Origin of the sequence: Streptomyces sp. NPDC096311 (assembly GCF_044763085.1) — a bacterium.
Taxonomy (GTDB): domain Bacteria; phylum Actinomycetota; class Actinomycetes; order Streptomycetales; family Streptomycetaceae; genus Streptomyces.
Genome location: NZ_JBIWFN010000003.1, coordinates 1 through 57,372, shown reverse-complemented (window position 1 = coordinate 57,372; position 57,372 = coordinate 1). Strand labels below are relative to the sequence as shown.

Annotated in this window: 49 protein-coding genes (1 of these 49 only partly in view); 30 read left to right on the top strand and 19 right to left on the bottom strand. The window is 70.7% G+C overall.

From position 1 onward, the window contains the following. Window positions 1-134, bottom strand: the start of a protein-coding gene (locus tag ACIRA5_RS08530; RefSeq protein WP_388399119.1) for an RNA polymerase sigma factor SigF. It extends 787 nt beyond the left edge of the window; 134 of the gene's 921 nt are visible here — the first part of the coding sequence; its start codon is at window positions 132-134; its stop codon lies beyond the left edge, outside the window. Between the two features lie 238 nt (window positions 135-372). On the opposite strand from ACIRA5_RS08530, the gene ACIRA5_RS08525 reads away from it, so the two are divergent. From ACIRA5_RS08525 to ACIRA5_RS08500, 6 genes are all read left to right on the top strand, one after another. Next, window positions 373-741 (top strand): STAS domain-containing protein, encoded by a 369-nt coding sequence (locus ACIRA5_RS08525; RefSeq protein WP_403688749.1) that lies wholly within the window; start codon window positions 373-375, stop codon window positions 739-741. 283 nt (window positions 742-1,024) lie between these two features. Further along, window positions 1,025-1,540 (top strand): ATP-binding protein, encoded by a 516-nt coding sequence (locus ACIRA5_RS08520; RefSeq protein WP_075027342.1) that lies wholly within the window; start codon window positions 1,025-1,027, stop codon window positions 1,538-1,540. Between the two features lie 180 nt (window positions 1,541-1,720). Further along, the gene (locus ACIRA5_RS08515) at window positions 1,721-2,440 is read left to right on the top strand and encodes an LPXTG cell wall anchor domain-containing protein (protein WP_403688747.1); all 720 of its coding nucleotides are present in this window, start codon (window positions 1,721-1,723) and stop codon (window positions 2,438-2,440) included. Window positions 2,441-2,486: 46 nt separating this feature from the next. Further along, a complete protein-coding gene (locus ACIRA5_RS08510; protein WP_403688745.1) occupies window positions 2,487-3,437 on the top strand; it encodes a hypothetical protein in 951 nt (316 codons plus the stop codon). Window positions 3,438-3,463: 26 nt separating this feature from the next. Continuing rightward, entirely contained in the window at window positions 3,464-4,588 is a 1,125-nt protein-coding gene (locus ACIRA5_RS08505) for a hypothetical protein (RefSeq protein ID WP_403689714.1), read from the top strand. A 59-nt stretch (window positions 4,589-4,647) separates the two neighbouring features. After that, the gene (locus tag ACIRA5_RS08500) at window positions 4,648-5,997 is read left to right on the top strand and encodes a hypothetical protein (RefSeq protein WP_403689711.1); all 1,350 of its coding nucleotides are present in this window, start codon (window positions 4,648-4,650) and stop codon (window positions 5,995-5,997) included. Window positions 5,998-6,103: 106 nt separating this feature from the next. Here the strand turns inward: ACIRA5_RS08500 and ACIRA5_RS08495 are convergent, their stop codons facing one another. Next, window positions 6,104-7,600, bottom strand: a complete 1,497-nt coding sequence (locus ACIRA5_RS08495; RefSeq protein ID WP_403688744.1) for an oligopeptide:H+ symporter — start codon at window positions 7,598-7,600, stop codon at window positions 6,104-6,106. 491 nt (window positions 7,601-8,091) lie between these two features. Here ACIRA5_RS08495 and ACIRA5_RS08490 point away from each other — a divergent pair, with 491 nt between their 5' ends. Together ACIRA5_RS08490 and ACIRA5_RS08485 are read left to right on the top strand one after the other, a co-directional pair. After that, a complete protein-coding gene (locus tag ACIRA5_RS08490; protein ID WP_018566970.1) occupies window positions 8,092-8,769 on the top strand; it encodes a response regulator transcription factor in 678 nt (225 codons plus the stop codon). Window positions 8,770-9,029: 260 nt separating this feature from the next. Next, a complete protein-coding gene (locus tag ACIRA5_RS08485) occupies window positions 9,030-10,310 on the top strand; it encodes an ATP-binding protein (protein WP_403688742.1) in 1,281 nt (426 codons plus the stop codon). A gap of 25 nt (window positions 10,311-10,335) precedes the next feature. Here ACIRA5_RS08485 and ACIRA5_RS08480 read toward each other — a convergent pair whose 3' ends face one another. Beyond that, window positions 10,336-10,887 (bottom strand): GtrA family protein, encoded by a 552-nt coding sequence (locus ACIRA5_RS08480; protein WP_403688740.1) that lies wholly within the window; start codon window positions 10,885-10,887, stop codon window positions 10,336-10,338. 230 nt (window positions 10,888-11,117) lie between these two features. Between ACIRA5_RS08480 and ACIRA5_RS08475 the strand changes: the two genes are divergently transcribed. The 3 genes from ACIRA5_RS08475 to ACIRA5_RS08465 are packed head-to-tail and all read left to right on the top strand — an operon-like array spanning window position 11,118 to window position 14,028. After that, window positions 11,118-12,278 carry a 5-(carboxyamino)imidazole ribonucleotide synthase gene (locus ACIRA5_RS08475; protein WP_403688737.1) on the top strand — a complete coding sequence of 387 codons (1,161 nt, stop codon included), beginning with the start codon at window positions 11,118-11,120 and terminating at the stop codon, window positions 12,276-12,278. Further along, the gene (purE, locus tag ACIRA5_RS08470) at window positions 12,275-12,805 is read left to right on the top strand and encodes a 5-(carboxyamino)imidazole ribonucleotide mutase (protein WP_403688734.1); all 531 of its coding nucleotides are present in this window, start codon (window positions 12,275-12,277) and stop codon (window positions 12,803-12,805) included. Before ACIRA5_RS08475 ends, purE begins: the two co-directional genes overlap by 4 nt. 5 nt (window positions 12,806-12,810) lie before the next feature. Then, window positions 12,811-14,028, top strand: a complete 1,218-nt coding sequence (locus tag ACIRA5_RS08465) for a dipeptidase (RefSeq protein ID WP_403688731.1) — start codon at window positions 12,811-12,813, stop codon at window positions 14,026-14,028. A gap of 108 nt (window positions 14,029-14,136) precedes the next feature. On the opposite strand, the gene ACIRA5_RS08460 is transcribed toward ACIRA5_RS08465, so the two are convergent. After that, on the bottom strand, window positions 14,137-14,505 hold the full coding sequence (locus ACIRA5_RS08460; RefSeq protein ID WP_403688728.1) for a VOC family protein: 369 nt from the start codon (window positions 14,503-14,505) through the stop codon (window positions 14,137-14,139). A gap of 104 nt (window positions 14,506-14,609) precedes the next feature. Between ACIRA5_RS08460 and ACIRA5_RS08455 the strand changes: the two genes are divergently transcribed. Continuing rightward, entirely contained in the window at window positions 14,610-15,107 is a 498-nt protein-coding gene (locus ACIRA5_RS08455; protein ID WP_403688726.1) for a CGNR zinc finger domain-containing protein, read from the top strand. A gap of 243 nt (window positions 15,108-15,350) precedes the next feature. Here ACIRA5_RS08455 and ACIRA5_RS08450 read toward each other — a convergent pair whose 3' ends face one another. Then, window positions 15,351-16,694: a UDP-glucose/GDP-mannose dehydrogenase family protein gene (locus ACIRA5_RS08450; RefSeq protein WP_352044423.1), complete on the bottom strand. Its 1,344-nt coding sequence runs from the start codon at window positions 16,692-16,694 to the stop codon at window positions 15,351-15,353. 175 nt (window positions 16,695-16,869) lie between these two features. On the opposite strand from ACIRA5_RS08450, the gene ACIRA5_RS08445 reads away from it, so the two are divergent. After that, the gene (locus ACIRA5_RS08445) at window positions 16,870-18,027 is read left to right on the top strand and encodes an acyl-CoA dehydrogenase (protein ID WP_403688723.1); all 1,158 of its coding nucleotides are present in this window, start codon (window positions 16,870-16,872) and stop codon (window positions 18,025-18,027) included. 67 nt (window positions 18,028-18,094) lie between these two features. On the opposite strand, the gene ACIRA5_RS08440 is transcribed toward ACIRA5_RS08445, so the two are convergent. Then, window positions 18,095-18,742 carry an HAD family hydrolase gene (locus ACIRA5_RS08440; protein WP_403688721.1) on the bottom strand — a complete coding sequence of 216 codons (648 nt, stop codon included), beginning with the start codon at window positions 18,740-18,742 and terminating at the stop codon, window positions 18,095-18,097. Window positions 18,743-18,893: 151 nt separating this feature from the next. Next, entirely contained in the window at window positions 18,894-19,439 is a 546-nt protein-coding gene (locus tag ACIRA5_RS08435; protein ID WP_099941714.1) for an acyl-CoA thioesterase, read from the bottom strand. 119 nt (window positions 19,440-19,558) lie between these two features. Here ACIRA5_RS08435 and ACIRA5_RS08430 point away from each other — a divergent pair, with 119 nt between their 5' ends. Continuing rightward, entirely contained in the window at window positions 19,559-20,845 is a 1,287-nt protein-coding gene (locus ACIRA5_RS08430) for an LCP family protein (RefSeq protein WP_403688719.1), read from the top strand. A gap of 74 nt (window positions 20,846-20,919) precedes the next feature. Here ACIRA5_RS08430 and ACIRA5_RS08425 read toward each other — a convergent pair whose 3' ends face one another. Next, window positions 20,920-22,476 carry an LCP family protein gene (locus tag ACIRA5_RS08425; RefSeq protein WP_403688717.1) on the bottom strand — a complete coding sequence of 519 codons (1,557 nt, stop codon included), beginning with the start codon at window positions 22,474-22,476 and terminating at the stop codon, window positions 20,920-20,922. Window positions 22,477-22,548: 72 nt separating this feature from the next. Between ACIRA5_RS08425 and ACIRA5_RS08420 the strand changes: the two genes are divergently transcribed. Beyond that, window positions 22,549-23,589 (top strand): glycosyltransferase family 2 protein, encoded by a 1,041-nt coding sequence (locus ACIRA5_RS08420; protein ID WP_403688715.1) that lies wholly within the window; start codon window positions 22,549-22,551, stop codon window positions 23,587-23,589. Between the two features lie 88 nt (window positions 23,590-23,677). Here the strand turns inward: ACIRA5_RS08420 and ACIRA5_RS08415 are convergent, their stop codons facing one another. From ACIRA5_RS08415 to ACIRA5_RS08400, 4 genes are all read right to left on the bottom strand, one after another. Then, window positions 23,678-25,522 carry an LCP family protein gene (locus ACIRA5_RS08415; protein WP_403688713.1) on the bottom strand — a complete coding sequence of 615 codons (1,845 nt, stop codon included), beginning with the start codon at window positions 25,520-25,522 and terminating at the stop codon, window positions 23,678-23,680. 142 nt (window positions 25,523-25,664) lie between these two features. Then, entirely contained in the window at window positions 25,665-27,401 is a 1,737-nt protein-coding gene (locus ACIRA5_RS08410) for an LCP family protein (RefSeq protein WP_403688710.1), read from the bottom strand. A 243-nt stretch (window positions 27,402-27,644) separates the two neighbouring features. Beyond that, window positions 27,645-28,979: an LCP family protein gene (locus ACIRA5_RS08405; RefSeq protein WP_403688707.1), complete on the bottom strand. Its 1,335-nt coding sequence runs from the start codon at window positions 28,977-28,979 to the stop codon at window positions 27,645-27,647. Window positions 28,980-29,236: 257 nt separating this feature from the next. Continuing rightward, window positions 29,237-29,992, bottom strand: a complete 756-nt coding sequence (locus ACIRA5_RS08400) for a TIGR03089 family protein (RefSeq protein WP_403688705.1) — start codon at window positions 29,990-29,992, stop codon at window positions 29,237-29,239. A 129-nt stretch (window positions 29,993-30,121) separates the two neighbouring features. Between ACIRA5_RS08400 and ACIRA5_RS08395 the strand changes: the two genes are divergently transcribed. Both ACIRA5_RS08395 and ACIRA5_RS08390 read left to right on the top strand, forming a co-directional pair. Then, window positions 30,122-31,456, top strand: a complete 1,335-nt coding sequence (locus tag ACIRA5_RS08395) for a peptidoglycan recognition protein (protein WP_403688703.1) — start codon at window positions 30,122-30,124, stop codon at window positions 31,454-31,456. A 119-nt stretch (window positions 31,457-31,575) separates the two neighbouring features. Further along, the gene (locus ACIRA5_RS08390) at window positions 31,576-32,658 is read left to right on the top strand and encodes a sugar phosphate nucleotidyltransferase (protein WP_403688701.1); all 1,083 of its coding nucleotides are present in this window, start codon (window positions 31,576-31,578) and stop codon (window positions 32,656-32,658) included. A gap of 410 nt (window positions 32,659-33,068) precedes the next feature. Here ACIRA5_RS08390 and ACIRA5_RS08385 read toward each other — a convergent pair whose 3' ends face one another. From ACIRA5_RS08385 to ACIRA5_RS08370, 4 genes are all read right to left on the bottom strand, one after another. After that, window positions 33,069-34,082: a DNA-3-methyladenine glycosylase family protein gene (locus tag ACIRA5_RS08385; RefSeq protein WP_403688699.1), complete on the bottom strand. Its 1,014-nt coding sequence runs from the start codon at window positions 34,080-34,082 to the stop codon at window positions 33,069-33,071. A 156-nt stretch (window positions 34,083-34,238) separates the two neighbouring features. Continuing rightward, a complete protein-coding gene (locus ACIRA5_RS08380) occupies window positions 34,239-35,642 on the bottom strand; it encodes a coenzyme F420-0:L-glutamate ligase (protein WP_403688696.1) in 1,404 nt (467 codons plus the stop codon). Continuing rightward, window positions 35,639-36,598, bottom strand: a complete 960-nt coding sequence (gene cofD / locus ACIRA5_RS08375; RefSeq protein ID WP_099922328.1) for a 2-phospho-L-lactate transferase — start codon at window positions 36,596-36,598, stop codon at window positions 35,639-35,641. The genes ACIRA5_RS08380 and cofD overlap by 4 nt, the downstream gene beginning before the upstream one ends. A 62-nt stretch (window positions 36,599-36,660) precedes the next feature. After that, window positions 36,661-37,152, bottom strand: coding sequence for a cysteine dioxygenase family protein (locus ACIRA5_RS08370; RefSeq protein ID WP_054229209.1), 492 nt, complete (start codon window positions 37,150-37,152; stop codon window positions 36,661-36,663). Window positions 37,153-37,858: 706 nt separating this feature from the next. Between ACIRA5_RS08370 and ACIRA5_RS08365 the strand changes: the two genes are divergently transcribed. The 3 genes from ACIRA5_RS08365 (at window position 37,859) to ACIRA5_RS08355 (ending at window position 43,488) form a co-directional block, all read left to right on the top strand. Then, a complete protein-coding gene (locus ACIRA5_RS08365; RefSeq protein WP_003975777.1) occupies window positions 37,859-38,122 on the top strand; it encodes a WhiB family transcriptional regulator in 264 nt (87 codons plus the stop codon). A 186-nt stretch (window positions 38,123-38,308) separates the two neighbouring features. Beyond that, the gene (locus ACIRA5_RS08360) at window positions 38,309-41,992 is read left to right on the top strand and encodes a glycosyltransferase (protein ID WP_403688694.1); all 3,684 of its coding nucleotides are present in this window, start codon (window positions 38,309-38,311) and stop codon (window positions 41,990-41,992) included. Further along, on the top strand, window positions 41,989-43,488 hold the full coding sequence (locus ACIRA5_RS08355; protein ID WP_403688692.1) for a DUF5719 family protein: 1,500 nt from the start codon (window positions 41,989-41,991) through the stop codon (window positions 43,486-43,488). Before ACIRA5_RS08360 ends, ACIRA5_RS08355 begins: the two co-directional genes overlap by 4 nt. Window positions 43,489-43,586: 98 nt before the next feature. On the opposite strand, the gene ACIRA5_RS08350 is transcribed toward ACIRA5_RS08355, so the two are convergent. Further along, window positions 43,587-44,036, bottom strand: coding sequence for a metallopeptidase family protein (locus tag ACIRA5_RS08350; protein WP_352044441.1), 450 nt, complete (start codon window positions 44,034-44,036; stop codon window positions 43,587-43,589). Between the two features lie 352 nt (window positions 44,037-44,388). On the opposite strand from ACIRA5_RS08350, the gene ACIRA5_RS08345 reads away from it, so the two are divergent. The 9 genes from ACIRA5_RS08345 (at window position 44,389) to ACIRA5_RS08305 (ending at window position 54,736) form a co-directional block, all read left to right on the top strand. Then, entirely contained in the window at window positions 44,389-44,763 is a 375-nt protein-coding gene (locus ACIRA5_RS08345) for a DUF3499 domain-containing protein (protein ID WP_054229213.1), read from the top strand. A 175-nt stretch (window positions 44,764-44,938) separates the two neighbouring features. Continuing rightward, window positions 44,939-46,555, top strand: coding sequence for an L-lactate permease (locus tag ACIRA5_RS08340; RefSeq protein WP_403688689.1), 1,617 nt, complete (start codon window positions 44,939-44,941; stop codon window positions 46,553-46,555). A gap of 147 nt (window positions 46,556-46,702) precedes the next feature. Continuing rightward, a complete protein-coding gene (locus ACIRA5_RS08335; protein ID WP_403688686.1) occupies window positions 46,703-48,064 on the top strand; it encodes a phosphomannomutase/phosphoglucomutase in 1,362 nt (453 codons plus the stop codon). 450 nt (window positions 48,065-48,514) lie between these two features. Next, window positions 48,515-48,685 carry a Trm112 family protein gene (locus tag ACIRA5_RS08330; RefSeq protein ID WP_075027380.1) on the top strand — a complete coding sequence of 57 codons (171 nt, stop codon included), beginning with the start codon at window positions 48,515-48,517 and terminating at the stop codon, window positions 48,683-48,685. Window positions 48,686-48,767: 82 nt separating this feature from the next. Then, window positions 48,768-49,895, top strand: a complete 1,128-nt coding sequence (locus ACIRA5_RS08325; protein WP_352044443.1) for an SIS domain-containing protein — start codon at window positions 48,768-48,770, stop codon at window positions 49,893-49,895. A gap of 84 nt (window positions 49,896-49,979) precedes the next feature. Then, window positions 49,980-51,131, top strand: a complete 1,152-nt coding sequence (gene manA, locus ACIRA5_RS08320; RefSeq protein ID WP_403688683.1) for a mannose-6-phosphate isomerase, class I — start codon at window positions 49,980-49,982, stop codon at window positions 51,129-51,131. Window positions 51,132-51,272: 141 nt separating this feature from the next. Continuing rightward, window positions 51,273-52,253: a cation diffusion facilitator family transporter gene (locus ACIRA5_RS08315; RefSeq protein WP_403688681.1), complete on the top strand. Its 981-nt coding sequence runs from the start codon at window positions 51,273-51,275 to the stop codon at window positions 52,251-52,253. 311 nt (window positions 52,254-52,564) lie between these two features. Further along, a complete protein-coding gene (gene ahcY / locus ACIRA5_RS08310; RefSeq protein WP_403688678.1) occupies window positions 52,565-54,022 on the top strand; it encodes an adenosylhomocysteinase in 1,458 nt (485 codons plus the stop codon). Between the two features lie 99 nt (window positions 54,023-54,121). Further along, on the top strand, window positions 54,122-54,736 hold the full coding sequence (locus ACIRA5_RS08305; RefSeq protein WP_403688676.1) for a hypothetical protein: 615 nt from the start codon (window positions 54,122-54,124) through the stop codon (window positions 54,734-54,736). A gap of 28 nt (window positions 54,737-54,764) precedes the next feature. Here the strand turns inward: ACIRA5_RS08305 and ACIRA5_RS08300 are convergent, their stop codons facing one another. Continuing rightward, on the bottom strand, window positions 54,765-55,805 hold the full coding sequence (locus ACIRA5_RS08300) for an RDD family protein (RefSeq protein ID WP_403688675.1): 1,041 nt from the start codon (window positions 55,803-55,805) through the stop codon (window positions 54,765-54,767). A gap of 119 nt (window positions 55,806-55,924) precedes the next feature. Between ACIRA5_RS08300 and ACIRA5_RS08295 the strand changes: the two genes are divergently transcribed. Then, window positions 55,925-56,932 carry a stage II sporulation protein M gene (locus ACIRA5_RS08295; RefSeq protein WP_403688672.1) on the top strand — a complete coding sequence of 336 codons (1,008 nt, stop codon included), beginning with the start codon at window positions 55,925-55,927 and terminating at the stop codon, window positions 56,930-56,932. A gap of 178 nt (window positions 56,933-57,110) precedes the next feature. On the opposite strand, the gene ACIRA5_RS08290 is transcribed toward ACIRA5_RS08295, so the two are convergent. Next, the coding region (locus ACIRA5_RS08290) for a hypothetical protein (RefSeq protein ID WP_403688671.1) at window positions 57,111-57,372 on the bottom strand (262 nt) is incomplete at its 5' end.

Genomic DNA, 57,372 nt, shown 5'->3' with positions numbered 1-57,372 from the left:
TCGGGAAGTCCGTCGAGTCCGTCGAGTCCGCTGGTTCCGGTTTCGTCGAGACGCTCCGGGCGTTCCAGAGAAGGTGTCGACGTCGCCGTCTGGGTCTGCGATGCGTCGAGCCGGGGTGACATGGTGTCCTCCATCGTTCTCGGCATATGGCCGCCGATGCCAATACGTGCACTGCGGTGTGCGGCGCCTCCGAAGCCGGCCGTGTCGAATAGGTGTCGTTACTAGCCCTACCCGCTTTCGCGCGTCGCCCGCAAGTGCGTTGCATGATGAAATGTCCATTTTCGGGGGGTTGTTCGGGTGTCGGGGATCGTAAGGAAGGCGTAGTGTTCGAGTGCGTACATCAGCAGTCGCGACGCTCGGGAGAGAGACGGCATGGACCGCCAGACGGTCGGCAGCGCACAGTCGGGCCGGCTTCTAGTCGAGGTGCGGGAAGAGGGCTCAAGCGCCGTCGTGACCCCCGCGGGTGAGTTGGATCACCACACGGCTGAATTGTTGCGTGAGCCACTCGAGGACTGCCTTGACAACGGGCACTCGCGACTGGTCGTGGACTGCTCGCGACTGGAGTTCTGCGACTCCACCGGGCTGAACGTGCTGCTCGGCGCCCGGCTGAAGGCCGAGGCCGCGGGGGGTGGAGTCCACCTGGCGGGAATGTTGCCGGTGGTGGCCCGGGTCTTCGAGATCACCGGGGCCGAGGCCGTCTTCACCGTCCACGAGACGCTCGATGCGGCCCTGGCCGACTAGCCGGGGCGGTCGGGGCCCCGCCTCGGCATGCTCCGCAGTGCCCCCTGCGATCGCGGCGTCGCCCGCGTCACACGATCCCCGTCGCACAAAGGGGGTGTTCCGGCGGATCGGTCGGGCAGGAGACATCCTGACTATGTCGGCAACAATCGGTGGGAACGTCGTAGGTGATCGTCGTAGATATTCGTCCGGAACGCCCTGAGTGCGGAAGCACCCGCGGCGCGTACCACATGCTGAGTACTGAGTCTTGAATCGTGAACTGGTGAATCGGTGAGGTGAAGCGCTGATGAGCACCACCCGGCCTTACTCGCCGGGCGACCGCGGCCCGGAGTCGGGCGACGGCGGCGCTTCCGGGGCGCCTGGGGGCGGCGGCCTGGCCGTCCCGTCCGGGGGGCGTCAGGCCCGCAGACTGAGCTTCGACGGCGAGAGCGGCGTCGTGCCGCTGGCCCGCGACTTCGCCCGCCAGGCGCTGCACGCGTGGGGCTGGCTGCCCGCCGCGAGCGCCGACCAGCGGGCCGCCGCCGAGGACGTCCTGCTGGTCGTCTCCGAACTCGTCACCAACGCCTGCCTGCATGCCGAGGGCCCGGACGAGCTCCGGATCGCCTGCGACAACAAGGTGCTGCGCGTCGAGGTCTCCGACCGTGGCGCGGGCCAGCCCGCCCCGCGCACCCCGCACCGCGCCGGCCGCCCCGGCGGTCACGGCATGTTCATCGTGCAGCGGCTGTGTCTGGACTGGGGAGTCGTACGCACTCCGGGGGTCACGGGCAAGACGGTGTGGGCGGAACTCGGGGCGCCCGCGTAGCCCACCCGATCCCGGGTGCGACTCCCACCTTGGGTTACCCGCGGTTCGAACCCTTCTTCGTACGTTGCCGAACGCGCGCCGGATCTCCTCGGATCCGGCGCGCACTTTGTCTTCCCTCCACAAGGGACCGGGCGTACCTTGACGGCCGATCTGATGTTCCGTCAGGAATGAGGCCCCGAGGTGTCGTACCGGACGTACCAGAAACGAACCGCCGCGTTCGCGTTCGCCGCGGCCCTGGCCGGCTCGGCGGTGCTGATGGCCGCCCCCGTCGCCGAGGCCGGCGTGGTGAACGTCAACTACCAGTGCAAGACGCCGATCGGCGACAAAAGCGCCGTCTCGCCCATCGACATCAAGAGTGTCAAGAGCGGCAGCGCCTACAAGCTCACCATGTCCTGGCAGAAGGGCGTCTCCTCCAGCCCGGTGGAGCTCGGCAAGGGCGCGATGAGCCCGAGCGCCGTGATCAAGGTGGGCGGCGCGGACAGCGGCACGGTGGCCGTGAGCGGCCCCGCCAACGCGGCGGCGATCCCCGCCAACACCCCCATAAAAATCAGTGACTTGTCGGGTACCTACACGCCGGAGAAGACCGGCAAGGTCACCTTCACCGCGGGCGTGCTCACGATCAAGGCGCTCGGCACGACGACCACCTGCACCCCCACGAACAACCCCGGGCCGTCGCTGACTCTCGACGTCACGGCGGCGGGCGGCGGTTCGGGAAGCGGCGGATCCAGCAGCTCGGGCGGTTCGACGGGCTCGACCGGCACCGACTCCGGTGGCCAGCTCCCGCAGACCGGCCCCGCCGACTCGGCGATCGCCCTCGGCACGTTCGGCGGCACGGTGCTGCTCGCGGGCGCGGCGGGCACGCTGTGGCTGTCCCGCAGGCATCAGACGACCCGCCGCTGAGGGCGCCGCGCCCCCCGTACGACCGTACGACCAGCAGGAGCCGCCGATGCCGTACGCCCCCGTCCTCCGCTGTGCCGTCGCCGTGCTGCTGTCGGCCGCCGCCGCCCCGGTGGCCGCGGCCGACGACGGCTGGTCCCTCGCGCCGTCCGCGAGCGCGCCGGGCGCGCGGCCGTACGTCTATGCGGAGGGCGCGCCCGGCACGGTGCTGCAGGACTCCGTGTCCGTGCTCAACCCGGGCGCACGGCCCGTGACCGTGCGGCTGCGTGGCGCGGACGCCGACAACACCGCGGACGGCGACCTCACCGTGCGCGCCGCCGGGAAGTCCACGGACACGGGCGCGTGGATCGCCTTCGCGGGAGACCGGGGCGGGCGCCGGGTCCCGGTGCGCACGCTTTCGCTGCGGGTGCCCGCGCACACCCGGGCCGACGTGCCGTTCACCGTGAGCGTCCCGGCGGGCGCGACGCCCGGCGATCACCCCGGCGCGGTCGTGGCGGGCGCCGGCGGCCGGTCCTCGGCGGTCCGGGTCCAGCTGCGGGTCGGCGGTCCCGCGGTGTCGGCGCTCACCGTCGAGCACGTCGCCGTGCACGGCGGGCGCATCTCGTACGAGCTGGTCAACCGCGGCAACACCGTGCTCACCCCGAAACTCGCGGTACGCGCCGACGGCGTCCTCGGCCGGGCCCTGGACCGTGCCCCGCGCACCCTGCCCCTCGACCTCCTGCCCGGCCGCCGCGTCACGCTCACCGAGCCCTGGCGCGACCCCCCGGTGCTGGACGCGGTCGACGTACGGCTGACGGTGACGGCGGCGGGCGGGGCACGCGCCACGGCGTCCGCTTCGGTGCGGTTCGTGCCGTGGGGCGCGCTCGCGGCCACCGCCGGGACGGCGCTCGCGGCGCTGGGTGCGTGGTGGGGCGTACGACGTCACAGGCGTCGTACGACGGGCGGCGGGACGAGTGAACGGCCGCGTACGGAAGTCGAGTGGACGGGAGCGGTGTCGTGAGCGGTGTCCTGAGCGGCAAGGCGCGGATGTCGGCGCTGGTGGCGGCGCTCGCGCTCGTCCTGGCCCCGCTGGCGGGAGTGGTGTCCCCGGCGTCCGCGGCCGGGAAACCCGGCGTGAGCCTGTCCAAGTCCGAGGCGGGGACGGGCGGTTCGATCACCGTGACCGGCAACGGATGGCGGCCGAAGACCCTGCTGATGATGCTGATCTGCGGGCAGGCCGTGCCGTCCCGGGGGGTGATCGGCGGCACCAACTCCTGCGCCAACGCCGACGGCCGGGCCGTCACCACCGACGCGCAGGGCCACTTCAGCAAGGAACTGCCGGTCACCGAGCCGCCCGAACCGTGCCCGTGCGTGGTGCACGTCGCCACGGTCACGGGGGAGAAGGCGGAGGCCGACGCGATCTTCATGGTCGCCGGGCACTCGGTCGAACCACTGCCGAAGGAGGTGGGCGGGGGGCGGCTCTCGGTGCTCACCGACACCCGCCTCGACGGGTCGAGCGGGCTGCTGACCTGGTTCGGCGCGCCGCCCTCCCGCGGGCTCGTCTTCACCGTCGGCAACATCGGCACCGCCGCCGTCAAGGACCCCGTGTTCCAGATCGGCACCTCCCACGGCGTGTTCGCGCCGCAGTGGGAGGAACAGGACTGGCGCGGCACGATCGCACCCGGCAAGAAGGCGCAGATCAAGCTGCCGGTCGAGCTCGCGGCCGGGGCGCACGGCGACTACACGGTCTCGCTGCGCTACAGCGGCAAGGTCCTCGCCGAACAGCCCTGGGGGGTGGGCCGTCCCTGGGGGGTGACCCTCTTCTGGATCCTGCTCGCCGTGGTGGTGCCGGCCGCGGTCTTCCGGGTCGGGATGGCCGTGGTGGACCGGGTGCGCCCGCGCAGGTCGGCGGGGCGGGCGGGCCGGCATCGGAGCCTGGGCCTGCCCGAACTCGTCTCCCGGGTGCCGCGGCCGGCCACGTTCCGCATGGCCAAGGCGAGCCCGTCCCGGGTGCCCGGAGCGAGCGCGTCCGCGGCCACATCCGTGCCACCCGGCACCGCTACGAACCCGACCCTGCCGTGGTTCACGCCGGACAACGTTCCGGGGACCGCGGCGAACGGTCAGCTCTCCGCACCGCACGACACCGGTCCGACGACGAAGGGGAACACGTGAACAGGCGACGGAGAGTTGTGCCCGGAGGCCGCAGAACGAGCGCGGCCGGGATCGCGCTGATGCTCGGCGGCGCGGGCATTCTGTTGGGAGTGGCTGCGGTCCCGGCGCAGGCCGCCGAGGTGTCGTACAAGACGGAGTGCATACCGCCCGCGGCCTCCGGCCTGGGTCCCGTCGAGGGCACCACCAAGGTGGAGATCACCGCACCGGCGACGGCGAAGGTGGGTGACGAGATCGAGGTCGTGTGGAAGTTCGTCCAGGCGGCGTCCAAGAATCCGGACCTCATCGTCCTGCCGAAGGACTCGGTCAAGCCCACGGGAACCCTCAAGGCGTCCGGTGCGCAGACCGCGGACATCGCGATGGAGGGGCCGCAGGAGAACCCGGAGATTCCCAAGGGCGGCGACATGGTGCTGTCCGACATGACGGGCAAGGTCAAGCTGACGAAGGCGGGTGACGTCACGTTGGCCCCGGACGCGTACACCATCACCGCCTATTCGACGGACACCAAGTGCACGCCCCAGGAGGCGGTGCCGGCCGCGGCCACCATCAAGGTGACGGCCGCCGAGGGCGGTTCGACGACCTCGGGCGGCTCAACCTCCGGCGGGATGACCACCGGCGGGACGACCACCGGCGGGACGACCACCTCCGGAGGCACGGCGACGGGTGGTGACACCGGCGGTACGACTTCGGGTGGATCCACGACCGGCGGTGGCACGACGTCCGGTGGTTCGACCTCCGGCGGCGATGACGGTCAGACCGACTTCGCCGGCAAGACCGTGACCACGTCCTTCGCCTGCACCTCGCCCGGCCCCGCCAAGATCGACTCTTCGGCGACGATCGACGCCAAGAAGAACGGCGGGAGTTACGACCTCACGGTGAAAACCGCCAAGGGCGTGATGGACAGCCCCGCCCCGCTGCCCGCGGGCGCGCTGAAGCCCTCCATGGTGATCACGGTCGGCGGCGACGACAGCGGCTCGCTCAAGGTCGAGGGCCCTGCCAACAAGGACGCCCTCAACACGGGCGACCCGGTCTCGCTCGGCGACATGACGGGCACGTACAAGCCCGGAGCGGACGGCAAGGCCACGCTCAGCCCAGGTGATCTGACGATCGTCGTGACGCTGAGTGCCGGATCCGACCCGATCACGATTCCCTGCAAGGCGACAAAGACCGCTGTCTCACTGGAACTCGACGTCCAGAAGCAGGCGGGCGGCGTCTCCGGCGCGACGACGTCGGGCTCCGGGTCGTCCTCCGGGTCGTCCTCGTCCTCGTCTTCGTCCTCGTCCGGCGGAGGCCTGGCCGCGACCGGCGCGAACGACCACGGCGAGCTTCGGGCACTCGGCCTGGTCGCGGGGACGGTGATCCTGCTGGGCGGAGCGATCTTCACGTTCATGCCGCACCGCCGCACACGCTGAGCCGTCGGACGGGGCGGCGACGAGCCCTCCGTCCGTACCCGTGAACGCCGGAGGGCCGCCGCACCCCAAAGGATGCGGCGGCCCTCCGGCAAGCCCCGGACGTACGTCAGTGGACGTCGCCCATGAGGACCTTGACCTTCTTGCGGTACATCCACACCGCGACACCGGCGATCACGGCGAGCGTGGCCTCCAGGGCGACGATGCCCGTCTTGTTGAGGTCGACGTTGGCGATGGACAGCAGACCCGTCGTGGCGTCACCGGCGGTGACGGCCAGGAACCAGACACCCATCATCTGGGAGGCGTACTTCGCCGGAGCCATCTTCGTGGTGACGGAGAGACCGACCGGCGAGAGCGTCAGCTCACCGACGGTCTGCACGAAGTAGATCGCGACCAGCCACATCGCGGCCGCCTTGTGACCGCCCTCGGCGATCGTCAGCGGAGCCAGGAACAGGAAGAACGAGGCACCGATCAGGATCAGACCCGACGCGAACTTGGTGGCCGTGCTCGGCTCCTTGCCGCGCTTGTTCAGCGCCAGCCACGCCCAGGCGAACACCGGCGCGAGCGCCATGATCATGACCGGGTTGACGGACTGGTACCAGGAGACCGGGAACTCCCAGCCGAAGATCGTGTTCTCGGCGGAGGAGTCGGCGAAGATCGACATGGTCGAGCCGCCCTGGTCGTAGATCATCCAGAAGACGGCCGCGGCGACGAAGAACCAGATGTACGCGGACATCTTCGACTGCTCGGCGCGGTCGAGGTCCTTGTCCCGCTTGATCCGGGCGATGACCAGGACCGGGATGATCAGACCGGCGATCGTGATCGGGACCAGCAGCCAGTTCAGGGTGTAGTGACCCGAGAAGCCGACGACGCAGTAGAAGACCACCGCGACGGCCGCCCACAGCGCGGACTTGCGCAGCGTCGCGGCCTTCTCCTGAGCCGACAGCGGCGTGGGGACCTCGTGCGAGCGCGGGTTCAGGTGACGGCCGCCGAGCAGGTACTGGGCCAGACCCAGCGCCATACCGAGCGCGGCGAGCGCGAAGCCCAGGTGCCAGTTGACGTTCTCGCCGACGGTGCCGATGACCAGCGGAGCGGCGAAGGCGCCGACGTTGATGCCGATGTAGAAGAGCGTGAAGCCACCGTCACGGCGCGGGTCGTCCGGACCGTTGTAGAGGTGACCGACCATCGTGGAGATGTTGGCCTTCAGCAGACCGGAACCGATCGCGACGAGCCCGAGGCCGCCGTAGAACGTGCCGGACGACGGCAGGGCCAGCGTGAGGTGGCCCAGCATGATGATGACGCCCGCGACGGCGACCGTCTTGCGGGGGCCGAGGACACGGTCGGCGAACCAGCCACCCGGCAGGGCGAGCAGGTACACCAGCGACAGGTACACCGAGTAGATCGCGGTCGCGGTGGCCGCGCTCAGGTGCAGGCCGCCCGGTGCCACCAGGTACAGCGGGAGCAGAGCCTTCATGCCGTAGTAGGAGAATCGCTCCCACATCTCGGTCATGAAGAGAGTGGCCAGTCCGCGGGGGTGGCCGAAGAAGGTCCTCTCGGAACCGGGGGTGCCCGGAGTCACCGAGTCCTTCGTCAGGCTGGACGCCATGGTCGTTCCTTGCTGGTCGGGACGCGCTGCTTGAGCGTTACGCGCCCGGTGGGGGGCGGCCGGCACCGGCGGGATTCGACCGTCCTTCCCCACGCCCACGGGGAGTCCGCTCCGGATTGCGAAGCGGCGGACGGCGACCACCGGGATCCACGCCCATCGCGCATTGATGCGCTGGGGCCCGGCCACAGGTCATTCCTTTCAAGGCTGGCGAACACCAGCCCGCACATGAAAGAGACCTTCAGCGGCAAGTACGCGCCAAAGGTCCCCTACTGGTGCTACAGGCGTCTGGTCACCATACGACATCTCAATGTGGCATATGGAAGGACTTGAGACATGGATCACAGGTAATAATGGAACCACGGACACCTATTCGAAGGTGTCGGACAAGATCGCTTCCCACAGCCGCAGGCAGGAAACCGTACAGCCCCAGGTAAGAATTACGCTTGGCGATCACACCACAGGCGCTGTCCGTGGCGGACTACCATCACCCCATGACCCGTGTACTGCTCGCCGAGGACGACGCGTCCATCTCGGAGCCATTGGCCCGCGCCCTGCGCCGGGAGGGTTACGAGGTCGAAGTGCGTGAGGACGGACCCACCGCGCTCGACGCCGGAATGCAGGGCGGCGTCGACCTGGTCGTCCTGGACCTGGGCCTGCCCGGTATGGACGGCCTCGAAGTGGCCCGCCGCCTCCGTGCCGAAGGCCACACCGTCCCCATCCTCATCCTGACCGCGCGCGCCGACGAGGTGGACACCGTCGTCGGTCTCGACGCGGGCGCCGACGACTACGTCACCAAGCCCTTCCGCCTTGCCGAACTGCTCGCCCGTGTCCGGGCCCTCCTGCGGCGCGGCGCCGCGGAGCCGCAGCAGCCGCCCGCCACGCACGGGGTGCGCATCGACGTCGAGTCGCACCGGGCCTGGATGGGCGACGAGGAACTCCAGCTCACGGCGAAGGAGTTCGACCTGCTGCGGGTCCTCGTCCGCGATGCCGGCCGGGTTGTCACGCGTGACCAGCTGATGCGCGAGGTCTGGGACACCACGTGGTGGTCGTCCACCAAGACCCTCGACATGCACATCTCCTGGCTCCGCAAGAAGCTCGGCGACGACGCGGCGAACCCCCGCTACATCGCGACGGTACGAGGAGTCGGCTTCCGCTTCGAAAAGAGCTGAGGCCCCGCGGGGCGGACGGGGGGGGCGGGGGATCCGGGGCGAAGCCCCGCCCCCGAGGGGCGCGGGGCCGTTACCCATGCGGCTCCGCCGCGTGGGCGCGACCAGCCCCCACCGGCCCGCGGACAGGGAACGACCCCACCCGCACCTCACCCACTCGCGCACGAAGCACCCCGGCGATACCCGAACGCTCGCCCCCGCCCCAGCCCGGCGCGGCGTCAAGGCACACTGGTCCACGTACAGTCACCCGCCCGGAGGACCCCGTGCGTCGCCGTCTCATCCAGTCCACGCTCGCCGTCGTGCTCGTCGTGATCGCCGTCTTCGGCGTGTCCCTCGTGATCGTCGAGACCCGCACGATCAGCAACAGTGCTCAGGAACGCGTGGACTCCGAGGCCCTGCGCCTGGCCAGCATCGTCGACAGCCGCATCCTCGGCGACGAGCACATCAACGCGGAGATCCTCAAGAACCAGGTCGCGGAAGACCGGTACGCCGTGATCCGCATCCCCGGCCAGGCCCCCGTCGAGCTCGGCCTCCAGCCCAGCGGTGACGTCATCCACTCCACGGCGAAGGGCGAGGAGGGCGAGACGGTCACCGTCCAGGAGCCCCGCTCGGCCGTGACGCGCGAGGTCGGCCGCACCCTCCTGATCATCGCCGCGGTCGCGCTGCTCGCGATCGTCGCCGCGGTTCTGCTGGCCGTACGGCAGGCCAACCGTCTCGCCTCCCCGCTCACCGACCTCGCGGAGACCGCGGAGCGGCTCGGCTCCGGCGACCCCCGCCCGCGCCACAAGCGCTACGGCGTCCCGGAGCTGGACCGGGTCGCCGACGTCCTGGACGGCAGCGCGGAGCGGATCGCGCGGATGCTCACCGCCGAGCGCCGCCTCGCCGCGGACGCCTCCCACCAGCTCCGTACGCCGCTGACGGCCCTCTCCATGCGTCTGGAGGAAATCACCCTCACGGATGACCCGGACAACGTGAAGGAGGAGGCGACGATCGCCCTGACCCAGGTCGAGCGCCTCACCGACGTGGTGGAGCGGCTGCTCACCAACGCCCGCGACCCGCGTACCGGCTCCGCCGTCACCTTCGACCTCGACGAGGTCATCAAGCAGCAGCTGGAGGAGTGGCGCCCGGCCTACCGCAGCGCGGGCCGCGCCATCGTCAGCTCGGGAAAACGTCATCTGCAGGCCGTCGGCACCCCGGGCGCGGTCGCCCAGGTACTGGCCGCGCTCATCGAGAACTCGCTCATGCACGGGGGCGGCACGGTCGCCCTGCGCACCCGTGTCACGGGCAACCAGGCCGTCGTGGAGGTCACGGACGAGGGCCCCGGTGTCCCCACCGACCTGGGCGCCCGCATCTTCGAGCGCACGATCAGCGGGCGCAACTCCACGGGCATCGGCCTCGCGGTCGCCCGCGACCTCGCGGAGGCGGACGGCGGCCGTCTGGAGATGCTCCAGGCACAGCCGCCGGTGTTCGGCCTGTTCCTCTCCCGCACCCCGCTGAAGAGACCACCACTGGTGGACGAGGACGAGGAACGAACGGTCAGATAGCCCCGTCGGGCAGCCCCTGGGGGGCTCAGTTCGCCCGGGCCCGTGCCCGGGACCGTCGGGGCGCCGGCTCCTCGTCGAGGATCGCCTCCGCGCTCTCCAGGACCTCACGCGCCTCGTCCGGGACCGTACGGAACACCCACGTGCGGTACGACCAGAACCGGAACAGCGTCGCGATGCCGATGCCGAGGAACTTGAAGATGTTGCTCTGCAGCGGGCTGTCCCAGCCGAACCCGTACGTCGCCACGTACAGCACACCGTTCTCGATGACCAGCCCCACCGCGCTGAACAGCACGAAGAGGCCCATCTCCTTGGTGCGGCCGCCACTGTCGCGGTCCCGGTACGTGAAGTAGCGGAACCCGATGTAGTTGAAGACGATTGCGACGATCGTGGCGATGACACTCGCCCGTACGACCTGCAGCCCGGTCGCGCTGCGCACCAGGTTGAAGGTCACCAGGTTGACGAGGAGCCCCGCTCCGCCGACCGCCCCGAACTTCGCGATCTCCCGGAACAGCTGGTCGAAGCGGCGGCGAACCGCGCTGCGGGGCCGTACGTGAAGCCCCGAAGACTTACTGCCCATGGTGTCGCCAGCCCCCGTAGATCGGACATCGGTCGAAAAATTCAACCCAGCCACTCTAACCAGCGGGCCGCCCTCGTGCCTGTGGAGGGCCTCACGGGACCGGAAAGAGGGGGTCACAGTGAGGGAAAACCCCCGCCGCGGCCGGGATCACAGCCGGGGCCACGCCGGGATCGCAGCCGGACCGCAGGCGCGGAAACCGGCCCCCATGGCGCGACCGATACCCTTGCAGCGTGACGTTCCCGGTAGTCGGCATGGTCGGCGGGGGCCAGCTCGCTCGTATGACACACGAGGCGGGCATCCCGCTCGGCATCAAGTTCAAGCTCCTCAGTGACACCCCTCAGGATTCCGCGGCGCAGGTCGTCGGCGATGTCGTCATCGGCGACTACCGCGACCTCGACACGCTGCGTGAGTTCGCGCGGGGCTGCGATGTGATCACCTTCGATCACGAACACGTACCCACCGAGCATCTGCGCGCCCTGGAGGCGGACGGCATCCCCGTCCGTCCCGGCCCTGACGCCCTCGTGCACGCCCAGGACAAGGGCGTGATGCGCGCGAAGCTCGACGAGATCGGCGTGCCGTGCCCACGGCACCGGATCGTGGCCGACGTCGAGGACGTGGCCGCGTTCGCGGCGGAAGGCCTCGCCGAAGGGGCCGGAGGCGACGGATTCCCGATCATCCTCAAGACGGTCCGCGGCGGCTACGACGGCAAGGGCGTCTGGTTCGTCCGGTCGATCGAGGAGGCCGCCGAGCCCTTCCGGGCCGGCGTGCCCGTCCTCGCCGAGGAGAAGGTCGACTTCGTACGGGAACTCGCGGCGAACGTCGTCCGCTCCCCGCACGGCCAGGCGGTCGCCTACCCCGTGGTCGAGTCCCAGCAGGTCAACGGCGTCTGCGACACGGTGATCGCCCCCGCGCCCGGCATACCGGACGAGCTGGCCCTCCAGGCCGAGGAGCTCGCGCTGCGCATCGCCAAGGAACTCGGTGTCGTCGGTCATCTGGCCGTCGAGCTCTTCGAGAGCCCTGACGGCCGCATCCTCGTCAACGAGCTGGCCATGCGCCCCCACAACTCGGGCCACTGGACCCAGGACGGCGCGATCACCTCCCAGTTCGCCAACCACGTCCGCGCGGTCCTGGACCTCCCCCTCGGCGACCCGCGCCCGCGCGCCAAGTGGACGGTCATGGTCAACGTCCTGGGCGGCGACTACCCGGACATGTACTCCGCGTACCTGCACTGCATGGCCCGCGACCCCCAGCTGAAGATCCACATGTACGGCAAGGACGTGAAGCCCGGCCGCAAGGTCGGCCACGTCAACACCTACGGCGAGGACCTGGACGACGTCCTCGAGCGCGCCCGACACGCAGCCGGTTACCTGAGAGGCACGATCACCGAATGAGCCCCGTCGTAGGCATTGTCATGGGGTCGGACTCCGATTGGTCCGTCATGGAAGCGGCCGCGCAGGCGCTGGACGAGTTCGAGATCCCCTACGAGGTGGATGTCGTCTCCGCGCACCGCATGCCGCACGAGATGATCACGTACGGCGAGCAGGCCGCGGAGCGCGGGCTCAAGGCGATCATCGCGGGCGCGGGCGGGGCGGCCCATCTGCCCGGCATGCTCGCGTCCGTGACCCCGCTGCCCGTCATCGGCGTGCCCGTTCCGCTGAAGTACCTCGACGGCATGGACTCGCTGCTGTCGATCGTGCAGATGCCGGCCGGCGTCCCGGTCGCGACCGTCTCCGTCGGCGGCGCGCGCAACGCGGGCCTGCTGGCCGCCCGGATGCTCGCCGCGCACGACGAGGAACTCCTCAGCCGCATGCGGGAGTTCCAGCAGGAGCTGAACGACCAGGCCACCGAGAAGGGCAAGCGGCTGCGCGCCAAGGTCGAGGGCGCGGGCGGCGGCTTCGGCTTCGGCTCCGGGAAGTGACGCCCATGACCTCCTCCACGCCGTCCGTCACGTCCACGGCATCCCTCGACGAGGCCCGCGCCCTCCTCGCCGACTTCCCCGTGGTCGACGGCCACAACGACCTTCCCTGGGCGCTGCGCGAACAGGTCCGCTACGACCTCGGTGCCCGCGACATCGCCGCCGACCAGAGCGCCCACCTGCACACCGACCTGGCCCGACTGCGCGCGGGCGGCGTCGGCGCGCAGTTCTGGTCGGTGTACGTCCGCTCGGACCTGCCGGGCGCGGTCACCGCGACACTGGAACAGATCGACTGCGTACGGCGGTTGATCGACCGTCACCCCTCCGACCTGCGGGCCGCGCTGACCGCCGCCGACATGGAGGCGGCGCGCGCCGAGGGCCGTATCGCCTCGCTGATGGGTGCGGAGGGCGGCCACTCCATCGACAACTCCCTCGCCGTGCTGCGGGGGTTGTACGCGCTGGGTGTGCGCTACATGACCCTGACCCACAACGACAACATCGCGTGGGCGGACTCGGCGACCGACGTGCCCACCGTCGGCGGTCTGTCGGCCTTCGGCCGCGAGGTCGTGCGGGAGATGAACCGCGAGGGCATGCTGGTCGACCTCTCGCACGTCGCGGCGACGACCATGCGGGACGCGCTCGACACGAGCTCCGCGCCGGTGATCTTCTCCCACTCCTCCTCGCGCGCGGTGTGCGACCACCCGCGCAACATCCCGGACGACGTCCTGGAGCGGCTGTCCGCCAACGGGGGAGTGGCGATGGTGACGTTCGTACCGAAGTTCGTCCTCCAGGCGGCGGTCGACTGGACGGCCGCGGCCGACGAGAACATGCGCGCGAACGGCTTCCACCACCTCGACACCACCGCCGACGGCATGAGGGTCCACCGTGCCTTCGAGGAGTCCTACCCGCGCCCCGTCGCCACGGTGTCGACGGTGGCGGACCACCTCGACCACATGCGTGAGGTCGCCGGTGTCGACCACCTCGGCATAGGCGGTGACTACGACGGTACGGCGTTCACCCCGGACGGCCTCGACGACGTCTCCGGCTACCCGAACCTGATCGCCGAACTGCTGGACCGCGGCTGGTCGAAGACCGACCTCGCCAAGCTGACCTGGCAGAACGCGGTACGGGTGCTGGGTGCCGCGGAAGACGTGGCGCGCGGTCTTCAGGCCACCCGCGGTCCGTCCGTCGCGACGATCGAGTCCCTCGACGGCGACGGGGCCTGAGCGTCCAGGGCGGGGTGGTCGGTGTAGCCGTCCGCCGGCCGTGGCGCGCTGGGTGCAGTGGGTGGCCAGGAGGGGACCCGGGGTGCCGTCCGCCTCTCCCGCTCGTCCTCAGCAGGCGCAGAGGCAGAAGGGGTGCCCGGCCGGGTCGGCGTACACCCGCCAGGTGCGCGAGCGGTCCTCGGTGTCCAGCGGCTTCGCGCCCAGCGCCAGCACCTCCTTCTCGGCCGCGTCCAGATCCTCCACCACCAGGTCCAGGTGGAACTGCTGCGAGCCGTCCGGCGTGGGCCACCGCGGCGGGACGAAGCCGGGCGCCTGCTGGAAGGCGAGCGCCTGACCGCCCGGCACCTTCAGGTCCACCCACGAGCTGTCCCCGGAGTCCTCCTCCACGCTGCCGCCGAGCACCTGCGCGTAGAACCCGGCGAGCGCGCGCGGGTCGGAACAGTCCAGGACGACGACACCCAGCTTGGCGAGAGCCATGACTTCCTCCGATGGGTTATCAACGACATCAACGAGTTACCGCAAGACCTCATCAAGAGGTAACGGTTACTGCATGCTCCCGCATAGGAGGTAACGTCGCAACCATGAATGACCGTGCGCCCGCACCCGGCGGTCTGGCGCTGATCCAGTCGCTGGTGAACACCCTGGACATCGAGTCGGGCGCGGACTCGCTGGACACCGCCGAGGGCCGATCGCCCTTCGGCGTCGTGGAGGGCGAGGCGGAGGCGGCCCGTGAGTTGCGCGAGTCGTTGCGCGCGGCCTGCCTGGCGCACGCGGGCCACCCGGCGCACCGCGCGGTGACCCCCCTCGGCGAGCTGCTGGCCCGGGCCCCGCTGCACGTGACGGTCGACGAACACGACGGCGCGGTACGGCTCGTCCCCGCGGGCGCCTCACTCGCGTCGCGCGTCGCGGCGGCCCTCGCGGACGCGCTCGTCGAGGGCACCTGGCTGCGGCTGAAGGCCTGCGAGGCACCGACCTGCCACTGGGCGTACTACGACCGGTCCCCGGCGGGCCGTGGCCGGTGGTGCTCGATGTCGGTCTGCGGGGCGCGCGCGAAGATGCGCCGCTACCGCGCGAAATAGCCCGTCCGTACGCGAGAAGCGCGAGAAGTGGGACAACCGGCCGCACCGGTCGCCGGGAGCGTGGAGAATGGGTGACGACGGCGGTCCGGCCGACTGAGCCTCGGCCGGACCGCCGTCACCCCGCGAAGCGTCACCGGGTCGGCGCCCTGAAGGGGCGCGGGGAACCGCGTGACGAGCCACGACGGCGCCGCAGACGATCGACGGCACACCCGGCACTTCCGGCGCAGCGCTTGGACGGAGCGCTCAGGCGGTCGGGCGGCCCATCGCCCGGTACGTCCATCCGGCCCGGCGCCACACCTCGGGGTCGAGCGCGTTGCGGCCGTCCAGAAGCACCCGGGCCGAGGCCGCCTCGCCCAGCACCGCCGGGTCCAGCTCGCGGAACTCCCGCCACTCGGTCAGGTGCAGGACGACGTCGGCGCCGCGCACGGCCTCGACCGCGGAGTCGGCGTACCCGAGCGTCGGGAACAGCCGCTTGGCGTTCGCCATGCCCTTCGGGTCGTAGACGGTGACCTGGCCGCCCTGGAGGTGGATCTGCCCGGCGACGTTCAGCGCGGGCGAGTCCCGGACGTCGTCCGAGTCGGGCTTGAAGGTCGCGCCGAGCACGGCGACCCGCTTGCCGAGGAAGGATCCGCCGCCCAGCGCCTCCCGCGCCATCTCCACCATCTGGCCGCGACGGCGCATGTTGATGGAGTCGATCTCGCGCAGGAAGGTCAGCGCCTGGTCCGCGCCGAGCTCACCGGCCCGGGCCATGAAGGCGCGGATGTCCTTCGGCAGACAGCCGCCGCCGAATCCGATGCCCGCCCGAAGGAACTTGCGTCCGATCCGCTCGTCGTGCCCGATGGCCTCGGCCAGCAGGGCGACATCGCCGCCGGCGGCCTCGCAGACCTCGGCCATGGCGTTGATGAAGGAGATCTTGGTCGCGAGGAAGGAGTTCGCGGAGGTCTTCACCAGCTCGGCGGTCGGGAAGTCGGTGACGACGAAGGGCGAGCCCTCGGAGACGGGCGTCGCGTACACCTCGCGCAGGATCTTCTCGGCCCGCTCGCTGCGCACGCCGGCCACGAGACGGTCGGGGTGCAGCGTGTCCTGGACGGCGAAGCCCTCGCGCAGGAACTCCGGGTTCCAGGCGAGCTCGGCGTCCTCGCCGGCGGGGGAGAGCTCGGCGAGCGTGCGCGCCAGCCGCTCCGCGGAACCCACCGGCACGGTGGACTTGCCGACGACGAGGGCGGGGCCCTTCAGGTGCGGGGCGAGCGTCTCGAAGGCGGCGTCGACGTACGACATGTCGCACGCGTACTCCCCGTGCTTCTGCGGCGTGTTCACGCAGACGAAGTGGACGTCGCCGAACTCCCCCACCTCGGCCCAGTCCATGGTGAAGCGCAGCCGGCCGGTGGATCCCTCGATGCCCGCCACATGCTTGCGCAGCAGCTCCTCGAGCCCCGGCTCGTACATCGGGACCTCGCCCCGCTGCAGCATCTCGATCTTCTCGGGGACGACATCGAGTCCCAGTACCTCGAACCCGAGCTCGGCCATGGCCGCGGCGTGGGTGGCGCCGAGATAGCCGGTGCCGATCACGGTGATCTTGAGGGCCATGGGTGCTCCTGGGATGAATGGGCTCGGTGCGCTGCCCGAGCATAGTCGGGGCATGTTCGGGCCCCTCATCGGGCAGGTTCCCCCCTGTCGCGAAGCTCACGTATCCCTCCCGTGGGCGGAGCCCTAAAATTTGGGTTACTTAACGGTAATTAGCGTCCTTGGAGCGTGAGAGACCTTGGCCGGATCGGCTGATTTCGACCTGTACCGCCCGTCCGAGGAGCACGACATGCTCCGTGACGCGATCCGCTCGCTGGCCGAGGCGAAGATCGCGCCGTACGCGGCCGTGGTGGACGAGGAAGCCCGTTTCCCGCAGGAGGCCCTGGACGCCCTGGTCTCCTCCGACCTGCACGCCGTGCACGTGCCGGAGTCGTACGGCGGCGCGGGCGCCGACGCGCTCGCCACGGTGATCGTGATCGAGGAGGTGGCGCGTGTCTGTGCCAGCTCCTCCCTGATCCCGGCCGTGAACAAACTGGGCTCGCTCCCGGTGATCCTCTCCGGTTCCGAGGCCCTCAAGCAGAAGTACCTGACCCCGCTCGCCGAGGGCGACGGGATGTTCTCGTACTGCCTCTCGGAGCCGGACGCGGGCTCGGACGCCGCGGGCATGAAGACGAAGGCGGTCCGTGACGGCGACGACTACGTCCTCAACGGTGTGAAGCGCTGGATCACCAACGCGGGCGTTTCCGAGTACTACACGGTGATGGCGGTCACCGACCCCACCAAGCGCTCGAAGGGCATCTCGGCCTTCGTCGTCGAGAAGTCGGACGAGGGTGTCTCCTTCGGCGCCCCCGAGAAGAAGCTCGGCATCAAGGGCTCCCCGACGCGCGAGGTCTACTTCGACAACGTGCGCATCCCGGCCGACCGCATGATCGGCGAGGAGGGCACCGGCTTCGCCACGGCCATGAAGACCCTGGACCACACCCGCATCACGATCGCCGCGCAGGCGCTCGGCATCGCGCAGGGCGCCCTCGACTACGCCAAGGGCTATGTCCAGGAGCGCAAGCAGTTCGGCAAGCCGATCGCCGACTTCCAGGGCATCCAGTTCATGCTCGCCGACATGGCCATGAAGATCGAGGCGGCCCGGCAGTTGACGTACGCGGCCGCTGCGAAGTCGGAGCGCGGCGACAAGGACCTCACCTTCCAGGGTGCGGCGGCGAAGTGCTTCGCCTCCGACGTCGCCATGGAGGTCACCACGGACGCCGTCCAGCTCCTCGGCGGCTACGGCTACACCCGCGACTACCCGGTCGAGCGCATGATGCGCGACGCCAAGATCACCCAGATCTACGAGGGCACGAACCAGGTCCAGCGCATCGTGATGGCCCGCAACCTGCCGTAACCCACCCCCGCACCACGAACGTGAGGGGCACCCCGCCGGGGTGCCCCTCGTCTTGTCCCGGTCGGCCTCACAGGCCGTCCAGCGCGTTCCGCAGATCCTCCGGCGCGCGGTAGTGGACGGTCCGCATACCGAGTGCGGCCGCCGCTTCCACGTTCTCCAGGGTGTCGTCCACGAACAGGCAGCGCCCGGCCGGGACGCCGGCCCGCTCGACGGCGATGTCGTAGATGCGCCGGTCGGGCTTGGCGATGCCCACCCGCGCGCTGCTGACCACGTGGTCGGCGAGGTCCGTCAGACCCAGGGACTCCAGGTCCTCCTCCAGCTGGACCGAGGTGTTGGTGACGAGGACCAGGGGCATGCGGGTACGGGCCCGGCGCAGCAGCGCCACCACCGTCTCGTCGGCGTGGAACGGCGAGCGTACGAGCGCCGTGCTCAGCTCCACCGCCGTCCCGTCGGCCACCAGCCCGCTCAGGCCCCGCAGGATCGACTCCGCCCACTCGTCCGGTGTGATCCGGCCCAGCACGAGCGGAAGTGCCGTCTCCGGTGCGAAGGCCACCTTCATGGTGGTGCCCTCGGCCAGCCCGGCGGCGCGCTCCAGCGCGTACAGGTGGGCCGGCTCGTAGACGCGGATCACGTTGTCGACGTCACAGAGCACCGCGTCGAAGGGGCGTTCACCGGAAGGGGACGGGGCGGACGGGGTGGCGGGGGAGAGGGTCATGGCGTCACCCTGACATCCGCCCGGGAGTCATCCTCGGCCAGGGCCACCGGCCTGGGTGACTTCCCGGCCCGGCTCTCGGGCGTCCAGCACCGCCGACCCCCTGCGTGTCCGGCCCCTCGCGTCCCTACGTGCCCAGCCCCACGCATCCCGACTAGTCCAGCCCCTCCGCCGCCCGCTTCTCCCGCAGTTCCATGATCGCCCGACGGCGTGCCAGCCGGTGGGTGCGCCGGATCTGGGCCTCCTGGTAGCGCCGCTCGTCGCGCTCGGTCTCCGGGAGGACGGGCGGCACGCGCCGCGGCTTGCCGTCGGCGTCGACCGCGGCGAAGACGAGATAGGCCGAACCGACCTGCTGGGGCGGCGTCGACTCGTTCCAGCGCTCGGCCAGCACGCGGACGCCGACCTCCATGGACGTCCGCCCCGTCCAGTTCACCTGGGCCTTCACATGGACGAGGTCACCGACGCGGACCGGCTCCAGGAAGACCATCTCGTCCATGGAGGCGGTGACGGCGGGCCCGCCGGAGTGCCGCCCGGCCACCGCGCCCGCCGCGTCGTCCACGAGCTTCATGATCACTCCGCCGTGCACCGTGCCCAGAAGGTTGGTGTCGTTGTGGGTCATGATGTGGCTGAGGGTGGTCCGGGACGCGAAGGTCGGCTTGCCCGGTATTTCGGATTCCGGGTTGGGCGCCAGGTCTGTCATGCCGTCCACCCTATGCGGGGGCGTGCGAGGGTTGCTTTGCATCAGCTCTGCAACAGGCGTGACCCAGATCTCCCCGGTCTCTTGTGAGGCGCACCGTGCGGACCTGCACACTGGTCCGCATGAACGATTGGCCCGACGGGTGGTCCGACAGCAACCGCAGCGACCGTTACGGACGCGGCAGCGCAGGCGCTCAGCCTGAGGGCGCCCGTGTCATGCGGCAGGTTCAGCGTGGCCCGGGAGCGCCCGGTCCGCGCCCGTCCGCCCCGCCGTACGGCGGGGTGCCGCAGCAGCCGACGTACGACGACGGCCAGGGGTACGACAACGGGTACGACTCCGGTTACAACACCGGGCAGGTCTACGGTGCGCCGGGCGGCCCCGGTGGTCCGCAGGGTCCCGGCGGCCAGGGCGGCCGTGGCCCGCGCCCGGCGCCGAACTGGCGCCGGCGGATCAAGTGGATAGCCATCACGCTGGTCACGCTGCTGGTCGTGGTCTCCGTGGGCACCTACTTCTGGGCCGACTCCAAACTCCACCGTGACGTGGATCTCTCGAAGGTCATCGACCGGCCCGACGGGGGCAAGGGTACGAACTACCTGATCGTCGGCTCCGACAGCCGCGCCGGCATGTCGGCCGAGGAGAAGAAGAAGCTGCACACCGGGTCCGCCGAGGGCAAGCGCACGGACTCGATGATGATCCTGCACGTCGGGGACAACGGCGACACCCTGGTCTCCCTCCCCCGCGACTCGAACGTGACGATCCCGACGTACAAGGGATCCGCGTCCGGCAAGACCTTCCCCGGCACGGGCCGCCAGGTGAAGCTCAACGCGGCGTACGCGGAGGACGGGCCGACGCTGCTGGTCCGCACCATCGAGTACAACACCGGCCTGCACATCGACCACTACGTGGAGATCGGGTTCGCCGGGTTCGCGAACATCGTCGACTCGGTCGGCGGTGTGGAGATGACCCTCGACCAGGGCTTCAAGGACAAGTACTCCGGCGCCGACTTCAAGGCGGGCAAGCAGACCCTCAACGGTGAGCAGGCCCTCGCCTTCGTCCGTACCCGCCACGCCTTCGCGGCCTCGGACCTCCAGCGCACCAAGAACCAGCAGAAGTTCCTGTCCGCCCTGGCCCACCAGGTCGCGACCCCCGGGACCATCCTGAACCCCTTCAAGTTCTACCCGACCATGGGCTCCGGCCTCGACAGCCTCACCGTCGACAAGGACATGAGCCTGTGGGACCTCGGCAGCATGTTCTGGGCGATGAAGGGCGTCACCGGCGGCAGCGGCAAGTCCATGAACATGCCGATCTCCGGTTCCACGGGCGGCAACCTGGTCTGGGACAAGGCGAAGGTCAAGACGCTGGTGGACGAGCTGAAGAACGACCAGACGGTGACGGTGTCGAGCAACTGACCCGCACCACGACGAAGGGCCCCGCCGGACGATACGGCGGGGCCCTTCGCGTGTCCCGTGGACGCGCGCGTCGCCTACGTACACACCACCTGATCCCCCGTCACCACCCGGGTCTCCCCCTGGTAGGGATCCTGCACCCGGACCCGTGTGACCTCCTTGAAGTCCGCCCCGGCGATCACCTTCAGCAGCGGCCCCCGCCCTTTGACCTCGCGCAGCTCACTGCCCGGGAGCGCGGCGGCGAGGGACTTCGCGGAGCGGTCCCAGCGCGGGTCGTAGACGATGACGCTGTGCCGGGCGCCGCGGTCCTGGGCGTTGACGGGGCGGCCCGTCGTGCGGAACCCGGTGGCGGCCAGGGCGCTGTCCATGCGTTTGCCGAGGCCGTCCGTGGGCGTCCCGTTCTCCACCTGGACCTGGATCTGCTGCGGGGCCACCTCGACGCGCACGGTCTTGGCGTGCGCGGCCTTGTGCGGGGGAGCGAGCGGCTTGTCGTCGCGCAGTGACTGGAAGAGCGCGGCGGCCTTGGTGTCGTCCCACTTCAGAGTGGAGCCGATGCCCTTGACGGCGTAGGCCATCTGCCCGATCGGCACGGTCGTGAACTCGGAGGAAGAAGGGGAGAAGTTCCGCATCGCCCGGCCGAGGTCCAGCAGCTCGTCCGTGCCGAACTCCTGGTCCGCGCGGACCGAACCGAGCACGGCCCGGGTGACATCACGGAACTTCATCGGGTTCAACAGCACCCCCGACGACGTGGCCCGCTCGATCAGCGCCGCCAGGAACCGCTGCTGGCGCTGCATCCGGCCGATGTCGGAGGCGCCGTCGACATGCCGGGACCGTACGTACTGGAGTGCCTGCCCGCCGCTCAGCGTGTGCGTCCCGGCGGTCAGGTCGAGTCCGGTGTACGAGTCCTTGAGGGGCTGTGCGGTGCAGATGCTCACGCCGCCGAGTACGTCCACCGTCCGCATGAAGCTGGTGAAATCGACCTCCAAGTAGTGGTCGATCTTCACATGGGTCATGTTCTCGACGGTGCGCACGGTCAGCTGCGGGCCCCCCTCCGCGTACGCCGCGTTGAGCTTGATCGGGTGGGGGCCGTGCTCGGCGCCGGTGGTCTGGTCGGTGTGCGCGGGCACCTCGGCGTACGAGTCGCGCGGCAGGCTCACGACGCTGGCCCGCTCCCGGTCGGCGGCGATGTGCACGATCATCATCGTGTCGGTGCAGTGGCAGGGGGCACCGCCCAGACGGTACTTCCGCCGCTCCTCCTCCGTGATCTTGTCGCGGCCGTCGGTGCCGACCAGCAGCACGTTCATGCCGTGGCCCCCTGCGGGGCGGTTCTTCATGTCCTTGAAGGGGTCGACCCGGGCGATGTTCTCGCCCAGGCTGGTGACCACCGCGTGCCCGATGCCCGCCGAGGCGAGGACCACCACCGAGATCGTGGTGACCACCCGCATGGCCCAGCGCGGCTTCTTCCTCCGTACGGGGGGCCGTACGGTGGACCGCTCCGGAGGCCGCCGGGAGCGGGGCGGCTGCGGGCGGCTCTGGGGGCGGGGCTGCGGGCGTGCGGGGGAGCGGGGCGGCGTGGGCAAGGGGGACACCTCCGCGGGGGTGAACGTGGGGATCCGTGAGCACCGTAGGCCCATACGATCTGCTGCCCGGCCCGTGGACAGGGCGGCGCGCGCCCGTGTCCCCCGTTCGCGGTAACGTGACGTCCGATGAGCGAGAAGTCTGACGTGCGGCCCCCCGCCGTTTCTGTGATCATGCCCGTCCTCAACGAGGAGCGGCATCTGCGCGGGGCCGTCCAAGCGATCCTGGCGCAGGACTACGACGGCGAGATGGAGGTGGTGATCGCCATCGGTCCGTCCTCGGACCGTACGGACGAGATCGCCGCCCAGCTCGTACGCGAAGACCCACGCGTCCACACCGTCCCGAACCCCACCGGGCGCACGCCGGCCGCGCTGAACGCGGCGATCAAGGCGTCCCGGCATCCCGTCGTCGTTCGCGTCGACGGGCACGGCATGCTCTCCCCGAACTACATCGCGACCGCCGTGCGCCTCCTGGAGGAGACCGGCGCGCAGAATGTCGGCGGCATCATGCACGCCGAGGGCGAGAACGACTGGGAGCACGCGGTCGCCGCCGCGATGACCTCGAAGATCGGGGTCGGGAACGCCGCCTTCCACACGGGGGGCGAGGCAGGTCCCGCCGAGACTGTGTACCTCGGCGTCTTCCGGCGCGAGGCCCTGGAGCGCCAGGGCGGCTACAACGAGGAGTTCGTCCGTGCCCAGGACTGGGAGCTGAACTTCCGGATCCGGGAGGCGGGCGGCCTCATCTGGTTCTCGCCCGAGCTGCGGGTGTCCTACCGGCCCCGGCCCTCGGTCAAGGCGCTCGCCAAGCAGTACAAGGACTACGGGCGCTGGCGCCATGTCGTCGCCCGCTACCACGAGGGCTCCATCAACCTGCGCTACCTCGCTCCGCCGACCGCGGTGTGCGCGGTCGCGGCGGGCGTCGTGGTGGGCGTGGCGCTGACGCCCTGGGGCTTCGTGATCCCCGGTGGCTATCTCGCGGCGATAGCTGCGGGCTCGCTGCCCGCGGGCAAGCTGCTGCCCCTGAAGGCCCGCCTGCAGATCCCCGTCGCCCTCGCGACCATGCACATGTCGTGGGGCTTCGGCTTCCTCACCAGCCCGAAAGCGCTGGCGAAGAAGGTCATCGCCTCCCGCCGCCCGGCGGTACTCGGCTCCACGGAGCCCGCCAACTGAGCACCATCCATGAGCAGTGGGGCCCCTCTCGACCTCGAGAGGGGCCCCACTGCTTTCTGCCGACCGGTCTACGGCCAGGTGCGGTCTCCTACGACCAGGTGTAATCCTTGCTGACGTGCATACAGGCGTCGGTCTTGGCGCCGTTGAGCACGTCCGCGGACTCCGGCGTCGTGTTGTCCTGTGCCTTCGCCTTGTACGCCGTGCCCTCGCGCCAGTCGGCGCCGACCACGAGCGTGACGCCCGAGACGTCCGTCGACTTCTTCACCGCGCTCAGCGGGACCCCGAGCGCCTTGGCGACCGCCTGGGCGTCGCCCTGCAGGTCGGCGCTCGGGTAGCGGATCACCGTCGTCTCCTCGGCGGTGGCCGTCGAGGTGTCCGCCTCGGTCTTGGTGAAGCCCTTGCCGACGAGCAGCTGGGACACCGTGCGCGCGCGTCCGCCGACCGGGCCCAGCGCGGCCGTGCGGGTGCCGTTCTGCACGGTCACACCGATCTGGTCGTCCGCGGCGGCCGGGTCCGTGGAGGCCTTCACCGCGGTCGCCGTCTTCTTCTTGTCCTTGCCGTCGAGCGCGATGTCCTCACGGACGAGACGGAACAGCTGCTCGGCCTCTACCGGCTTGGGCTCCACGCGGTTGCGGTCCGACACGGCCCACTGCCAGGGCATCGTGGTCATCGTGATGCGCTTCGGCTCGACCTTCTTGAGCTCGTTGCCGAGGTCGTAGAGCTTCAGCGGGCTGCCCAGGCCCTTGTCGACGGTCAGCGCATTGGTGGCGGTCTCCGCGAGGCTGCGCAGCTTGCCGGGGTTGCTGATCGTGGCGTTCTCGCGCAGCTGGCGGACCATCGAGTTCATGTACTGGTGCTGGGCCTTGGTCCGGCCGATGTCCGTGTTGTCCTCGAAGCCGTACCGCGTCCGCAGCCACGCCAGGGCCTGTGTGCCCTTGACGGGGGTGGTGCCCTTCTTCAGCTTGAGCCCGGAGCCGTGGCCCTGGCTGTCCTTGGAGTAGATGTTGGCGTCCACACAGACCGGGACGCCGCCGATCGCGTCCGCCATCGACACCACACCCGAGAAGTCGATCTTTATGAAGTGATCGATGTGGATCTTGGTGAGCTTCTCCCAGGTGGCCACCGTGCAGCCCGGGCCGCCGCGCCCGAGCGAGGTGTTGGTCATCACCAGCCCGACGGTCGCCGGGTAGACCTTCTTGGTGTCCGGGTCCGTGCACTTGGGCATCTTCAGCAGCGTGTCGCGCGGCATGCTGATCACCGACATGTTGCTGCGGTCGGCGGAGAGGTGCAGCAGCATCTGGACGTCCGCGAGCGGGGTACCGCCGAAGGTCTCCTTGGCGCCGCCGAGGGACTGGTTCTCCTTGGTGTCCCGGGCGTCCGAGCCGATCAGAAGGATGTTCAGGGGGGTCTGCCCGGCCGCGTTCGCCTTGCTCCTGGCCGCCCGGTCCTTCTCGTCGCCGAGGTTCAGGTCGTCCTTCTTGATGTTGGCGCTCAGGTGCTGGTAGTAGAGGTAACCGGCGCCCGCCGTGCCAAGTATCAGAAGCGCAAGGACCGACGCCGACCAGCGCAGTATGCGGCGTCTGCGCCGTGGGTGCCCGCCGTCGCCGCCCCCGCGCCGACGCCCGCCGCCACCGCCGTGCCGGCCCTGCCCGCGCGGTTCGGCCGAGGCGTCGGCGCCGTCCTTGTCGACCGGACGCCCGCCCTGCCCGGCCGCTCGGCCGTCGGCGTGGGCCGAATCGCCGCCTTTGCCGGTGGAGCCACTGCCTTTGCCGGTGGCATCTTCGCCGGTGGCATCGCCACCTGTGCCGCCGGAAGCTCCGCCTCCGTCGGTCGGATTGCCGTTCTCGTCGTACAGGCTGTCGTCCCAGCCCAGATCGTCGGCCTGCCGGACACGTGGTCGAGCCCCCTCCCCACGCACACCGCTTCGCGCCATCTCCCTGCCCCTCCCCACCCTGCGCCTGACAAACGGGTCCGTCCCGCGTCCGATCGGACGCGTACGTCTGGCCGGACACCCCTTGCGTTCCGGCCCGGACGCCCCCGCGCCCTGTTAGACGTCTGACAGACCCGTTAGGTCATCAACTGGCGCACACTGTCTTGTCCGCCGTGGACTTGTCGACCTCGGGCGCCTTGGTCGGAGTGGTCAACGACACCCCTGCGCCCTTGAAGTCCTTGCCCAGGGTCAGCACGATCGCGGGCAGACCCTGTGAGTTCTTCTCGCTCGTGCCAGGCTTCAACGCCGAAGCGGACAGCCCCATGAGGTCCGCCAGTTTGCGCGCCTGATCGGCCTGGTCGGGAGAGTACTCCAGGGTCGTCTTGCTCAGTGTTGCGTCGGCGTTACCGAGCTGGCTGGACTTGAGCACGCCCTCAGTATTCTGCAGCCAGTTAAGAGTCTCCTGTGCGCTGCCGGCGGGGGCGCCGCCGTTGTAGATGTCGACGCGGATGTCGCCGGCGGCGGAGCGGGTGCCCTTGAGGCGGGCGGCGACCTCGGCCTTCTCCTTCTTCTCCTTCTGCTTCACGGCGGTGAAGGAGACGTCGTTCTTGATCGCGTCGAAGACCGCAGGAGCCTGCGACTGGTTGACGATGACGGTCGCCTTGACCTTCTCGGCGGGGTTGTCGAGCACCGGCACCGTGGTGAAGGTGATGTTCTTCGTGGGCACCTTCTTCAGCTCCAGGGCCACGTCCTTGAGGGTGCTGACCTTTCCTATGCCGGTGTCCACGGTGAGCGCCTTGGTGGCGGCCTCGGCCAGGCTGATCAGTTTGGCCGGGTTGGTGAGGGTGTCGCTGGAGGCCATCTTGCGCATCAGCGAGCCCAGGAACTGCTGCTGCACCTTGATGCGGTCGAGGTCGCCCTGGTTGCCGAAGCTGTGCCGGGTCCGTACGAACGCGAGAGCCTGCTCGCCCTCGACCTTGGACTTGCCCGCGGGCAGCTTGAGGTGCGACTCCTTGTCGTTGACGGCGTGCGCCACGCACACCTCGACGCCGTCGACCGCGCTGGTCAGCGTCTTGACCGCGTTGAAGTCGGCCATCATGAAGTGGTCCACCGGGATCCCGGTGACCGCCTTGACCGTGCGCATGGTGCAGCCCGGGTCCCGGCCGTCCTGGCCGAGGCTCGTGTTGAAGCGGACGTTCTGCGTGCCCGGGATGTCCTTCTCGGTGCCGTCCGACTGCTTGGTCGGGCAGTCCGGCACATCGACGATCAGGTCACGCGGGATGCTCAACGCGGTCGCGTTCGTACGGTCCTTGGAGACGTGCAGCAGGATGTTGGTGTCGGCGTGCCCGACGCTGCCCTTGTCGCCGTAGCCCTCGTTGCCCGCACCGGTGCGCTTGTCGGTGCCGATGATCAGGATGTTGAAGGCCTCGTCCTTGCTGAAGCCCTTCTTGCCTGCGCTGCCGACGTCCGTCGTACTGACGTTGCCCTCAAGGTGCTTGAGGTAGAGATACCCCGCGGCGGAGACGGCGACCAGCACGAAGGCCATCGAGCCGCCGGTCCACAGCAGTATCTTCTTCGCCTTCGACTTCTTCGGCTTCGTGCGTCCCTTGCGACGGCCCGGCGGTGGCTCGGCCGGCGCGCCACGGCGCCGCCGCGGCCCGGGCACATCGGGTCCTGGCGTCGGCGGACTCTCCCGTTCCGGCGCCCGGCGCGCGCGTGTCCCCGCTCCCGCGTTCGAGGGGCTGCCCCGACGCGGTCTCGGGACTCCCGACTGCGGAGCGGAAGGGGTCAGTCGCAGCTCGTATTCACCGGTGTTCGGGTTGAGTACCCACTGGTCTGCGGGGTCGATGTTGTCCGCCCGCCCACGGCCTTGCGCGTCCACGGTTGTCTGAATCCTCCGTCGGGGCCACGCGGCGCCCTTCCCCCTCAAAGAGCGCTCGGGTCTCGGTCAGCAGTGCGCGACCCCCAGGACAGACCTCGTGGCCGGGTGCACCGGATCGCTCACACTATCCGCCCGGTTCAGGGTCAAGCGACGGTGGTGACAAATTCCACCTTCCTACAACTGGGCAATCCGCCCTATTTCTCAGAGACTTCTCAGCTCCACAGTCCCGCCTTGGCGCACGCTTTACCCGCAGGCGTCCTCGGCCGCCGTGTTACCGCGAAAAGTCGGCGCGGATGTGGGAGCGTCGGGCCGCTTTCCCCTCGACTTCCCGTTGCCGTGCGACTCCTCTTCGTAGTCGAATGCCGAGTCGTACGTACCTTCGCGACCACCCTCGTACGAGTTCTTGCGTTTCGCAGGGGAATCCGTCGGATGGTCCGTCGGAAGACTCGTCGGAAGGCTCCTCGGAGGGCCGCTTGGCGGGTCCGTCGGAAGGCCGCTCGGCGGGTCCGTCGGAAGGTCCTTGGCGACCGCCACCGGACCGTCCGCGCGCAGCAGGGCGAAGAGTTTGTCGGCCGCGGGTTTCACGAGCTGGTCGCGATTGGCGTTGTAGACGTACGACGTTCGGGGCACCGTCAGGAATTGGACACGTTCCGTAGGGATATTGCGCATGCCGCGGACCAGGTCGTACAGCCCGCGCAGGCTCGCCAGATCCGGGTCCGTGGTGAGCGAGGAAGTGGCCGCGTCGAGCATGGGATAGAGCCGTGCCGGATTGAGCAGGACGTCGTTGCTCTGCACCTTGTTGACGAGCGCGCCGAGGAACCGCTGCTGGCGCTCCATCCGGTCGGTGTCGCTGCCGTCGCCGATGCTCTTGCGGGCGCGGACGTAGCCGAGGGCCTGTTCGCCGTCGAGCACGACCTTGCCGGCCGGCAGCTTCAGCTTGGCCGCCTTGTCGTCGATGGGTTCCTTCAGGCACACCTCCACGCCGTCCACGGCGTCGACCATGTCCTTGAACCCGTGGAAGTCGACGACCACGTGATGGTTGACACGGATGTTCGTGAGCTTCTCGAGGGTCCGGATCGTGCACGCCGAACCGCCCACCTCGAAGGCGGAGTTGAACATCGCGAACATGGGCCGGCTACGGGTGCCGTCCGGACGCCGGCAGCTCGGCACGTCCACCATCAGGTCGCGGGGCAGGGAGACGGCGGTGGCGCTGCGCCGGTTCGCGGACAGGTGCAGCAGGATCGTGGTGTCGGAGCGCTCGGTCCCGGAGTCCCGGCCGTACTTCTTGTTCCCGTCCCCCGACCGCGAGTCCGACCCGATCAGCAGGATGTTCTGCGCGTCGCGCACCAGCGTGGTGGGCCGCTCCTTCTCGTAGCGGGCGAGCTCGGCGGCGGCTTCCTCGTCGGCCGTGATGTTCCGGCTCAGCTTCTCGTACGCGACCAGGCCGACGCCGACGGCACCGAGGACCACGACGGCGACACCGAGCGCCGAGTACTGCACCCAGCGTCGCCGTCGCCGTCGTGCGAGCCCGGCACCGGTGGGCGAAGCCCCCGCTCCCGGCCCTGTCCTGTCGGTCACGTCGGAGTCCACCCCTCATGGCGTGCGAGCGTGCGGTGCTCCTACGACCATGGCTCGGAGGCCCGGCGACGGCGGCAGATAAGGGGCCGAACGGGTGACGGGATCCGTCAGGGGCGCGGGGCCGCGGCAGGTACGGATCCGCGGCGGGACGGCGGGCGCGACCGGCCCCCGAGGGGCCCGCCCCGACAGGCGGCCGGCCCCCACGGGCCGGCCCGGACGCCGACCGGTCCCACGGGCCGGCCGGACGGTGACCGGTGCTACCGAACCGTCGAAGTCACCCGCTCACTCTCGATCCGCTTGGCCACCGCGTCCTCGCCCAGTCGCTCCAGATGACGACAGAGCACCACGGACCCCCCGGAGGCGAGCGGCGCGTACAACCCCGCGCTCAGCCCCTCCCAGGTGTCGTACGGCAGCGCGGACAGGATCCGCGAACCGGGCCCCGTCAGATCCAGCGAGGCCGCCTCGGCCCGGGCCCGCTCGACGACCTCGGCCCCCGTGTGCTCGGCCCCGGCGACGATCAGCGCGGCCTCCTCCGGGTCCACCGGCACGTACGGCTGGAAGCGGTCGCCCTGGCTCGGCACCTCGACGGCGTAGTCGGCGTACCCGGCGGGCGGTGCCGGGAAGCGGCGCCCCAGCGGCGCGAGCGAGAGGGCGACGCGCTCACCGGAGCAGGCGAGCCCGGCCTCGAGTGCGTCGGGCCCCGCGACGACGAGGTCGGCGGCACCGGGGTCGCCCCCGACATCCGCGACGACCCCCACCGAGGAACACGCGAGCAGCCAGACCGCCGTCTGCCAGTGCGCGGGCAGCAGCAGCGCCACCCGGTCGCCGGGCTCGGCGGACAACTCGCCCTGGAGGAGGTTGGCGGTCTTGGCCACCCAATTGGCGAAGGTCGCGACGGACAATTCGACACGTTCGCCCGTGGCGTCGTCGTAGAAGGTCACCAGGGGGCGCGCTGGGTCCGCGGCGAGCGCGGATCGCAGCAGGTCGGCAGGGGTGCGGTCGGTGGCGTTCACGCGCGCAAGCGTACGCGGGGGCGCCCGGCGGGACGCGGCATCCGCGCCACCGGTTCGGCCGAGCGCGACCCGACGGTCCGTCAAATCCGCAATGGACAGATATGTATGGCTATGTTCACGATCGGGGGCATGCATGGAATCCTTGCTTCCTCGGTCGGCGTCACCTGCGCGGCCGCACTCACCCTTCCGCTGGCCCTGTCCGCACCGGCCCAGGCCCGACCCCAGGCGGCGAGGACCGAGTCCGCCGCGCCGGGCAGCACCCAGTCCCTGCCCCTGGTCCCGCTCTCCGGCGACCGCTCGCTCGGACCCGACGCGCCCGAACAGGGCCTCGGCAGACGGAGCGTACGGACGTTCTCGCTGGTCGGGGTCGTCTGGGACGACCCCGACACCGAACTGCGCGGTCGCGTCCAGGTCCGTACCCGCGCCACCGGAGCCAGCCGCTGGTCCGGCTGGCAGGACATCGAGACCCACAACCACGAGCACGCGGCCGACCCGGACACCGCCGAGGGCGGCTCGGGCCGGGTGCGCGGTTCCACGGCGCCCCTGTGGGTGGGCGACTCCGACGGGGTCGAGGTCCGCGTGCAGGCGCAGGTGGACGAAAGAGCCACGGCAGCCGGGGAATCGCCGCTCCCCAGAGGCATGCACGTCGAACTCGTCGACCCCGGCGCGGAACCCGCGTCCCGTGGCGCGCTGACGGGCGAGGGGAGCGCGGGCGCGGAGAGCGCCGAGACGTACGCCACCTTCGCCACCAACGCCGGGCTCGCCCCGTTCGGCGCGACGGGGATCCCGGCACTGTCCAGGGCCGAGACCGAGCGCGAGGCCCCGGCCCTCCGCGACGGCGTCCCGCTCGTGAAGCCGTACATCGGTGAACGCCCGCGCATCGTCACCCGGCGCGGCTGGGGCGCGGACGAGAGCCTGCGCGAGCGCGGTTTCGTGTACACCAAAAAGGTGAAGGCCGCCTTCGTGCACCACACGGCCTCGGGCAACAACTACCGCTGCTCGCAGGCCCCTTCGGTCATCCGCAGTATCTACCGCTACCACGTAGTGAGCAGCGGCTGGCGCGACATCGGCTACAACTTCCTCGTCGACAAGTGCGGAAACATCTACGAAGGCCGCGCCGGGGGTGTGGCGAAGCCCGTCATGGGCGCCCATACCCGCGGTTTCAACAACGACAGCATGGGGATCGCGGTCCTCGGCAGCTTCGGCAACACCAAGCCGGCCGCCGCCGCGGTGACTGCCATCGCGCGGCTCACGGCATGGAAGCTCGGTCTCTCCGGAGCCGATCCGCGCGGCAAGACATACCTGAAGTCCGGCGGTGGCAATCTCTACCGAAAAGGTAAGAACGTACGACTGAACGTGATCTCCGGCCATCGGGACGGGTTCGCCACGGAGTGCCCGGGGAGGCTCCTGTACGGCAAACTCGGCTCGGCCAGAACGGCCGCGGCCCGCTACCAGGGCCGCTGAGGTCTGCGCGGAGCCATCGAGGACACCCCACTGCCGTCGAAGGCCTCTTACTACGGACTGCATACACTGGCCGGCCGAACCATCCTTCGGCCGGTCCCGGCAGGAAGCAGAGACGACAGGTGACAGAAGCGATCCTCCTGGTCGGGGGCAAAGGCACCCGACTGCGCCCGCTCACGGTGAACACCCCCAAGCCGATGGTTCCGGCGGCCGGTGTCCCGTTCCTCACGCACCAGCTGGCGCGGGCGAGAGCGGCGGGCGTCGAGCACATCGTCCTGGCGACCTCCTACCTGGCCGAGGTCTTCGAGCCGTACTTCGGTGACGGTTCCGGGCTGGGCCTCCACATCGAGTACGTCACCGAGGAGGAGCCCCTCGGCACGGGCGGCGCGATCCGCAACGTGGCCGCGCGCCTGCACTCCGGCCCCGACGAGCCGGTCCTGATCTTCAACGGTGACATCCTGACGGGCCTGGACATCAGGGCCCTGGTGGCGACCCACGAGACGACCGGCGCGGACGTCTCCCTCCACCTCACCCGTGTCGAGGACCCGCGGGCGTTCGGCCTGGTCCCCACGGACGCGACAGGCCGCGTGACGGCCTTCCTGGAGAAGCCCCAGACCCCCGAGGAGATCGTCACCGACCAGATCAACGCCGGGGCGTACGTCTTCCGCCGCTCGGTCATCGACACGATCCCCGCCGGCCGCCCGGTCTCGGTGGAACGCGAGACCTTCCCCGACCTCCTGGCCACCGGAGCCCACCTCCAGGGCATGGTCGACTCCACCTACTGGCTCGACCTGGGCACCCCGCAGGCCTTCGTACGCGGCTCCGCGGACCTCGTCCTGGGCCGCACCCCCTCCCCGGCGGTCCCGGGCCGCTGCGGGGACCGTCTCGTGCTGCCCACGGCCAGGGTCGCCCCCGACGCCAAGCTGACCGGCGGCACGGTCGTCGGCGACGGCGCGCGCATCGGTGAAGGCGCCCGCATCACGGGCAGCACGATCCTGTCCGGCGCGGTCGTCGAACCCGGCGCCGTCATCACCGACTCCCTCATCGGCGCCCGCGCCCACATCGGCGAACGCACCATCCTCTCCGGGGCGGTCATCGGCGACGGCGCGGTGGTCGGCCCCGACAACGAACTCCGCGAGGGCGTAAGAGTCTGGTGTGAGGCCAAGATCCCAGCGGGGGCGCTCCGCTTCTCGTCGGACCAGTAGACCGGCCAGACCGGTTCCGGGGTGGGCGGGGTGCTTGTGTCCGGGGGTGTTCGGCTGCGGGTGGGTGGGGGCTGGCCGCGCAGTTCCTCGCGCCCCTAGGAGCCTCGGCTCGACCGGCGTTCAAGGACCCGGCCGAAGGCCGAACCCTGCCCACCCCGGCCCACGCCCCTCAGCCCGTCCGGCGTTCGAGGACGAGCCCGGGGGCCGATGCCCCACCCACCCCCTGGTCCCCCCCACCCACCCCGGCTCGTATCACTCAGCCCGTCCGGCGTTCGAGGACGAGGCCGTTCAGGCCGTGCGGGGGTCCAGGGGGCGCAGCGTCCCTGGCGGGGTTGAAGGGGCGGAGCCCCTGGGGATGGGTCGGGTAGGGGCGGCGGGGGCGAGAGACTCCCGGCCCGCACCCGGGGCGACTACAGCCGCCCGATATCCCCCCGCGGCATCCGCGGAACCCGCCGCGCAGGCGCCCGCCCCGACAACAGAATCAACCGAGCCGCCCGATGCCGCTGCCCGGCATACGGCTCCAACAGCGAAAGCATCACGGAGTCGTCCGCATCCCGATCCCCCGCCAGCGCGTAACCCACGATCCCTGGCAGATGAAGATCCCCCACGGTCACCGAATCCGCCGCACCATGACTCCGCTGCACGGTCTCCGCCGAGGTCCAGGGCCCAATCCCGGACACCAACTCCAACCGAGCCTGCGCAGCCCCCGGCTCCATCCCCACCGCCTCCTCAAGCCGCCCCGCCACCCGAACGGCCCGCAGAATCGTCGACGCCCGCTTGTTGTCGACCCCGGCCCGATGCCACTCCCAGGAGGGAATCAGCGCCCACGTCCGCGGCTCCGGCATGACGGACATCCGCTCCGGCGCGGGCCCCGGCGCAGGCTCCCCGAACTTCTGTACGAGCAATCGCCATGCCCGATACGCCTCGTCCGTCGTGACCTTCTGCTCCAGAACGGACGGAATGAGCGACTCCAGCACCAGCCCGGTACGCGTCAGCCGCAACCCCGGCCGCCGATGCCGCGTGACGGCGACCAGCCGATGACGAGGCTCGAAGGCATCGGGATCGTCGGCCGCGCCGAGCATCTCGGGGAGCTGTTCGAGCAGCCATTCGCTCCCCGGCCCCCACGCCTCGCCCCGCACCACCCCACCCCGCGCCGAGACCCGCAGCGTCCCGGCCCCGGCGGGCGTCCGGCTGGTCCGCCACACGGCCCCGTCCGGCGTCGCACGGAAGGTCGGATCGACGGGTCCACGACGCAGCGGCCCGAGCACGAGTCCGAGATCGACCGGCCAGGGCGGCGTCCAGGTGCGCGTACGCCCAGGTGCGACGGCCTGCCGAGGCACTCCGCCGGAGGCATCCGCGGGCACGGCGACATGCCCGCCGCGCACAGTCGTACGCGTCGGCCGAGGAGCGAAACGTCCAGCCACGAAAAGGGTCCTAGGGAACTCGGGGTGCCCTACGAGAGTAGGCGTTCACCCTCTCCGAACACCCGACTCTCGACACACACCACTTTCACCACACCTGGCGCACCACACCTGGCGCACCACACCTGGCGCACCACTCACGGCGCACCGCACCTGGTCTCACCGCACCTCGACAAACGCCCCGGCATCCCGCTCGGGCCGAGCCCGAGGCTCCTCCGCCGCATGTCCGACCGCCACGGCCCCCATCGGATCCCACCCCTCCGGCAGCTCCAGCACGTCCCGTACGACATCCCGGCAGAACATCGTCGACGACACCCACGCGGACCCGAGCCGCTCCCCGGCGAGCGCGACGAGGAAGTTCTGCACCCCCGCGCCGACGGCGACCACGAACATCTCCCGCTCGGCCCCGTCCCGCCGCGGATCGCCGTACGTGTGCGACCCGTCCATGACGAGACACGGCACCACGAGGTACGGAGCGTTGCGCAGCACATCACCGCGCCGCACCCGCTTGGCGATCGACTCCTCGCTCTTCCCGTCCCGCCGCAGATCCGCGATCCACGCGTCCCGCATGGCGTCGAGCAGCCGCGTACGCGACTCCTCGGACTCCAGGAGCACGAACCGCCAGGGAGTGGTGTGATGCGGCGCGGGAGCGGTGACCGCCGCGGCCACGGCCCGCCGCACGGCGCCCGGATCCACCGGCTCGTCGGTGAAGGCCCGTACGGTACGCCGCTGGGTCACGGCCTCCCGTACAGCCTCCGACGTGCCGAGCCGGAACATGTCGTCGCGCGCGCCTCGCACCATCGCCCGTGTCCCCTCCCCGTTGTCCTCGGCCACCACGTGGGGCAGTCCGCGCACGAGGGCGACGGGCAGCCCGGAGGCCTTGCCCTTGACCAGGTCACCGGCGGCGGCGAGCTCGTCGGCGGTGGCGACGACGGTGGCGCTCAGCGGATTGCCGTGCGCGTCGGTGCCGCCACGCAGATCGTCCAGCACCCGTACGCCCGCGGCGCCGATGGCGACATCGGTGAGCCCGGTGCGCCAGGGCCGCCCGAACGTGTCGGTGATCACGACGCCGACGTCGACCCCGAGGGTGTCGCGCAGCTCGTCCCGGATGGCCCGCGCGGACGCGTCGGGGTCCTCGGGCAGCAACAGGACGGTGCCGGCCGGGGTGTTGGAGGCGTCGACCCCGGCGGCGGCCATCACGAGCCCCTGCCGGTTCTCGACGATCCGCAGGGCCCCGCGGCGCGCCACGACCCGTACGGTCTCGGCGTCGATGGCGGACTCCCGGTCGGTGGCCTCGACCAGGCGTCCCTCGGCCTTGGACACGATCTTCGAGGTGACGAGGAGAACGTCCCCGTCGACCAGCCCGGGCTCGGCGACGGCGATCAACTTGCCGAGGTCGTCGCCCTGTCGAACCTCGGGGAGCCCGGGCAGCGCCCAGACCCGGTAGCCGGGAGAGGTGACGAAGGCGTCCACCTCCTGGTCGCCCGCGCGCCCTTGTCCGGGACCGTGTTCGGAAACATCTTCCGGAGAAGCCGGAGAAGCCGGAGAGAGCCGTTCGCTCATGACTCCCGCACCTCCTCCGCCAGCGTCAGCGCCTCGCGCGCCATCTGCGCCGCGGTGTCCAGGTCGGACATCATCAGCGGCACGGCCCGGCACCGGATCCCGGCCGCCTCGACCCGCTCCACGGCGGACGCGTCCACCGTGTCGACGAGCCAGCCGTCGAGGAGCCCCGAGCCGTAGTGCTCGGCGACCGCCGTGGCCGTGGACTCGACGCCGACGGCCGCCAGCACCTTGTCGGCCATGCCCCGCACGGGCGCGTCGCCGACGATGGGGGAGAGGCCCACGACGGGCACGCCCGCGTCGGCGATGGCCTCCCGGATGCCGGGCACGGCGAGGATCGTGCCGATGGACACGACCGGGTTGGACGGCGGGAAGAGGATGACGTCCGCCTCCGCGATGGCTTCCAGGACACCCGGTGCGGGCTTGGCCTGTTCGGCGCCGACCGGCACCACGGCCTCGGCCGGCACGGATGCCCGCAGCCGCACCCAGTACTCCTGGAAGTGGATCACCTTGCGCTGCCCGTCGATCTCGACGGCGACATGGGTCTCCACACGGTCGTCGGACATGGGAATCAGCCGGACGCCCGGTTTCCAGCGGTCACACAGGGCTTCCGTGACCGCGCTGAGCGGATAGCCCGCGCTCAGCATCTGCGTCCGCACGATGTGCGTCGCGAAGTCGCGGTCGCCGAGCCCGAACCACTCGGGTCCGACTCCGTAGGCCGCGAGCTCCTCCTTGAGGTGGAAGGTCTCGTCGGTCCGGCCCCAGCCCTGTTCCTCGTTGATGCCGCCGCCGAGCGTGTACATCACCGTGTCGAGGTCCGGGCAGACCTTCAGGCCGAAGAGATGGATGTCGTCGCCGGTGTTGCCGATGACCGTGATGTCCGCGTCCGGCACGGCCCGCTGGAGACCACGCAGGAACCGGGCACCACCGATACCGCCTGCCAGAACCACAATGCGCATGGGGTTCAGTCTGGCAGGCGGGTACGACAACGCGTGAGGCGGTTACGAGACCGCGGGCGCCCTCAGGCCGTGACGACGGCCGGGGCGCACTGGGCCGAATGCATCGGCATCTCGGTAAGACCCGGGTAGTAAACGTGCAGGCTCACGGCCGGTTCCAGGGAGTCGTTCACGACCTCGTGGATGTACCCCGGCGCGAACACCCGCTGGGATCCTGCCCCCAACGCGCGGGTGTCGCGCTCCGTGCGCTCGGTCAACGCGCCCTCCAGGACGGTGAGTACGCCGGAGGAGCGCCCGTGGTCGTGGAGTCCGCTGCCCTGTCCGGGCACCCAGGACAGCAGCCACACCTCGTAGCCGGGTCCGGTGCGCAGCCGGTGGTACCAGCGGGAGGTCGCGTCGTACTGGACGAGGTGCTCCCACTGGGAGCGGTCGGCGGCGATGGAGCGGGCCAGGCCGACGAACTCGGACACGGTGGCGGGGTGCTCGCGCGGCGGCTGGAGCAGGTGCGGTACTTCGAGGATGTCGCCGGCGATCTGGAGGTCGCTGTCGCTGTTCATGGGTGCGGTGGTTCCTCGGCGGAGAGCTGGGGTGTCGCGGGGCCGTTTCCGTCCGGGTCACGGACGGGGAGGGTGCCCTGGTACGGGCGATCGCCCCGGAAGCGGGGCGGGGATTCGCCTCAGTGGCGGCGAGGCAGCCGGAGCGCGGTACGGCTCAACAGCTGGGACAGCAACAACAGCTACAGCGAGCGCGGGCAGCACCGTGGGACCCGGCGGTGCGGGTCGAGGTGAGTGCCAAGTTCGCGAGCATGCCCATAAGGACATCGGTTCACACGTCGACTGTCAACTTGATGTCCGCTATGTGGGAAATGTTTCACCTCATCCGGTTCACCTGTGTGGCGAAAGGTTTGCTCTGGAGCCGACCCGGACACATGGCGCACAACCGGGCGCACAAACCTCGATGCGATCCCGTGATCCAAATGTGATCCGGTTCGCTTCGGAGTCCGCGTCGGAACGAGATCGAACTTCTGGTCGTCCTTCCCGGTAGCGGGTCGGAAGTCCGGACGGGCCCTTTGGGGCTGTCAGGGTTTATGCCGATTTGAACACTTTCCGCATAGCCTTGGTTCCGCAGAGTGAATAAGGGGCCCAATAGCAGATCTCGGCTTGACTGGCCCGGATCGGCACACTTGTAATTTCACTCGTGTCGTTCAGCCGAAATCGGTAACGGCAGCATCACGGGGACGCGAAAGACAGACGAGGGGCGCACATGACCGAGCTGGTGCAGCAACTGCTGGTCGACGACGCGGACGAGGAACTCGGCTGGCAGGAGCGCGCGCTGTGCGCCCAGACCGACCCCGAGTCCTTCTTCCCCGAGAAGGGCGGCTCCACCCGCGAGGCCAAGAAGGTCTGTCTCGCCTGTGAGGTTCGCTCCGAGTGCCTGGAATACGCGCTCGCCAACGACGAGCGGTTCGGCATCTGGGGCGGTCTGTCCGAGCGCGAGCGCCGAAGGCTGAAGAAGGCCGCCGTCTGACCGCACGGCGCGCACCCCTCGTACCGATACCGGCAGGTAAGAACGGCCCGTCGCAGGTGGGTTATCCACAGGCGGCGGGCCGCTGTGTTGCCCAGCCGTTAGTGTGGGCCCTCGTCCGAGACGTCCCGCTGTCCCCGCCGGACACAGACGTCCACCGCAGTCCATCGAACCGGGGCCCGTACCTCGATGTCCGTGCACAGCCAGTCGGCAGTCCCACACGACGCCGCCACACCTGAGTTTCCGCGCCACGTGGTGACCGCGGTCCTCGTCTCCCACGACGGCGCCCGCTGGCTGCCCGAAGCGCTCGCCGGGCTGCTCGGCCAGGAGCGCCCGGTGCAGAACGCCGTGGCGGCCGACACCGGCAGCGCGGACGACTCCGCCCAGCTGCTGACCGACGCACTCGGCGCCGACCGGGTGCTGCACCTCGCCCGGCGCACCGGCTTCGGCCAGGCCGTCGAGGAGGCCATCCGCGGCGCCGGCGTGCTCACCCCGGACGACCTGCCCTATCTGAAGCGCCCCAGCGGCTGGGACCCGGTCACCCGGACCTGGCGCGACGACGCCTACGACATGCCGGAGCTCCCGCACGGCGAGCCCGAGCAGTGGCTCTGGCTGCTGCACGACGACAGCGCCCCCGAGCCCGACGCCCTGGCCCAGATGCTCCGGGTCGTGGAGAGCGAGCAGGAGCTCGGCGGGGAAGTCGCCGTGGTCGGCCCCAAGCTGCGCGGCTGGTACGACCGGCGAGCGCTCCTGGAGATCGGCGTCACCATCGCCAACTCCGGCCGCCGCTGGACGGGCCTGGACCGCCGCGAGCAGGACCAGGGCCAGCACGACCACGTCCACCCCGTGCTCGCCGTGTCCACCGCCGGCATGCTGATCCGGCGCGACGTCTACGAGGAACTCGGCGGCTTCGACCGCCGACTGCCCCTGATGCGTGACGACGTCGACCTGTGCTGGCGCGCTCAGGCCGCCGGACACCGCGTCCTCGTCGCCCCCGAAGCGGTCGTCCGGCACGCCGAGGCCGCCTCCCGCGAGCGCCGCACCGTCGACTGCGTGGGCCGCACCGCCGCCTCCCCGCACAAGGTCGACAAGGCGGGCGCCGTCTACACACTCCTCGTCAACGCCCGTACGGCACAGTTGCCCTGGATCCTGATCCGGCTCGTCCTCGGCACCCTGCTGCGCACCGTCGCCTACCTCGTGGGCAAGGTCCCCGGACAGGCCGTCGACGAGATCCGCGGCCTGCTGGGAACCCTGCTGCGCCCCGAGCGGATCCTCGCGGGCCGCCGCAGACGCGGTCGCCCCCAGGTCGACAAGGGCGAGCTGCGCGCCCTGTTCCCGCCGCCCGGCGCCACCGTGCGGGCCGCGGTCGAGCAGGTCGCGGGCAACTTCATGGGCAGCGACGACCCCGACGCCACCACCGGCGCCGGACGGCACGGCGGCGCCGTCGAGTCCGGACCCGGCGGTGACGACGCCGACTTCCTGCAGATCGAGCAGTTCGCCCGGCTCAAGCGCATCGCCCGCAACCCCGGCCCGATGCTCTTCCTGGTGCTGCTGTTCGTCTCCCTCCTGGCCTGCCGCGGCCTGCTCGGCAGCGGGTCGCTCGCGGGCGGCGCGCTGCTGCCCGCGCCCGCCGACGCCTCCGAGCTGTGGTCGCGCTACGCCGACGGCTGGCACCCGGTGGGCGCCGGCGGCACGGAGACCGCACCGCCGTACCTCGCGCTCGTCGCCCTGCTGTCCTCCCTGCTCCTCGGCTCCACCGGGCTCGCGGTCACCGTGCTCCTGGTGGCCTCCGTCCCGCTGGCCGGCTTCGCCGCGTACTTCGCCTCGCGCCCCCTCGTCGAGTCGCGCCTGCTGCGCGCCTGGGCGTCCGTGGCGTACGCCTTCCTGCCCGCCGCCGCCGGCGCCCTCGCCGGCGGCCGCATCGGCACTGCCGTTCTCGCGATCCTGCTGCCGCTCATCGCGCGCGCGGGGATCGCCGCCAGCGGGCTGGCCCACTCCTCCGGCGCGCGCGGCAGCTGGCGCGCCACCTGGGCGTACGCCCTCCTGCTGACGTTCACCACGGCGTTCACGCCGATCGTGTGGCCCATCGCGCTGGTTCTCGGAATCGCCCTCCTCGTAGTGCGCCGAAGGGAAATCACCGCCTACGGGTTGCGTTTCCTGGCCCAGCTCGGCACCCCGCTGCTGGTCCTCGCCCCCTGGTCGCTGACGTTGCTCCCGTTCGGCTTCTTCAAGGAAGCCGGGATGCCCTACGGGGCGAGCGCGGCCTCCGCGCTCGACCTGCTCGGTGCCAGCCCCGGCGGTCCCGGCACGGTCAGCGGACTGATGCTCATCGGCATCGTGCTGGCGGCACTGGCCGCCCTGATGCGCAGCGAGCGGCAGCGCGCGGTGTGGGCCGCCTGGGTCGTCGCCCTGGTGGCGCTCGTCTTCGCCGTGCTGTCCAACAAGTCGGCCTGGGCGGGACCCGCCACCCTCGTCTACGGCCTCGCACTGCTCGCCGCCGCCACGCTCGGCGCCGACGGGGCACGCGCGCGGGTGGCCGAGCAGAGCTTCGGCTGGCGCCAGCCGGTCGCCGCGCTCATCGCGTTCGCCTCGGCCGCCGGCCCGCTGCTGGTGGCCGCCGGATGGGTCCTCGGCGGCGCCGACGGCCCCGTGGAGCGCCGCGACCCGGTGCAGGTGCCCGCGTTCGTCGCCGAGGAGAGCGGCACCCGCGACCAGGCCCGCACCCTCGTCCTCGACAGCGACTCCGGCGCCCGCGTCGGCTACACCCTCGTCCGCGGCTCCGGCGCCCGCATGGGCGACGGCGAACTCGCGGCCGAAGGCGGGGAGAACAAGAAGCTCGACAAGGTCGTCGCCAACCTCGTCGCGGGCTCCGGCGCCGACCAGGCCGACCAGCTCGGCGGCTTCGCCGTGCGCTACGTCCTGGTCCGCAAGGGCGCACCCCGCGAGATGAGCCGCGTCCTGGACGCCACCCCGGGCCTGACCCGGCTCAGCCAGCAGGACGGCAGCGCCCTGTGGCGCCTGGACAGCCAGGTCTCGCGCGCCTCGATCGTCCCCAAGTCGGGCGAGGCCCTGTCCATCGCCGCCGGGCCGGTCGAACTGCACACCACCATCCCCTCCGGGGGAGAGGGCCGCGTGCTGCGCCTCGCCGACACGGCCGACGCGGGCTGGACGGCGACCCTGGACGGAAAGCCGCTCACCCGCACCACCGTCGACGGCTGGGCGCAGGGCTTCGAACTGCCCGCGAGCGGCGGCAGGCTGGACGTCACCTTCGACGCCCCGATGAGCCACACCGGCTGGCTGTGGGCCCAGGGCGCGCTCGCCGTCGTCCTGGTGGTCCTCGCCCTGCCCGGGCGGCGCCGTGACGTCGACGACGACCTCCCCGACGAGCCGGTCGTCCCCGCCCAGGACGTGACGGGCGAGGGCCGCCGCGCCCGCCGCCTGCGCGCCCAGGCCGAGGCCGAGGCCGAGGCGGAGCAGTCCGACCAGGCCGTCCAGGAACAGGGCACCCTTCCTCCTCCGGAGAAGGAGGCCGAGCGGACGCCCGTATCGGTCCCGCAGCAGCAGGCGTACGACGAGTGGGACGCGTCGACCTACGCGGGCGCCGAGTACGGCACCTACGGCGGCGAGCAGTACCAGGGCCAGCAGCAGTACCCGGCGGGCACCTACGAGCAGCAGCCGTACCAGGCGGACCCCTACCAGGCAGGCCAGTACGACCCGTACGCCTACGGGGGCACGGCACCGTACGACCCGATGCAGACGTACCAGGGCTACGACGGGACCGGCCAGGGCTACGACGCCGCCTACGACCCGAACACGCCCCCGCAGCCGCCGCACGGCACCGACAGTGAGCGCCCCGACGGGAGCCAGCAGTGAACCGCACCACCCTGTCCCTGATCGCGGGCGCGACCGCGCTCGCCGCCGTCACCGGATTCGCCTCGCTCAACGCGCCGGCCGCCTCCGGCGACAACACCGCCAAGGCAGCCACCCAGCAGCCCGTGGAGCGCACCAGCCTGCTCTGCCCGCAGCCCAGCACCTCCGAGATCGCGGAGACGGCCTACACGTCGTACACGCCCGTCACCCAGGGCGCCGCCGACAGTGGCAAGGCCGAACTGCAGGCCGCGGCCCTGGAGTCGACGGACTCCGCGAGCGGCAAGAAGACCGGCAAGAAGACCGTGAAGCCCGCCCTGAAGCCGGCGGAGCCCGGCAAGCCGGCCACCGGTGACGGCTCCGGAGCCGAGCCGCCCGCCCTCGTCGGCACCGCCGAGGGCAAGTTCGCGCCCGGCTGGACCGTCCAGGAGACCACCGCGGTCGCCGCGGGCACCGGCCGTGGTCTGCTCGGCACCAACTGCACCGCCCCGGACACCGAGTTCTGGTTCCCGGGTGTCAGCACCGCCACCGGCCGCACCGACTACGTGCACTTGACCAACCCCGACGACTCGGCGGCCGTCGTCGACGTCGAGCTGTACGGCAAGGACGGCACCCTCAAGACCACGGTGGGCGAGGGCATCACGGTCCAGCCGCACGCCAGCGAGCCGATCCTGCTGAGCACGCTCGCGAGCGGGCGGCAGACCGATCTCACCGTCCACGTGACCGTCCGCAGCGGCCGCGTCGGCGCCGCCGTCCAGGCCCTGGACGACAAGATCGGCGGGGACTGGCTGGCCGCCTCCACCGACCCGGCGGGCAGCCTCGTCATGCCGGGCATCCCCAAGGACGCCACGGCCGTGCGGCTGGTCGCCTTCGCGCCCGGCGACCAGGACGCCGACCTGAAGGTCCGCCTCGCCTCGCCCTCGGGTCTGATCACACCGGCCGGGAACGAGACGCTGCACGTGAAGGCCGGCATGACCGCGGCGGCCGACCTCGGCGACGTCACGCGCGGCGAGGCGGGCTCCCTGGTGCTCACCTCCACCGGAACCTCGGCGCCGGTCGTCGCGGCCCTGCAAGTGGTGCGCGGCAAGGGCAGCAAGCAGGAAATGGCGTTCATCCCGGCCACCAGCCCGGTCGGCGCGCGCGCGACGGTCGCCGACAACAGCTCCAAGGGCACCACGCTCGCCCTGTCCGCCCCCGGCCAGAGCGCCCAGGTCAAGGTCACCGCGTCCGCCGGCAGCGAGGGCGGTACGGCGGAGACGAAGACGTACACGATCAAGGGCGGTACGACCCAGGACGTCGACGCACCGGTCCCGGCCGGTCTCAAGGGGACGTACGCCTTGACGGTCGAGCCCGTCTCCGGAGGCCCCGTCTACGCCTCCCGGACCCTCGCCTCCGCGCAGGAGGGCGTCCCCGGGTTCACGATCCAGACCCTCCCGGACGACCGCGGGACGGTGGCGGTACCGGAGGCGGACCAGGATTTGTCGGTGCTGCTGAAGAAGTGATCCCGTACGGGTGATCCACCGGGTCCTCAAGGGGGACCCGGTGGCAAGGGGCACCCGGTGGCGCCGTGACCGTGCTCCCGGTACTGCTCGGGCGGGCCTCAGTCCTCGCCGTAGCGCGGGTCCACCGTTTCCGGTGTCAGCCCCAGCAGCTCCGCGACCTGCTCCACGACGACCTCGTGCACCAGCGCCGCGCGCTCGTCGCGGCCCTTGGTGCGGATCTCGACCGGGCGACGGTAGACGACCACGCGCGCGGGATGGCCCTCGTGCGCCGGGATCGTGCCCCCCAGAGGCACCGCCTCGTCGCTCCAGGCCTCGCCGGAGCCGTCGAGGCGGGGCACTTCGAGGACCATGAAGTCGATGTCGGCGAGTTGGGGCCAGCGCCGCTCCAGCCGCTCCACGGAGTCCTGCACCAGGTCCGCGAAGACCTCGGCGCGGCTCGCGGCGAGCGGCACCTGGGGCGGCGCCACGGGGCCGCGCATGCCCCTTCCGTGGCGATCACGGCGGCGGGGCCCGGGTGCGGCGGCGGTGGGCTGTACAGGGGTGTCCATCACTGACGAAGAGTAGTCCCCACGCGGTCCGCGTGCCGGGCCCCCACGCGGCTGCCCGCAGCCCGGGTCAGGAAGCCCGGCGCATGTTCCGGATGTCGCAGGATGACCATTCCAGCCAAGCTTGGGCTCGATTCCGTATCCCTCCGGGACCGTCGCTCACATGGCAATTGACGTGGTTTGCACCAAGTGGTGACCGGATTCAGGTCTGTTCGGCATCTCGCCGCAGGATGTCGCCCCAGGTCAGGACGGGCGGTCCGAAGGCTTGTGTGGGCGGACTCACAGCACGACACGGTGGGGTGACCTGGGGGAGAGTCGTCGCGGCCCGCTCAAGAGTGCGGTACCGTCCAACGTCGTGAGCCCTGTACGTCGCTGTTCGCGAACCGCTTGCGGCCGCCCCGCCGTCGCGACGCTGACGTACGTCTACGCCGACTCGACCGCGGTCCTCGGCCCGCTCGCCACCTACGCCGAACCCCACTGCTACGACCTGTGCGCCGAGCACTCCGAGCGCCTCACCGCGCCGCGTGGCTGGGAGGTCGTCCGGCTCGCCGACGCCTCCGCTCCCTCCCGCCCCAGCGGTGACGATCTGGAAGCGCTCGCCAACGCGGTGCGCGAGGCGGCCAGGCCGCAGCAGCGCGCCGCCGAGGCCGGTGGCGGCGCCCGCTCGGCGGACCCGATGGAGGTCGCGCGCCGCGGCCACCTACGGGTGCTGCGCTCGCCGGACAACTGAGCGTCCGCCCCCTCCGTATCCAGGGTCGTTCCGGCTGGGCTTCCTCCCTCGGCTCCACCGAATCGTGCGCGCCCATTGACGAGGGCTTGTCGCGGACACGACGATTTCCTCACCCGTGAGAAAACGCTTTCCGCATCGTGGAATCCCCCGCGCGGCGGAATCCGGGGAGGCGCCCGTGTACGTCCAGGAACTGGAACCCGTGGCCGACTCGCTCGGTCTCTCCGCCCTCGTCGCGACCCTGCCCCTCGTGATCGTCCTCGTCCTGCTCGGCGGCGTCCGCATGAAGGCGCACCGGGCCGGGCTCATCGGCCTCCTGGCCGCCTCACTGGTCGCCTGGCTCGCCTACGGCATGCCGGTCGGCCAGACACTCTCCAGCGCCGCCCAGGGAGCCGTCTTCGGCTTCTTCCCCATCCTGTGGATCGTCGTCAACGCCCTGTGGGTGTACCGGATGACCGTCCGCACCCGGCACTTCGACGTCCTGCGCCGCTCGTTCGGGCGACTGTCCGACGACCCGCGCATCCAGGCACTCGTCGTCGCCTTCTGCTTCGGCGCGCTTCTGGAAGCCCTCGCGGGCTTCGGCGCGCCCGTCGCGATCTGCTCGGTGATGCTGGTCGCGCTCGGCTTCGACCCCGTGCGCGCGGCCGTGGTGGCGCTCGTCGCCAACACCGCGCCGGTCGCCTTCGGCGCGATGGGCACACCGGTCGTCACCCTCGCCCAAGTCACCGGCCTGCCACTGGATTCCGTCGCCTCCGTAGTGGGCCGTCAGACCCCGCTGCTGGCCCTCGTCGTGCCCCTTGTGCTCGTCGGACTGGTCGACGGCCGGCGCGGGTTGCGCGAGACCTGGGTGCCCGCCCTGGTGTGCGGAGTCGCTTTCGCCGCCGCCCAGTTCGCCGCCTCGAACTACGTCTCCGCGCAACTCGCCGACATCGGCGCGTCCTTGGCGGGCGCCGCCGCCCTGGTCGCCGTACCGCACGCGCGCAGGCCCGCCGCCGAGCCCGTACGAGCGGCCGTCCTCACCGGCGTACGCGGCGAGGACCTGGACCAGGAGGACCCGCGCCCCGAGGTCGTGCGCGCGTACGCCCCGTACGCGCTGATCGTCGTCATCTTCTCGATCGCGCAGATCCCGGCGGTCAAGGACTGGCTGGCGCACGCGACCCGTACGTACGACTGGCCCTTCCTGGACGTCGTCACCCCCGAGGGCAAGCCGGTCGGGGGCAATGTCCTCACGCTCCCGCTCGTGTCGACCGGCGGCACCCTCGTCCTGCTCGCCGGACTGTGCACGGCCGTCGTACTCGGGGTGCACGCGCGCGTGGCGGCCGAGGAATGGGCGGCGACGGTGCGCGAGTTGAGGTTCGCGATCCTGACCGTGACGTCCGTCCTGGCCCTCGCCTACGTCATGAACCTCTCCGGACAGGCGGCCACGATCGGCCACTACGTGGCGGCGGCCGGAGCGGGGCTCGCCTTCTTGTCACCCGTTCTGGGCTGGTTCGGGGTGGCGGTGTCCGGCTCCGACACCTCGGCGAACGCCCTTTTCGGCGCCCTCCAGGTCAGCGCGGCCCACGAGTCGGGGCTGTCGCCCGAACTGCTCGCCGCCGCCAACAGTTCGGGCGGAGTGCTCGGCAAGATGATCTCGCCGCAGAACCTGACCATCGCGTGTGCGGCGGTCGGGCTCGCGGGCCGTGAGGGCGACCTGCTGCGCAAAGTGCTTCCGTGGAGCGCCGGGCTGCTGTTGATCATGTGTCTGATCGTGCTGGGCCAGAGCTCACCGGTCCTCGACTGGATGCTGCCCTGACGGCCGGATTCGACCCTGTGCGTTACCCCCGGGTGACGGTCGGGGCTCCCAGATGACGGGTGAGCGTCCGATCGGCCCCTTCACGGCGGGCTGTCAGCCGGTACGGGTAGTTTGGGGCGACCGAAGTGGACTTCTGGAAGGTTGGCCGTGACTGCTGATCTGTCGCAGCTCGTGAAGGCGTACGACGTACGCGGGGTGGTCCCGGACCAGTGGGGCGAGTCGATGGCCGAGCTGTTCGGGGCGGCCTTCGTCCAGGTGACCGGAGCGGACGCCATCGTGATCGGGCACGACATGCGGCCGTCGTCGCCCGGCCTGTCGCGCGCCTTCGCACGCGGGGCGGCGGCACGCGGTGTCGACGTGACCGAAATCGGCCTGTGCTCCACCGACCAGCTGTACTACGCGTCCGGTGCGTTCAGCCTGCCGGGCGCCATGTTCACGGCCTCGCACAACCCCGCCCAGTACAACGGCATCAAGATGTGTCGCGCGGGCGCTGCCCCGGTCGGCCAGGACACCGGCCTGGCCGAGATCCGCGAACTCGTGGAGTCCTGGCTCGACTCGGGCCTCCCGGCCTCCGACGCGACACCGGGAACGATCACGCAGCGTGACACGTTGGAGGACTACTCGGCGTACCTCCGCTCGCTCGTCGACCTGACCGACATCCGCCCCCTGAAGGTCGTGGTCGACGCGGGCAACGGCATGGGCGGGCACACGGTGCCGACCGTCTTCGCGGGCCTCCCCCTCGACCTCGTACCCATGTACTTCGAACTGGACGGCACGTTCCCCAACCACGAGGCGAACCCGCTGGACCCGGCGAACATCGTGGACCTCCAGCAGCGCGTGCACGAGGAGAGCGCCGACCTCGGCATCGCGTTCGACGGCGACGCGGACCGCTGCTTCGTCGTCGACGAGAACGGCGACCCGGTCTCCCCGTCCGCGATCACCGCCCTGGTCGCCGCCCGCGAACTCGGCAAGCACGGCGGCGGCACGGTCATCCACAACCTCATCACCTCCTGGTCGGTGCCCGAGGTCGTCCGCGAGCACGGCGGCACCCCGGTCCGCACCCGCGTCGGCCACTCCTTCATCAAGGCCGAGATGGCTCGCTCCGGCGCGATCTTCGGCGGCGAGCACTCCGCGCACTACTACTTCCGTGACTTCTGGAACGCGGACACGGGCATGCTGGCGGCCCTGCACGTCCTCGCCGCCCTCGGCGGCCAGGACGGCCCGCTCTCCCAGCTCGTCGCCGAGTACGACCGCTACGTCGGCTCAGGCGAGATCAACTCCACGGTCGACGACCAGGCGGCCCGCCTCGCCGCGATCAAGGCCGCGTACGAGGGCCGCGAGGGTGTCACCATCGACGAGCTCGACGGTCTGACCGTCACCTTGGACGACTCGTGGTTCAACGTCCGCCCCTCCAACACGGAGCCCCTCCTCCGCCTGAACGCCGAGGCGAAGGACGAGCCGACGATGGCGAAGCTCCGGGACGAGATCCTGCACATCATCAGGGGCTGACCCCCTCCCAGGGTGGCCGTTTGCGCCCGACGGCTGTTCGGCTCCGGGGTGTTCGACTGCGGGTGGGTGGGGGCTGGGCGGCGCGCAGTTCCCCGCGCCCCTGAAGCCTCGGCTCGTCCGGCGTTCGAGGACATGGCCGAAGGCCGAACCCCGCCCACCCCGGCCCGCGCTGCTCAGCCCGTCCGGCGTTCGAGGACGAGGGGCTGAGGGGTCATGCCCCGCTCACCCCGGCCCGCATCTTCAGCCCGTCCGGCGTTTGAGGACGAGCCCTTCGGGCGATGCGGAGGTCCGGGGGCGGAGCCCCTGGCGGGGTGGAAGGGGCGGAGCCCCTGAGGATGGGACGGGTAGGGGCGGCGGGGGCGAAATCACCACGTCCACACACCCCGGCACCCCACCCCCCACAGCGGTACGCTGACCAGGCCGCATCCACCCCGTTCGAAAGGACACCCCATGCCGCTCGAAGCCGGCCTCCTGGAGATCCTCGCCTGCCCGGCCTGCCACGCCCCGCTCAAGGAGCAGGAGAGCGAGTTGCTCTGCACGGGCCAGGACTGCGGCCTCGCCTACCCCGTCCGCGACGGCATCCCCGTACTCCTCGTCGACGAGGCCCGCCGCCCCGGTTAAACACCCCCACCGGCGACACCCACCCCACAGGCGAATTCAGGCGACAGAGGCAACACACCGGCGATCGGGAGGCTGCCGACCCATGCTCGACGAATCGCTGCTCGACGACCCAGAGGCGCTCGCCCGCGCCGACCGTCGCGAGCTGCTCCGGGGCGCCGCGGAGGCCGGCGCCCGTGTGCGTACCGCAGTCCGGCACGCCACGGAAGCCGGCATCGCGGAACTGAAGCCGGACGGCCGCCCGCGCGCCGTCCTGATCGCCGGCCCCGGCCTGGCCGCCACCGGCGTCGCCGAACTGCTCGGCACCCTCGCCGGAGCCAGCTGCCCCATCATCCGACTCACCCCCACCGGCGTCGCCCCCGCGTCCGGCGCCCTCCGCTGGGAACTGCCCGGCTGGGCGGGCCCGGTGGACCTCCTGCTGATCGCCACCCCCGACGGCAGCGAACCAGGCCTCGAACTCCTGGTCGAGCAGGCATATCGGCGCGGCTGCTCCGTCGTGGCGGTGGCCCCTGCCGGCACCCCGATCGTGGAGGAGGTGCAGGGCACGCACGGCCTGTTCGTACCGATGGCGACCGCCCCGTACGAGCCGGCCGAACCCCTCGCGGCCTCCGCCCCCGGCGTCCTGTGGGCCCTGCTCACCCCGTTGCTCGTGCTGCTGGACCGCACCGGTCTGGTCTCCGCCCCGCCCGAGGCGCTGGAGAAGGTCGCCGACCGCCTCGACCGCGTCGCCGAACGCTGCGGCCCGGCCATCGCGCCCTACAGCAACCCGGCCAAGACGCTCGCCGCCGAGCTCGCCGAAGCCCTCCCGGTGATCTGGACGGAAGGCACCTCCGCGGGCCCCGCGGGCCGCCGCTTCACCGCCGCGCTCGCGGAACTGGCCGGACGCCCCGCCGTCACCGCGGAACTCCCCGAGGCGCTCGCCGCCCACAACGTGCTGCTCTCGGGCGCACTCGCCGCCGGCGCCGACCCCGACGACTTCTTCCGCGACCGCGTGGAAGAGGCCCAGGTTCTGCACGCGCGCGTGGTGCTCCTGCGTGACCGCCCGGCCGGCGGCCTCACCGCCGCCCCGGCCGCCCGCGAACTCGCCCTCAGCCACGACACCGCTCTCAGCGAGCTCGAACCGGAGGAGGGCCCCGAACTGGAGACCCTCGCGGAACTGATCGCCGTCACGGATTTCGCTGCCGTTTACCTGGCGCTCGCTTCAGGGGCCTGATCTTGTAGCCAGGCATCCCGGATCGGCCTCGGCCGACCCGGGACTCTCGACCAGCGCAGCGCACCTACGGAGAGAACGACACACATGGACCGCCTCGAAAACACCGTTCGCCCCTACGCCTGGGGCTCGACCACCGCCATCCCGCGGCTGCTCGGCGTCGAGCCGACCGGTGAACCGCAGGCGGAGATGTGGATGGGCGCCCACCCGGGCGCCCCCTCCCGCACGGCGCGCGGTCCCCTCGACGAGGTCATCGGCGAGGGCCCCGAGAAGGAACTCGGCCGCGCGGCCGTCGCCAAGTTCGGCCCCCGCCTGCCGTTCCTGTTCAAGATCCTCGCCGCGGGCTCGCCTCTCTCCCTCCAGGTGCACCCCAACCTCGAACAGGCGAAGGAGGGGTACGAGGACGAGGAGCTCCGCGGCATCCCGATATCCGCCGCGCACCGCAACTACAAGGACGCCAACCACAAGCCCGAACTGATCTGCGCCCTCACCGAGTTCGACGGCCTGTGTGGCTTCCGGGGCCCCGACGAGACCGCCGAACTGCTCGCCGGTCTGGACGTCGACTCCCTCAAGCCGTACGTCGACCTCCTGCACGCCCACCCGGAGGAGGCGGCGCTGCGCGAGGTCCTGACGGCGGTGCTGAGCGCGGACCCCGACGACATGGCCCACACGGTCACCGAGGCCGCGGCCGCCTGCGCCCGTCTCGGCGGCGCCTACGCCCCCTACGCCGACCTCGCCCACCACTACCCGGGCGACCCCGGCGTGATCGCCGCGATGCTCCTCAACTACGTCCAGCTCCAGCCCGGCGAGGCGCTGTTCCTCGGCGCCGGCGTCCCGCACGCCTATCTGAACGGCCTCGGCGTCGAAATCATGGCCAACAGCGACAACGTCCTGCGCTGCGGCCTGACCCCCAAGCACGTCGACGTCCCCGAACTCCTGCGCGTCGTCCGCTTCGAGGCGAGCGACCCCGGCGTCCTGCGCCCGGAAGCGTCCCCCGACGGCGAGGAGGTCTACGCGACCCCCATCGACGAGTTCCGCCTCTCCCGGTACGCCCTCGCGGAGGGCGCCGCCCCGCACGACCTCACGCGCGACACCCCGCAGATCCTGCTCTGCACGTCGGGTTCCGTACGCGCCGACGGCAACACGCTCGCCCCCGGCGAGTCGGTCTTCGTACCGGCGAGCGAAAAGGCGGAGGTGTCCGGGTCCGGCACGATCTTCCGTGCGACAGTGGTGGCCTGACGAGGCGACTGTGGCGGCCAGACGTACCGCCGTCGGACCGGGCTGCAACAATGGCCCACCGCAAAGGGCGGGCAAAGCCCGGACCGGCGTACGAGCGTACGAACGGGGCCCGGACGGCGTACGAAGGGACAGCAGGAGCACATGAGCGCTTCAGGCGGCACCAGGGCGATCGTGGCGGCACTCGGCGCCAATCTCGCGATCGCGGCATCGAAGTTCGTGGCGTTCGCCTTCAGCGGCTCGTCCTCGATGCTCGCCGAGGGCGTCCACTCGCTCGCCGACTCCGGCAACCAGGCCCTGCTCCTGATCGGCGGCAAGAAGGCCCAGCGCGAGGCGACCCCCCAACACCCCTTCGGCTACGGCCGCGAGCGCTACATCTACGCCTTCCTCGTCTCGATCGTCCTCTTCTCGGTCGGCGGCATGTTCGCCGTCTACGAGGGCTACGAGAAGATCAAGCACCCGCACGAGATCGAGCACTGGTACTGGCCGGTGGGCGTCCTGGTGTTCGCGGTCATCGCCGAGGGCTTCTCCTTCCGTACGGCCATCAAGGAATCCAACGAACTGCGCGGCACGCACTCCTGGTCGCAGTTCATCCGCCGCGCCAAGGCCCCCGAGCTGCCGGTCGTCCTCCTGGAGGACTTCGGCGCGCTCATCGGTCTGGTCCTCGCCCTCGGCGGCGTCGGCCTCGCCCTGCTCACGGACGACGGCGTCTGGGACGGCATCGGCACGCTGTGCATCGGCATCCTGCTCATCCTGATCGCGCTGGTCCTCGCCGCCGAGACCAAGTCCCTCCTGCTGGGCGAGGCCGCCGGCGTCGAAGAGGTCAAGAAGATCGAGGCCTCCATCGTCGACGGCCACACGGTCACCGGCATCATCCACATGCGCACGCTCCACCTCGGCCCGGAGGAGCTCCTGGTCGCCGCGAAGATCGCCGTCCAGCACGACGACACGGCCGCCGAGGTCGCCACCGCGATCAACGCCGCCGAGTCCCGCATCCGCGCCGCCGTCCCGATCGCCCGCGTGATCTACCTGGAACCGGACATCTACAGCGAGGCGGCGGCCGCAAAGGGACCGAATCCCGAAGCGACCCCCGGGGGCCCCGCCCAGACACCTTCCGAGCACTGACCCACCCGGCACCGACCCCCTGGCACTCACCGTCCGGAACGACCGTTGGCCGGAGCCGGACTGGGGCAGCCCGGGGCGACCGGTGTAGCTTGGGGGCTGAGCCAGACGTCGCTGCTGATGGCGGTCGGGCGGTCCCACCGCGGACCGGCCGAGGGAGAGAGGGCCTCCGACGGACTGCGCTGCGCGCACCAGGCACTCCTGTGCCCTGCTGCGGGGCACGTCCGTGCCCTGCTCGGGCATGCGTATGCCCCGCGCCGCGCAGACAGCCGTATTCACCTCGCCCCAATCCAGACCCCGAGGAGCAGCTCGCAATGACGACTGTCGACAACCGACAGGACTTCAAGGTCGCCGACCTCTCCCTGGCCGAGTTCGGCCGCAAGGAGATCACCCTCGCCGAGCACGAGATGCCCGGCCTGATGTCGATCCGCAAGGAGTACGCCGCCACGCAGCCCCTCGCGGGCGCCCGCGTCACCGGCTCCCTGCACATGACGGTGCAGACCGCCGTCCTCATCGAGACCCTCGTCGCCCTCGGCGCCGAGGTCCGCTGGGCCTCCTGCAACATCTTCTCCACCCAGGACCACGCCGCCGCCGCCATCGCCGTCGGCCCGAACGGCACGCCCGACAACCCGCAGGGCGTCCCGGTCTTCGCCTGGAAGGGCGAGACCCTGGAGGAGTACTGGTGGTGCACGGAGCAGGCTCTGACCTGGCCGAACACCCCCACCGGCGGCCCGAACATGATCCTGGACGACGGCGGTGACGCCACCCTCCTCGTCCACAAGGGCGTCGAGTACGAGAAGGACGGCAAGGTCCCGTCCGTCGACACCGCCGAGTCCGAGGAGCACCGCTTCATCCTCGAACTCCTGCACCGCACCATCACCGACGGCTCGCAGAAGTGGACCCAGCTCGCCTCGGAGATCCGCGGCGTGACCGAGGAGACCACGACCGGCGTCCACCGTCTCTACGAGATGCACCGCGACGGCACCCTCCTGTTCCCGGCGATCAACGTGAACGACGCCGTCACCAAGTCGAAGTTCGACAACAAGTACGGCTGCCGCCACTCCCTGATCGACGGCATCAACCGCGCCACCGATGTCCTCATCGGTGGCAAGACCGCAGTCGTCCTCGGCTACGGCGACGTGGGCAAGGGCTGCGCGGAGTCCCTGCGCGGCCAGGGCGCCCGGGTGATCATCACCGAGATCGACCCGATCTGCGCCCTGCAGGCGGCGATGGACGGTTACCAGGTCACGACCCTCGATGAGGTCGTCGACAAGGGCGACATCTTCGTCACCACGACCGGCAACAAGGACATCATCATGGCCTCGGACATGGCCAAGATGAAGCACCAGGCGATCGTCGGCAACATCGGTCACTTCGACAACGAGATCGACATGGCCGGCCTCGCGAAGATCCCGGGCATCGTCAAGGACGAGGTCAAGCCGCAGGTTCACACCTGGAAGTTCCCCGACGGCAAGGTGATCATCGTCCTGTCCGAGGGCCGCTTGCTGAACCTGGGCAACGCCACCGGCCACCCCTCGTTCGTGATGTCCAACTCGTTCGCGGACCAGACCCTGGCCCAGATCGAGCTGTTCACCAAGCCCGACGAGTACCCGACCGACGTCTACGTGCTGCCCAAGCACCTCGACGAGAAGGTCGCCCGCCTCCACCTCGACGCCCTCGGCGTCAAGCTCACCACGCTCCGCCCGGAGCAGGCCGCGTACATCGGCGTAGAGGTCGAGGGCCCGTACAAGTCGGACCACTACCGCTACTGAGCACCCCGCCGAGCAGCGATACCACCGCTCGGCGTACGGATGTCAGCAGGCCCCCGCCCCCGTGGCGGGGGCCTGTCCCCGATGAGGACCTGAACGCCCATGCCCCGCGGTCGTTATTCGCTCCATGATCCGCACGATCACACCCCCCTCGCCGAAGAACACTTCCACTGCGCGCCCGGCCCCTCCGGCTGGCGCTACGTCTCGCAGCTGACCACCCCCTCCGGCGACCATGCCGGCTCGGTCGACCTTGCCCTCGACGAGCTCGGCCGCCCCATCCGTCTCGAACTGCACGCCGCGAGCTGGCAGGTCCGTGGCGCCGCCCTCGACGGCGTGACCTGGGTCCGCACCGATCCCACAGGCACCGAGGCCACCGAAGGCAATGTCCGCGCCCACGCCTTCACCGGCACATCCCCCGCCTTCCTCGTCGCCACCGCCCGCCTCCTGCGCCTCACCCCCGATGCCTCCGCAACCCGCGTACGCCTCGTCGCCTTCACCGACCCGGTCCTCGCCCCGCGCACCGTCGACCAGTCCTGGGCCTTGATCTCGAGAGAAACACACGCCACTGACAACGGCCCCCTGACCGTGGACGAATACCAGGTCACAGCCCTGGACACGGGGGAGCAGCACGCCGTACACATCGCGGGAGACGTGGTCCTGGCGGCGCCCGGCGTGGAGCTCGAGCACCTCGAATCCCCGCCGTCGGTCTTCGCCTGACGACGCCGGGACACCGTTCGGAGCGGGTTCAGGCGGGCGGCGCGAACCCGGTCGACGGGCGTTCGACCGGCTCGTCCCGCGATGCCGCGGGCGGCGGCGCCTGCTGCGCCGGCGCTGCCGGCCCCTCCGAGGCCGGGGACGCCGAGGGATAGAGGTCCCGCGCCGACGCGGAGGGCGAGGCGGCACCGCCCTGCGGATAGACCTCCGGATAGGCCTGCGGATAGGAGTGCGCGCCTGGCTGCCCCAGGACAGGGCCGCCGCCCGCGCCAGGCATCCCGGCGATGAACCCACCCGGGCCACCGGGCCCCGCCGGAGCGCTCCCGCCGCCGAAGGCCCGCCGAGCGTCCCGCGCCTGCCGTTCCTGCACCACCGCCGCCAGATAGGCGGCTGCCGGCACCCCCTGCGGCGCCGGAGCCCCCGTACGGGAGGCCAGATCGGACGCGAGCCGCTCCGCGATCGCCCCGCCGACCTGAGGGTCCAGCTGCCGCATCCGCGTCAGGTACTGACGAATGGCCAGCCACAGGCCGTCCGGCACGGCCGACAGATCAAGACCGGAGAACCGCCCCGCCAGCCAGGGCGGCGGCGGAGGCACGAAGGCCGTATGCCCGACGGGAATCCGCTCCCGCACGACGAGGGTCCCCGCGAACACATCACCGAGCCGCCGCCCCCGAGCCGACACGAGCGAAGCGATGCACGCGATGATCCCGAACGTCATCAGAATCTCGACCACACCGATCGCACCACGCACCAAGGCGTGCCGGAACCGGATCGGCCCTCCATCGTCCCGCACCACCCGCAGCCCGAAAGCCAGCTTCCCCAGCGAGCGGCCGTGGCTCAGCGTCTCCACCGCGATCGGGCCGCCCACCAGCAGCAGAACGAAACTCGCGATCGACACCGCGATCCGCGCCGCATCGTCCAAGGCCGCCGTCGCGGCCAGCAGGCCGATGGTGACGATCAGATAGGCGGTCATCGACACGGCCAGATCGAGCAGCACGGCCAGCGCCCGGCTCGGCAGTTTCGCGGGGCGCAGCTCCAGCGCCACCGCCTCGCCCGTCACTAGCTCACTCACACTCGCCGTCCTTCCCCTGACCTGCCCTGAGAACGGCCAGTCTGCCAAGCTGAGGGCACATTGCGCCGCAGTACGACAAGCTGACACGCAGTACGAGAGGACGAGGAGCAGCAGAACCGATGGACCTCGACGTCTTCGTGTCCGCCCACCGCGCCGAGTGGGACCGTCTCGACGCCCTGCTGCGCCGCCAACGCCGGCTCACCGGAGCCGAGGCCGACGAACTCGTCGCCTTGTATCAACGTACGGCCACGCACCTCTCCCTGATCCAGTCCAGCGCGCCGGATCCGCAGCTCACCGGTCGGCTGAGCCAACTGGTGGCACGCGCGCGTGGTGCAGTGACGGGCAACCGCCGCGCCTCCTGGCGCGATGTCACCCGCTTCCTCACGCAGGGTTTCCCGGCGGCGGTGTACCGCTCACGCCACTGGTGGGTCCCCACGGCGCTCCTGTCGACCCTGGTCGGCGTAGTCCTGGGGTGGTGGATAGGCACGCACCCCGAAGTCCAGTCCTCGATCGCGGCCCCCAGCCAGCTGCGCCAGCTCACACGCCCCGGCGGCGAGTACGAGACCTACTACTCGAGCCACCCGGCCGCGTCCTTTGCGGCCCAGGTCTGGACGAACAACGCCCAGGCCGCCGCGATGTGCCTGGTCCTGGGCATCTTTCTGGGGCTACCGGTTCTCTGGATCCTCTTCCAGAACATGCTCAACCTCGGCGTGGGCATAGGCCTGATGTCGTCGGCGGGCCGCCTCGACACCTTCCTGGGCCTGATCCTTCCGCACGGCCTCCTGGAACTGACCGCCGTCTTCGTGGCCGCGGGCACCGGTCTGCGACTGGGGTGGACCCTGATAGACCCGGGCCCCCGCTCGCGCCGTACGGCACTCGCCGAGGAGGGCCGCGCCGCTCTCGGCATGGCGATCGGCCTGGCTCTGATCCTCTTCGTCTCGGGCGCCATCGAAGGCTTCGTCACCCCGTCCGGTCTCCCCACCTGGGCCCGTGTCGGCATAGGAATCACCGTTGAACTGGCCTTCCTCGCGTACGTCTATGTCCTGGGCGGTCGCGCGGTACGGGCCGGTGACACCGGTGACGTCGACGAGTCCGAGCGCAGCGCGACTCTTCCGACGGCCGCCTGATGTGCGTTCATCCCCGTTGACCTGCTAGTGTCCTCTTCGCCGCACAGGAGCCGTTGACACGGAGCCGGTGGGGAGGTAGATTCGAACAGTTGCCTAGAGCTGGACAAGTCCAGACGGTGGCAGTTAGGATCTGCCAGCTTCTTGTGAATGCGATTCCCGAGAAGCACCTCCCGATTATTCAGGACTGAGTGGCCGGTAAGGCCGGTCGAAAACTTCTGATAAAGTCGGACTCGCCGAAAGAGAGCCGGAAGGCAATCAAATAGGCAAAGGCCCTCCAACGGCCACTGGAAATGAATTCCGACCGGAAACGGAACGGAAAACGGATCTGGTAAGGTTGGAAACACAGAAGGGAAGCGCCCGGAGGAAAGCCCGAGAGGGTGAGTACAAAGGAAGCGTCCGTTCCTTGAGAACTCAACAGCGTGCCAAAAATCAACGCCAGA

Bases quoted from the DNA above. Each gene is read 5' to 3' on its own strand.
- ACIRA5_RS08440 (WP_403688721.1), bottom strand. From the start codon at position 18,742: ATGACCCTCTCCCCCGCCACCCCGTCCGCCCCGTCCCCTTCCGGTGAA.
- ACIRA5_RS08520 (WP_075027342.1), top strand. From the start codon at position 1,025: ATGAGCACCACCCGGCCTTACTCGCCGGGCGACCGCGGCCCGGAGTCG.
- ACIRA5_RS08350 (WP_352044441.1), bottom strand. From the start codon at position 44,036: ATGGACACCCCTGTACAGCCCACCGCCGCCGCACCCGGGCCCCGCCGC.
- ACIRA5_RS08450 (WP_352044423.1), bottom strand. From the start codon at position 16,694: ATGGCCCTCAAGATCACCGTGATCGGCACCGGCTATCTCGGCGCCACC.
- ACIRA5_RS08435 (WP_099941714.1), bottom strand. From the start codon at position 19,439: ATGACAGACCTGGCGCCCAACCCGGAATCCGAAATACCGGGCAAGCCG.
- cofD (WP_099922328.1), bottom strand. From the start codon at position 36,598: ATGCGCATTGTGGTTCTGGCAGGCGGTATCGGTGGTGCCCGGTTCCTG.
- ACIRA5_RS08325 (WP_352044443.1), top strand. From the start codon at position 48,768: ATGCTCGACGAATCGCTGCTCGACGACCCAGAGGCGCTCGCCCGCGCC.
- ACIRA5_RS08395 (WP_403688703.1), top strand. From the start codon at position 30,122: ATGCATGGAATCCTTGCTTCCTCGGTCGGCGTCACCTGCGCGGCCGCA.
- ACIRA5_RS08490 (WP_018566970.1), top strand. From the start codon at position 8,092: ATGACCCGTGTACTGCTCGCCGAGGACGACGCGTCCATCTCGGAGCCA.
- ACIRA5_RS08425 (WP_403688717.1), bottom strand. From the start codon at position 22,476: ATGGGCCTACGGTGCTCACGGATCCCCACGTTCACCCCCGCGGAGGTG.
- ACIRA5_RS08295 (WP_403688672.1), top strand. From the start codon at position 55,925: ATGGACCTCGACGTCTTCGTGTCCGCCCACCGCGCCGAGTGGGACCGT.
- ACIRA5_RS08380 (WP_403688696.1), bottom strand. From the start codon at position 35,642: ATGAGCGAACGGCTCTCTCCGGCTTCTCCGGCTTCTCCGGAAGATGTT.
- ACIRA5_RS08525 (WP_403688749.1), top strand. From the start codon at position 373: ATGGACCGCCAGACGGTCGGCAGCGCACAGTCGGGCCGGCTTCTAGTC.
- ACIRA5_RS08480 (WP_403688740.1), bottom strand. From the start codon at position 10,887: ATGGGCAGTAAGTCTTCGGGGCTTCACGTACGGCCCCGCAGCGCGGTT.
- ACIRA5_RS08315 (WP_403688681.1), top strand. From the start codon at position 51,273: ATGAGCGCTTCAGGCGGCACCAGGGCGATCGTGGCGGCACTCGGCGCC.
- ACIRA5_RS08460 (WP_403688728.1), bottom strand. From the start codon at position 14,505: ATGGCTCTCGCCAAGCTGGGTGTCGTCGTCCTGGACTGTTCCGACCCG.
- ACIRA5_RS08420 (WP_403688715.1), top strand. From the start codon at position 22,549: ATGAGCGAGAAGTCTGACGTGCGGCCCCCCGCCGTTTCTGTGATCATG.
- ACIRA5_RS08330 (WP_075027380.1), top strand. From the start codon at position 48,515: ATGCCGCTCGAAGCCGGCCTCCTGGAGATCCTCGCCTGCCCGGCCTGC.
- ACIRA5_RS08430 (WP_403688719.1), top strand. From the start codon at position 19,559: ATGAACGATTGGCCCGACGGGTGGTCCGACAGCAACCGCAGCGACCGT.
- ACIRA5_RS08465 (WP_403688731.1), top strand. From the start codon at position 12,811: ATGACCTCCTCCACGCCGTCCGTCACGTCCACGGCATCCCTCGACGAG.
- purE (WP_403688734.1), top strand. From the start codon at position 12,275: ATGAGCCCCGTCGTAGGCATTGTCATGGGGTCGGACTCCGATTGGTCC.
- ACIRA5_RS08305 (WP_403688676.1), top strand. From the start codon at position 54,122: ATGCCCCGCGGTCGTTATTCGCTCCATGATCCGCACGATCACACCCCC.
- ACIRA5_RS08500 (WP_403689711.1), top strand. From the start codon at position 4,648: ATGCTCGGCGGCGCGGGCATTCTGTTGGGAGTGGCTGCGGTCCCGGCG.
- ACIRA5_RS08510 (WP_403688745.1), top strand. From the start codon at position 2,487: ATGCCGTACGCCCCCGTCCTCCGCTGTGCCGTCGCCGTGCTGCTGTCG.
- ACIRA5_RS08495 (WP_403688744.1), bottom strand. From the start codon at position 7,600: ATGGCGTCCAGCCTGACGAAGGACTCGGTGACTCCGGGCACCCCCGGT.
- ACIRA5_RS08365 (WP_003975777.1), top strand. From the start codon at position 37,859: ATGACCGAGCTGGTGCAGCAACTGCTGGTCGACGACGCGGACGAGGAA.
- manA (WP_403688683.1), top strand. From the start codon at position 49,980: ATGGACCGCCTCGAAAACACCGTTCGCCCCTACGCCTGGGGCTCGACC.
- ACIRA5_RS08370 (WP_054229209.1), bottom strand. From the start codon at position 37,152: ATGAACAGCGACAGCGACCTCCAGATCGCCGGCGACATCCTCGAAGTA.
- ACIRA5_RS08360 (WP_403688694.1), top strand. From the start codon at position 38,309: ATGTCCGTGCACAGCCAGTCGGCAGTCCCACACGACGCCGCCACACCT.
- ahcY (WP_403688678.1), top strand. From the start codon at position 52,565: ATGACGACTGTCGACAACCGACAGGACTTCAAGGTCGCCGACCTCTCC.
- ACIRA5_RS08455 (WP_403688726.1), top strand. From the start codon at position 14,610: ATGAATGACCGTGCGCCCGCACCCGGCGGTCTGGCGCTGATCCAGTCG.
- ACIRA5_RS08505 (WP_403689714.1), top strand. From the start codon at position 3,464: ATGTCGGCGCTGGTGGCGGCGCTCGCGCTCGTCCTGGCCCCGCTGGCG.
- ACIRA5_RS08415 (WP_403688713.1), bottom strand. From the start codon at position 25,522: ATGGCGCGAAGCGGTGTGCGTGGGGAGGGGGCTCGACCACGTGTCCGG.